This is a genomic window from Pseudomonas putida (genome assembly GCF_050990305.1).
Lineage (GTDB): Bacteria > Pseudomonadota > Gammaproteobacteria > Pseudomonadales > Pseudomonadaceae > Aquipseudomonas > Aquipseudomonas putida_AH.
Genome location: NZ_CP158817.1, coordinates 5,659,136 through 5,715,810, shown reverse-complemented (window position 1 = coordinate 5,715,810; position 56,675 = coordinate 5,659,136). Strand labels below are relative to the sequence as shown.

The following is a 56,675-nucleotide window of genomic DNA, read 5'->3' as shown; positions in this document are numbered from 1 at the left end:
TGGTCATGGCAACGTGGGAAGGCACCCGGCCGATGCTGGTGGAAGTCCAGGCGCTGGTGGATGACAGTCATCTGGCCAACCCGCGTCGGGTGACACTGGGGCTGGATCAGAATCGTCTGGCGATGTTGCTGGCGGTACTGCACCGTCACGGCGGTATCCCAACCCACGACCAGGATGTATTCCTGAACGTGGTGGGCGGCGTGAAAGTGTTGGAAACGGCCTCCGACCTGGCGTTGATGGCCGCGGTGATGTCCAGCCTGCGCAACCGCCCGCTGCCCCATGACCTGCTGGTGTTTGGTGAAGTTGGTTTGTCCGGCGAGGTGCGCCCTGTGCCAAGCGGTCAGGAGCGCCTGAAGGAAGCGGCCAAGCACGGCTTCAAGCGTGCAATCGTGCCCAAAGGCAACGCGCCGAAAGAGGCGCCGCAGGGGCTGCAGATCATCGCTGTCACACGCCTTGAACAGGCTCTCGACGCATTATTCGAATAAACGCGAACCTCTGTGTAGGAGCTGCCGCAGGCTGCGATCTTTTGACTTTGCTTTTATAAAGACAAGATCAAAAGATCGCAGCCTGCGGCAGCTCCTACAGTGAGTGTATTCAGATTTCGATCAGCGCACCCAATTCCCGCTCCAGCTCCTTCGGGTCCCCCAGGTTGAATTCAATCAACCGCCGCAAACGCTCGATGGACTCCAGGCTGATGTGCCGGCAGACAAAGCCGAGCTGGCCGTGGTCTTCGTGAGTCAGCTGCACATCCATTTCGATGTCGATGTCTTCGCTCAGGTGAATGTCGACAAAAAAATCCTGCCGCGGGTCGCCCAACCAGGGCTCAGGCCGTTCGATCAGCAAACCCTTGAGCGACAGGTCGATCAATTTCACCGGCCAGATGAACTCGCCCTGGCTCAGTTCGGTTTTGGCGTCGAACGCAATACGTTTGAAGCGGCGGCGATCAGCGGGGTGTTCGCTCATGGCGCAATCCTCTAGATGTTCGCTGACTATAGACCCGCCCTGTTAGAACCTGCCAGCCAGGATGGGCTCTAGACCAACGCTAGGGTATGGCCTTTGCTGTCAAGAGGGCTAAACTCGAGGTGCTGTCCTTCTGTCCACTCTGGCTGGAACAATAAAATGAAAAATAATAATAGCCCGCTACGCCACATACCCTGGCTGGTGCTGGCAATCGTTGGAGCGTGCGCTCTCGGTGTCGTGGCACTGCGCCGAGGTGAGGCGATCAACGCCTTGTGGATCGTGGTCGCTTCCGTGGCCATTTATCTGGTTGCGTACCGCTACTACAGTCTGTTCATCGCTGACAATGTGATGCAGCTCGACCCGCGACGGGCCACCCCCGCCGTCCTCAACAACGATGGTCTGGACTACGTTCCTACCAACAAACATATCCTCTTCGGTCATCACTTCGCGGCCATTGCCGGTGCAGGGCCGTTGGTCGGTCCGGTGCTGGCGGCGCAGATGGGGTATCTGCCCGGTACGCTGTGGCTGATCGCTGGCGTGGTGCTGGCCGGTGGCGTGCAGGACTTCATGGTCCTGTTCATGTCCACCCGCCGCAACGGCCGTTCCCTGGGCGACATGGTGCGTGAAGAAATGGGCCGCATTCCCGGCACCATCGCGCTGTTCGGCTGCTTCCTGATCATGATCATCATCCTCGCGGTGCTGGCGCTGATCGTGGTCAAAGCCCTGGCGGAAAGCCCATGGGGGATTTTCACGGTGATGGCGACCATCCCGATCGCGATGTTCATGGGCATTTATATGCGTTACATCCGTCCGGGCCGCATCGGTGAGATCTCGGTCATCGGTGTGGTGCTGCTGCTGGGCTCGATCTGGCTGGGTGGGCAGATTGCCGCCGATCCTGTGTGGGCCAAGGCCTTCACCTTCACCGGTGTGCAGATCACCTGGATGCTGATCGGCTACGGCTTCGTGGCCGCATCGTTGCCGGTGTGGCTGATCCTGGCGCCCCGTGACTACCTGTCGACCTTCCTGAAAATCGGCACCATCGTCGGGTTGGCGATTGGCATCCTGATCACCATGCCCGAGCTGAAAATGCCGGCCCTGACTCAATTCGTCGATGGTACTGGCCCGGTATGGAAGGGCGGTCTGTTCCCGTTCCTGTTCATCACCATTGCCTGTGGCGCCGTGTCCGGTTTCCACGCGCTGATCTCTTCCGGCACCACGCCAAAACTGCTCGATAACGAGGTCAACGCCCGTTACATCGGCTACGGCGGCATGCTGATGGAATCCTTCGTGGCAATCATGGCCATGGTCGCCGCTTCGGTGATCGAGCCTGGCGTGTATTTCGCCATGAACAGCCCGGCCGCCGTGGTCGGTGGTGATGTGGTGGCAGTGGCGACGGCAGTCAGCAACTGGGGCTTTGCCATTACACCCGAGGCGCTGCAAGCGGTGGCCCACGACATCGGTGAAACCACCATCCTGGCCCGTGCCGGCGGTGCGCCGACCCTGGCGGTGGGTATCGCGCAGATCTTGCACAATGTATTGCCGGGTGAGAACACCATGGCATTCTGGTACCACTTCGCGATCCTGTTCGAAGCGCTGTTCATCCTGACCGCGGTGGACGCCGGTACTCGTGCCGGTCGTTTCATGTTGCAGGACCTGCTCGGCTCCTTCGTGCCGGCGCTCAAACGTACCGAATCCTGGGGCGCCAACCTGATCGCCACCGCCGGTTGTGTGGCCATGTGGGGATGGCTGCTGTACCAGGGCGTGATCGATCCACTGGGCGGCATCAACACCCTGTGGCCGCTGTTCGGCATTTCCAACCAGATGCTGGCCGGTATCGCCCTGATGCTCGGTACCGTGGTACTGATCAAAATGAAGCGCCAGCGCTACATCTGGGTGACCTTGCTGCCAGCGACTTGGCTGCTGATCTGCACCACCACCGCCGGCTTCATCAAGCTGTTTGACGCCAATCCGGCCATTGGCTTCCTGGCCCTGGCGAAAAAATACAGCGATGCCCTGGCCAACGGTCAGATCCTCGCCCCGGCCAAGGACATCACGCAGATGCAGCACGTGATCTTCAACGCCTACACCAACGCGACGCTGACGGCTTTGTTCCTGTTCGTGGTGTTCAGTATCCTGTTCTATGTGCTCAAGGTCGGCATCGCCGCCTGGGGCAAAAAAGAACGTACGGATAAAGAATCGCCCTTCCAGGCGCTGCCGGATGCGTGATCAAGGAGTGCAGCATGTTCAATGACTTGAGTCGCCTGGGCAAATACCTCGGTCAGGCCGCGCGTCTGATGGTCGGCATGCCCGACTACGACAACTACGTCGAGCACATGCAAAGCAAACACCCGGACAAACCTGTGATGAGCTACGAGGCGTTCTTCCGCGAACGCCAGGAAGCCCGTTACGGTGGCAAGGGTGGGCCCAAGTGCTGTTGATTCGACAGCCAGGTTGACGCAATACCTTGTGGGAGCGGGCTTGCTCGCGAATGCAATCTGTCATTCAACATTTTTGCTGACTGACATACTGCTTTCGCGAGCAAGCCCGCTCCCACATTTAATTTGTGTTGCTCTCTATTTTTGTGAAATCAGGAGACTTGCATTTGTCCTCCCCCATTCCAGTCACGATCCTCAGCGGCTTCCTCGGCGCCGGCAAAACCACGCTGCTGCGCCATCTGCTCAAAGCCGAGCACGGCCTGAAAATCGCCGTGATCGAGAACGAATTCAGTGACGCCGGTATCGACACCCAACTGCTGGGTGATGAGCCGGTGCAAGTGATGACGCTGTCCAACGGCTGCGTCTGCTGCACCATTCACACCGACCTGACCAAGGCGCTTTACTTGCTGCTCGAACGCCTGGACAGCGGTGAAATCGTCTTCGACCGTCTGGTGATCGAATGCACCGGGCTGGCTGATCCCGCACCGGTGGCGCAGACGTTCTTCATCGACGAAGAACTGCGTGAGCGTTACATCCTTGACGGGATCATCACTCTGGTCGATGCGGCGCACGCTGATCAGCACCTGACCCAAACCATCGCTCAAGCGCAGGTCGGTTTTGCCGACCGCCTGCTGGTCAGCAAGCGGGATCTGGTGGATGAGCCCGCATTCGACGCGTTAAGTGAGCGTCTGACCCGCATCAATCGTCGTGCTCCGATTCGCGTGGTCGACCACGGCAAGATTGACTTGGCGGAGCTGCTCGATGTGCGTGGTTTCAACCTCAATGCCGACCTCGGTGGTGGCGTGAGTTTACGCCCGGTGACGAATGCCCCATCCATCGACCGCATCTCCAGCCTGGTGTTGCGCACCGACAAACCGCTGGATATCGACAAGCTCAGCGAATTCATGAATGACTTGCTGGAAGACCATGGCAAGCAGTTGCTGCGCTACAAGGGGGTGTTGAACATCCTTGGGGAGCCACGACGCATGGTGTTTCAGGGTGTTCTGAAGCTTTACGGTTTCGACTGGGACACGGAGTGGGCGGAGGATGAAGCCCGTGAGAGCGTGATTGTGTTCATTGCTGATGACTTGCCGGAGGAAACAATTCGCGAGGGGTTCGCGCGGGTGGCGGCTGAGTAAGGCTCGGATCGCCACCACAGCATAGGCTGGCTGGCGATCCGATGATGATTAACAAATGACCGATGCCGATTTGAAGGATGACGCTTGCGGGGGCAGCGTCATAGCAGGATGTTGCGTTGCAGGATATTCAATCTGAAATCCAAGGGGACCCCGCCTTTTTTTCCGGTGCAGACAGCCTGACCGGCCTGTTCCTGTGTCCTTTGGTGTGGTTTGTTTTTGTAAAGGAAAGGTTTTACATGCAGCGTACGGCCTCCTCGTGTCTGGATCCTTAGTGTCATCGAATCGCCTTGCAGTTGATCCATGGTCACGATTTTTCCGCCGCTGAGCAGGTTGTAGGTGGTCTGGTCGTCATCGTAGGGGTGAGCACTGATGAAGTCTTCATCTTCATTGCTCAAGGCTCGGTTGTGGTAGGTTCTATTGGTCATAACGTAAATCGAATAATAATCATCGATGCAGCGGAAGTAGAAAGTTAGTTGTGAGGCGGGTGCGTTATTTGAGACGCACAGGTAGTTTGATATTTCTCTTTGTGATTCGAATGAAAAGGGATCGTATCCGGTTTTCGGGGCGAGTATTTTTCGGTTATTGGTTAAGTAAGGGAGATGTAAGTGTCCTGCTGAAGTGGTTAGTGTGGCTGTAAACGATTTTTCTTGATTGGTACTCATGATAACTCATCCTTGTGTTTGAGTATTTTGGGGTAATAGGTATTGGGCGTTCGGATTTAAAAGGGTACGTTTCTTTTGAGGATGTTCAGCTTGAAAGGAAGTCCGTCATCGCCGGCGTCGGCAAGATAAATATGCGGTGATCCACGCACTTTCATTCCACCAAGCTTTCCCGCATTTCGGGCTTTTAGCCAGAGGGTGTGAACGGGTCCATACAGATCATCCAGCGTGACGACTCGACCGTTTCGGTCGAACAGGTTGAAGGAGGCCGTTTGGCTTCCGGCGGCCGGAAAGGCTCCAAGTATGCGCTTTGGATTCGTATCGATGCAGTTCCAACGATAGACCGCAGGTGAGTGAACATACATCACGTAATAATCATCGCTGCATCTGAAGTAAATGTTCAGGGGTGCAACTTTTTCATGGCAGTCTGGGCGAAAGCTTAATAGGTTTGAATGGTCTCGGCTTTGTACCGCGCCCGTGAAGAAGCCACCGCTGAATACGGTGTCGTTAATGATGACAGGCTTGCCGTGAAGGATGTTAAGGAAGTTGAGTTGATGGTGGTCGATGGTCAGTCTGGCTGTAAATGAACGCTGCTGGTCCGTGCTCATAAATAACTCCATAAAGTGTTAGTTCATGAACTTTACCTTGAGGGTGTGGACGGGTGGTTTGGTTATTGTGACGGGCTGTTTCGGTTCGCTATTTTAGTGTCTGGCAGAGCGACTGAGTTTATTCGAAAAAAACACGGGTATAAAAAACCCGGCCAAGGCCGGGTTTTTTTAATCACGATCTACAATCAAGCGCCGTACACCGGCAGCTTCTTGCAGATGGCCTTCACCTTCTCACGTACGGCGTCGATGACCGCTTCGTTGTTCAGGTCAGCCAGGATGTCGCAGATCCAGCCGGCCAGTTCCTTGCACTCGGCTTCTTTGAAGCCGCGAGTGGTCACAGCCGGAGTGCCGAAGCGCAGGCCGGAGGTGACGAACGGGGAGCGTGGATCGTTTGGCACGGAGTTCTTGTTCACGGTGATGAACGCTTTGCCCAGCGCGGCGTCAGCGTCTTTACCGGAGATCTCCTGCTTGATCAGCGACAGCAGGAACAGGTGGTTCTGAGTACCACCGGACACCACGTCGAAACCGCGCTCGATGAACACGCTGGCCATGGCCTGGGCGTTTTTCACCACTTGTTGCTGGTAGGCCTTGAACTCAGGCTGCAGTGCTTCCTTGAAGCAGATCGCCTTGGCAGCGATCACGTGCTCCAGCGGGCCGCCCTGGGCGCCAGGGAATACCGCGGAGTTCAGTTTCTTCTCGATGTCGGCGTTGGCGCGAGCCAGGATCAGGCCGCCACGTGGACCGCGCAGGGTCTTGTGGGTGGTGGTGGTCACGACGTCAGCGAATGGCACTGGGTTCGGGTAGACGCCAGCGGCGACCAGACCGGCCACGTGGGCCATATCAACGAACAGGTAAGCGCCGACTTTGTCAGCGATGGCGCGGAAACGCGGGAAGTCCAGGATCTGCGAGTAGGCAGAGAAACCGGCCACGATCATTTTTGGCTTGTGCTCGACCGCCAGGCGCTCGACTTCGTCGTAGTCGATCAGGCCATTGGCGTCGATGCCGTACTGGATGGCGTTGTAGAGCTTGCCCGAAGACGAAACGCTGGCGCCGTGGGTCAGGTGACCGCCGTGGGCCAGGCTCATGCCCAGGATGGTGTCACCGGCCGACAGCAGGGCCAGGTAGACGGCGCTGTTGGCTTGCGAGCCAGCGTGCGGCTGGACGTTGGCGTAGTCGGCACCGAACAGTTCCTTGGCTCGATCAATTGCAAGCTGCTCGACGATGTCGACGTACTCGCAACCGCCGTAGTAGCGCTTGCCTGGGTAGCCTTCGGCGTACTTGTTGGTCAGTACCGAGCCTTGAGCTTCCATCACCGCAGGGCTGGTGTAGTTTTCCGAAGCGATCAGCTCAATGTGCTCTTCCTGGCGCTGAGCTTCTTGCTCCATGGCGGCAAAGAGATCGGCGTCGTACTTGGCAATAGTCAAATCACGGCTGAACATGGCGGTCCTCAAGGATCGGGGGCGGAAAAGGGGGGCATTCTACCCCAACGAGTTTTGGAAGGCATATGAAAGGACATCATGTCGCGGACAAGTGGTGTTCATGACCTCAAAGTCAAAAGATCGCAGCCTGCGGCAGCTCCTACAGAGGGATGCATTTACAGGTAGGAGCTGCCGCAGGCTGCGATCTTTTCAGCGTTTGCGCGAAGCTTCAGTCGAAGACGAAGAGCGCATCATTGCTGAACTGCACGGCGAACATGTCCGCCGGCATCGGGCGGCCGAACAGGTAACCCTGGACTTCATCGCAACCGTGCTCCCTGAGGAAATCAAGCTGCTCGTGGGTTTCCACGCCCTCGGCGATCACCGCCAGGTTGAGGCTGTGGGCCATGGCGATGATCGCGCGGGCGATCTGCGCATCTTGTTCGCCCGATGGCAGGCCGTCGACGAAGGTGCGGTCGATTTTGAGCACATCGATCGGGAACTGCTTGAGGTAGTTGAGCGATGAGTAACCGGTGCCGAAGTCGTCGACGGCGATGCTCAGGCCGAGGTTTTTCAGGCCGTCGAGAATCTGCATGGCCTCGCTGACTTCGCGCATGAGGATACTTTCGGTCAGTTCCAACTCCAGGCACGCCGGCGGCAGGCCTGTGTCCTTAAGAGTGGTGGCGATCCGCGTGCCGAGTTGGCCATCGGAGAACTGCCGTGCCGAAATGTTCACCGACACCTTTGGCACCCGCACCTTGGCCTGATGCCAGGCCTTGAGCTGACGGCAAGCCTCGCTGATCACCCAGTCGCCCACATCCACCACCAGACCCAACTCTTCAAGCACCGGAATGAAATCACCTGGCGGAACGAGGCCACGGCGCGGATGGCGCCAGCGCAGCAGGGCTTCGGCACCGGTCAAACGTTTGCCGTCGCCACTGAATTGCGGCTGGTAAAACAGCACGAACTCATTCTGTTCCAGGGCATGGCGCAAGTCGCTTTCCAGTTCCAGGCGCTCCAGGGCGCTGGCGTTCATGTCCGCCTGATAGAACTGGAAGTTGTTCTTGCCGCGCTCTTTGGCGTGGTACATCGCGGTGTCGGCGTTCTTCATCAATTGGCTGAGCTCGTTACCATCCTGCGGGCTCAGGGCGATGCCGATACTGGCGGTGACGAAGAACTCGCGGCCCTCGAGCACGAAGGGTTTCACCAGGCTGGCGAGGATCTGTTCCGCCACATGAATCGCGCGGGTCAAGGCGATTTCACGGTTGGCCCGCGGTTGCAGGAGCAAAGTGAACTCATCGCCGCCCATGCGCGCCACAGTGTCGTCATCGTCGACGCAACCGAGCAGGCGCGTAGCCATTTCCTTGAGCATGCGGTCGCCGGCGGCGTGGCCCAGGGAGTCGTTGATCGGCTTGAAACGGTCGAGGTCGAGGAACATCAGCACCACCCAGGATTTCTGCCGCTCGGCCGCTTGCAAGGCGGTGTGCAGGCGATCCTGGAACAGTGTGCGGTTGGGCAGGTGAGTCAGGGCGTCGTAATAGGCGAGGCGGTGAATGCGCTGCTCACTGGCCTTGCGTTCGCTGATGTCGCTGAAGAAGCAGACGTAACTGGCCAAATCGCCTTCATCGTCCAGCACCGCGGTAATGCCGACCCAGGCAGGGTAATGCTCGCCATTGCGCCGCTTGAGCCAGACTTCGCCTTCCCAGGTACTGTTCTGGCTCAGCTGTTTGAGCACATAGCGCAGATGGGCTTCTTGCTGCTCGTCGACGGTCAGCATGTTCGGCAACTGGTCGAGGACCTGTTCCACCGCATAACCGCTGACGCGGCTGAAGGCTTCGTTGGCCTGGACAATGTAGCCGGCCGGGTCGGTGATCAGGATCGCCGAGGTCGAGTGTTCAAATACCGTGGCGGCCATGCGCAGGTCTTTTTCGGCGCGGCGTTGCTGGCTGATGTCGCGACCGACCCCGAGCACGCCTTCGAAGGTGCCATGCTCGTCCCAGACCAGTACCAGCCGCAACTCGATGGGAATCTTGCGCCCGTCGGCCCGCAGGCAGTCGAACAGGAATAATTGAGTCTGCACCTGGCTGCGCAACAGGGCCAGTTGTTCGGGTCGATCAAGCGCTTTGTTGACCCGCTCCATCAGGCTGTAGATGCCGGTCAATTGCTGCGGGTTGGCGATGGTCGATTGCCAGCCGTTCTGGAAAATCCATTCGGCGTCGTAACCCAGCACGAGTTGTACCGATGGGCTGACGTAATTGAGCGTCATGCGGTTGTCGGTGGAGAAAATCACGTCACTGATACTTTCGGCGAGCATACGGTAGCGCTGTTCACTGTCACGCAAGGACTCGCTGGCTTCGATCTGCTCGGTGACGTCCTTGGCCACGCCAATGATGCGGGTCACTTGATCGTGTTCGTCCCGCGCCAGGGCCTGTTCGCGAATGTCGAAACGACGCCATTCACCGTCCCGGTGCCGGAAGCGCAACTGGCATTGCATCAATTGGCTGTAGCCACCTTGGCGCTGGATCTGGCGCGAGCGGTGGTAGTAGTCGGCATCGTCGGGATGTAGAAGTATTTCCCAGAAGTACTCGCCCATCTGCTGTAGTTCGGTGCGGTTGTAGCCCAGGGTCTGGCCCAGATGGTGGTTGCTGAAGATCATGCGTTGGCTGATCACGTCCTGCACATACAGGTGATCGGGCACGGTGCGCACCACATCGGACCAGAAGCCTTCGCGCTCCTGCAATGACAACTCGATCAACTTGCGGCTGGTGATATCGGTGATGCTCAGGATCACCGCTTTATAGTCTTCAGGGCTTTGCGGCAGGCGCAACACCAGCCACAGGTGCTGGTCGCGGCCATTGGCGTCCCGGCGTTTGATTTCCAACTCAAGTTGCGGTTGCTGATTGAGAACCGCTTCGAGCACTTGATTGCCGATGGCGCTGCCATCGAGTGGGTTGCTGTTGATCAGCAGGTCCCAGGCTTGCGCGCAACCGCCGACGTTCAGCAGTTGCAGGGCCATCTGATTGACCTCGGTAATACGCAGTACCTGCAACAATTGGCGGCGTTGTTCCGGGTTATCCAGCCACGCCTGCAATTGTTCTGTGTTCTGCAATCGGGCCTTGTCGAGGGTGTTGGCGAGACTGGACATATCGAGTACGCACAGTGCGACGCCAGTGCCTTCGAAAATGTCCTGATAGCGCCGGCGACCTTCATGCAACTGGCGCTGACGCCGCCGCATGTTCAGCAGCACGATAAACGGCAATATGGAAAGGGCCAGGCACAGCAGGCATTTGCCGATGAACGCTGGCAGCAGCTCTTCGAGCACCCGCTGTCGATCGAACAGCCCGCGCAACTGCCAGTCGCTGCCGCTCAGTGGAACGGTCAGCACACTGTTCGTCAGATCGTCCTGGGTCAGCGTGCCCGGGTTGACCAACGGCAGTGCCACATCGCGGCTGATGATCTGGTGGTTGAAGCGATTTTCCACCAGCCATTGCGGACGGCCATCGGGCTCGTTCAGGTTGGTCAGTGACGAAAAGAACATCGGTTTCAGGCGCAAGGCCCAATAGCCCCGGGTGCTGCCGCTGGCCTGATGCAAGAGCAGGTGAACCACCGAGCCATCAATGGCATTGCTGAAGTAGTGAGGCTGGGCACGACTTCGGCGCACCAGTTCACTCAGATAGTCGGCGTCTTCGCTGTTGGTCGCGCTGTCCGCGAGGATTGTTCCGGACGGGCTGAGCAGGGCAAGACTGGTCAAATCAGGCAATGACTTTTGCAGCTTGCGCAGCAGCTCCTGCAGCTCGTCGGTACTTTGCGGCTGCTCGACGATCGGTAGCAGGTTGAGGGCGATCTGTGCGTTGAGCGCCATGTTCAGGCTGACTTGCGAGGCCAGGTCGGCGGTGTAGTCGATGGTGTATTGACGCTGGATTTTTCGGGTTTCGCGTAGCTGGTCCAGCAGTTGCCAGAACAGCAGTGCAAGCAGCAAAAGCACCAACATCGCCAACGCGCCTTTGAGGGTTCCGCGCAGGGGCGAACCGGGCGCTGCTGTGGGGGCGCTGGTGGTCAGGGACGGAGGAACGTTGGACAAACTTTAATCCTGCGGTTTGGCTGGACTGGCGCGACGTGCACTATAAGCCGGACGCCCGAAGGGCGGCTAGCATGCCTTGAGTTGTGGCAAAGTGCCAGTCCCGCTCGGCTGGACGGCCATCTGTCATTAAGGTAGCTTTGCCGGTTACGCGGGAGCGTTCCAGCTCCTAGAATCAGGCTTTTTCAGCGCGCACATATTGAAAGCTTCAATCGGACGTCGCGCACAGCCTGGCCAGGCATCGCCTGTGCCCTAATCATTCATCAGTCACTGACCCAAGGTTCTCCATGGCTCAATACGTATTCACCATGCATCGGCTGGGCAAAGTTGTGCCGCCGAAGCGGGAAATCCTGAAAAACATCTCCCTGTCGTTCTTTCCTGGCGCCAAGATCGGCGTACTCGGCCTCAACGGTTCGGGTAAGTCCACGCTGCTGAAAATCATGGCGGGCGTCGACACCGAGTTTGAGGGTGAAGCTCGTCCGATGCCGGAGCTGAACATCGGTTATCTGCCGCAGGAACCACAACTGGATCCGACCAAGACCGTGCGTGAAGTGGTCGAGGAAGCGGTCAGCGTGATCAAGGACGCGCAAGCTCGCCTGGACGAGGTCTATGCCGCCTACGCCGATCCGGATGCCGACTTCGACAAGTTGGCAGCCGAACAGGCCAAGCTCGAAGCCATCCTGCAGGCCAGCGACGGTCACAACCTGGAGCGCCAACTGGAAGTCGCCGCCGATGCGCTGCGTCTGCCGGCCTGGGATGCCAAGGTTGAACACCTGTCCGGTGGTGAGAAGCGTCGTGTGGCCCTGTGCCGCCTGCTGCTGTCGGCCCCTGACATGTTGCTGCTCGATGAACCAACCAACCACCTGGATGCCGATTCCGTCGCCTGGCTGGAGCATTTCCTGCACGATTTCCCGGGCACCGTGGTTGCGATCACGCACGACCGTTACTTCTTGGACAACGTCGCAGGCTGGATTCTGGAACTCGACCGCGGCGCGGGCATTCCTTACGAGGGCAACTACTCGGGTTGGCTAGAGGCCAAGTCCGATCGTCTGGCCCAGGAGTCCAAGCAGCAGTCGGCTCACGAAAAAGCCATGAAGGAAGAACTGGAGTGGGTGCGCAAAGGCGCCAAGGCCCGCCAGTCGAAATCCAAGGCTCGTCTGCAACGCTTCGAAGAAATGCAATCGCAGGAATTCCAGAAGCGCAGCGAAACCAACGAGATCTACATCCCGGCCGGCCCGCGCCTGGGCGACAAGGTCATCGAGTTCAAAAACGTCACCAAGGGCTATGGCGATCGCGTGCTGATCGACAACCTGTCGTTCTCCATGCCTAAAGGCGCCATCGTCGGCGTTATCGGTGGTAACGGTGCCGGTAAGTCGACCTTGTTCCGCATGCTGATGGGCAAGGAAACTCCGGATTCGGGCTCCATCGAAATCGGCGAAACCGTGCAACTGGCTTGCGTGGATCAGAGCCGCGAAGACCTGGACGGCAGCAAGACCGTGTTCCAGCAAATCTCCGACGGTTCCGACCAGATCCGCATCGGCAACTACGAGATCCCGTCGCGTACCTACGTCGGTCGCTTCAACTTCAAGGGCGGCGATCAGCAGAAGTTCGTCAAGGACCTGTCCGGTGGTGAGCGCGGTCGTCTGCACCTGGCCCTGACGCTGAAAGAGGGCGGCAACGTCCTGCTGCTCGACGAACCGTCCAACGACCTCGACGTTGAAACCCTGCGTTCCCTGGAAGAAGCCCTGCTGGACTTCCCAGGCGCCGCCATTGTGATCTCTCACGATCGGTGGTTCCTTGACCGCGTGGCGACTCACATCCTGGCGTACGAAGACGATTCGCAAGCAGTGTTCTTCGAAGGCAACTACACCGAATACGAAGCCGACCGCAAAAAGCGCCTCGGCGAAGCGGCTGCCCAGCCGCACCGTGTACGGCACAAGAAACTGGCCTGATTTCGGGTTGGTTGCATGAAAGAACGGAGCCTTCGGGCTCCGTTTTTTTTTGAGTTTTTTCAGTGGTGCCGATGTGAATCCTTCGCGAGCAAGCTTCGCTCCTACAGGAGTACGCGATCAACTTGTAGGAGCAGAGCTTGCTCGCGAAGAGGGAGTCACTGGTGGTGCAAAATCTGATGTGTGAATCCCTTTTTAGGTGCGCAAATACCCGTAAAACAGGATTAATTTATATCCTTTGCACCATTTAATTTCATAAAGGCGACATTCTGCGCTGTTCTTGTGCGTGAATCGTTTGTTACAGTCCGGCTCCATTTACTCCAACGACAATAAATTTGCCGAGACTTTTCCATGATCGAATCCGTCGACTCCTTCCTTGCCCGTCTGAAAAAACGCGACCCGGATCAGCCTGAGTTCCACCAGGCCGTGGAAGAGGTCCTGCGTAGCCTGTGGCCCTTTCTCGAAACCAATCCACACTACCTGACCTCGGGAATTCTGGAGCGTATCTGCGAGCCGGAGCGGGCGGTGGTGTTTCGGGTTTCCTGGGTCGACGATCACGGCAAAGTGCAAGTCAATCGCGGTTTCCGCGTGCAGATGAACAGCGCCATCGGTCCGTACAAGGGCGGCCTGCGTTTCCACCCTTCGGTGAATCTGGGCGTGTTGAAGTTCCTCGCTTTCGAGCAGACCTTCAAAAACTCCCTCACTTCGCTGCCCATGGGTGGCGGCAAGGGCGGTTCGGACTTCGATCCGAAGGGCAAGAGCGATGCGGAAGTCATGCGCTTCTGCCAGGCCTTCATGAGCGAGCTGTACCGTCACATCGGTGCCGACGTTGACGTGCCGGCCGGTGATATCGGCGTTGGCGCCCGCGAGATCGGTTTCCTGTTCGGCCAATACAAGCGCCTGAGCAACCAGTTCACCAGCGTGTTGACCGGCAAGGGGCCGAGCTACGGCGGCAGCCTGATTCGCCCGGAGGCCACCGGTTTCGGTTGCGTGTACTTCGCCGAGGAAATGCTCAAGCGTCGCGGTTTGTCGGTCGAAGGCAAGCGCGTAGCGATTTCCGGCTCCGGCAACGTCGCGCAATACGCGGCCCGCAAGGTCATGGACCTGGGCGGCAAAGTGATTTCGCTGTCGGACTCCGAAGGCACGCTGTACTGCGAAAGCGGTTTGACCGAGGCACAGTGGCAAGCGTTGCTGGAGCTGAAAAACGTTCAGCGCGGCCGTATCAGCGAGCTGGCCGGTCGTTTTGGTCTGGAGTTCCTTGCCGGACAGCATCCGTGGAACCTGAGCTGCGACATCGCACTGCCGTGCGCCACGCAAAACGAACTGGATGCCGATGCCGCTCGCGCATTGCTGCGCAACGGCTGCATCTGTGTGGCAGAAGGCGCGAACATGCCGACCACCCTGGACGCCGTGGACCTGTTTATCGAAGCCAACATCCTGTTCGCACCGGGCAAGGCGTCCAACGCCGGCGGGGTTGCGGTGAGCGGTCTGGAAATGTCGCAGAACGCCATGCGCCTGCTGTGGACCGGCGGTGAAGTGGACAGCAAGCTGCACGCGATCATGCAGTCGATCCACCACGCTTGCGTGCATTATGGTGAAGAGAACGGTCAGGTCAATTACGTCAAAGGCGCGAACATTGCCGGCTTCGTCAAAGTCGCCGATGCCATGCTGGCCCAGGGCGTGGTTTAAGCCGGTTCGATGCAGATGATCTCGATCCGCTGATCGCCGGCCGGGCGTTGCCACAGCACCTCGTCACCGAGTTGCGCCCCGAGCAACGCCCGACCCAAGGGCGATCCCCAGTTGATCAGGCCCCTGGCGGCATCGGCCTGATCTTCGCCGACCAGTTGCACGCGGCGCTCGGTATTGTGCTCATCGGCATAGGTGACCCAACTGCCGATCTGGACTTTGCGGGTTGAGGCCGCGGGCGGCACCACCTGGGCACTTTGCAGGCGTTGATGGAAGTAGCGCAGATCGCGCTCAAGGTTAGCCATCAATTGTTTGTCCGCCTGGTCGCCGAGCGCCGATTGTTCGCTGTGCAGGGACTGCAACTCGGCGACCTTGTCCTGCAACTGGGCAAGGCCTGCAGGCGTGACGTAGTTGGGTTGCGCACTGACCTGCCTTTCGACCGGCTGGTCGGCTTGGGCGGCGGCATTATCTTCATTGACGAAGGCGCGGCTCATGGTGTGCTCCCGTTATTGGATTTGGGCCATGGTTGCAGGCTTGTAGGAGCAGAGCTTGCTCGCGATGGCGTCGGCGCAGTCACCAAGATGTACCGCATTGATCCTATCGCGAGCAAGCTTTGCTCCTACAGGGTGGATGTCTATCCGCGACCTATTGCGAGCGATAAGCCCGGGCGGTGTCCTGATCCTTTTGTTGTTGCCAGGCTTTGTCGCGCTCGTCCCAATGGTTGCTGTGATAGTCCTCGCGGTCCTGGCTTTCGCGCATGGCCTGACACTGACGAAAGCCATCGCTCCAGCCTTCGGCGTAATTCGAGTCTTTCAAATAACGCGGGACATTTTTGCGAAACTCACCAGTAATGGCCCCGGCGGCTTGCCGGCCACTGCTGCACCCATCATCGAAACCATCGGCGAACGCCGGTGGATAACCCTTGGCGATCAAGTCCTCGTGGGTTGACTGGCAACCTGCGATCAATAGCAACAAACCAACAACACCTGCACAACGCCACATCCTGGACTCCCGGGCCGTCCAACGGCCGATATGGGAAGTCTAGAGGTGGGAGCGTCAGCTGGGTGTGAAGGAAAGATCAAAAGATCGCAGCCTTCGGCAGCTCCTACATGCGTACGCGACCCCTGTAGGAGCTGCCGAAGGCTGCGATCTTTTTAGTAGTGATACCACTTCACCTCAAGCATCACTTCATTCTCGGGTGAGGCCAGGTGGCTGAATTCGCGCTGGGCACTCAAGCGCAGTCCGAGATTGCGCGACAGCTCCCATTGCTGATTCAGGCTCAGGCTACGACGCACTTCGCCGTTGGTGAAGAAGTCCCCCTTGGTTTCCAGGCTGAAGTTGCCAAGTGGGTTTTTCCACAGCAGGCCGGTATTGAAGCCCGCCGCCGGGGCGATAAAGCCGGCGAAATCATTGTTGTGTTCCACACGCACGGTGCCAAGAGCGAAACCCAGCAGGTCGTCGCCCAGTTGCCAGGTTCCGCCGCCACCGCCATTGACGTGGCTGACCAGGTTCTCGTCGTCATGCTTGCCCGGCACCCGCTCCAGGCCGCCAGTGACTTGCCATGACAGTGGCTGCAGCAGCTCATTGCGCGGTGTCAGGGAGCGAATGGTCGCCAGATCCAGTTGCTGCACCTGCCAGTCATTGCCTTCGTATTGACGCAATTTAAGTTGCAGGATTTCGATCTGCGCGCCGAGGGGGAAGCTTTCGGCATTGTCGTTGAGATCGTGATAAGCCATGCGCAGGCCATATTCGCCAAAGGCTCGGTCGCCTCGGGTGCCCAGCCCGGCCTGCCAGGTGCGCGACTCATGACCGTCCTCGGGCAGCCCAGGCTGCGGGATGTCCAGCTCCGGCGCCGGGTTCTGGTTGATCGCCCGCAGCAGTTCGAAGCTGCGCTGCGCGCGTTCGGGGTCGCGCTCCTGACCGTTGGCGCGGTAGCGCTCCAGGCGATAGGCGGCATCGATGATCAGCGCCTGGCGGTCTCGGGGTTGAGCCTTGAATGCCGGGGCTTGCAGTTGTTTCTGGTCTGCGCTGACTTTCAGCACCCACTGCTGTTCGTCGTCGGTCAATGGCTCGGCACGGCTGAGCAGTTCGCGCTCGCGGGAAGGACGGTACTGAATGGACTCCACCAACCCGGCATCTTTCACGGCTTTGACCGTGTCGGTCGGGATGGCCGTGATTGGGAATTGCTCGGTCAGGCGCAGGCTTGGACGCGCCACTTGCAGCAGTTCCAGCAAACGATAGGAGCAGTTTTCGTCAAAGAAGAAATAGTCGAACTGAATCTGCTTCAGCTCCCAGACGTGCTCGACCATGCGTTCGGTCTCCGCCTGGGTCAGGTTCAAGCGGTACTCCCACAGGTCGCGGTTTTCCAGGCTGCGGTATTCGGAGAGTTTTTCCTGGTAAGGCACCAGTGCAAACAGGCCGGGATAACCGCCCATCAGGCCTTTCCAGGCGTAGAGGATGCTGTTGTCCGAGCCTTCGATGTAAGCGCCGAAGTTGATCGCGTAACTGAGCAGCGAAGTCTTGTCGCTTTGCACATCCGCCTGATCGATACGTAGCAGGGTGTGGCCGAACATGGAGGACGGACTATTGAGGTAGGCTGCCGGGAAAATCATCACCGCACTGTGGGGCGAGACATCCTTGAACCACTGCTTGAATTCGGCGCAGTCAACCGTCGGCAGATCGGTCAGGTTGAGCTGTGCTTTCAGCCAGCGGGTACGGGCCGGGTAAACGCATTGCGCATGTTGCTCGCCAGCGTTGGCCGGCGCGTACAGCGCCTGCACGGTGGCCGCCAGTTCATGGTCGGGGTGTTCGTTGCCGTCGGCGGCGAGGAAGAACTTCTTGTCGCTGACATAGCTGCGCCAGCCGCCGAGCTTGGCGGTTTCGTAATGGCCCAGGGAAATCCAAAAAGGGTCGTTGGCCAGTTGCTGCAAACGTTGAGGGTCGATGTGGGGCGCGGCGGACAGCGGGGCGCAGACACAGAGCGCCAGCCAGGCAAGGCGTTTGAGCATAGTCAGCAACTTAAACAGGAAAAAACAGAGACCCAAAACGGTTAATTTCGCTCTCTTGTAGGAGCTGTCGAGTGAAACGAGGCTGCGATCTTTTGATCTTCAAAATCAAAGATCGCAGCCTCGTTTCACTCGACAGCTCCTACAGGTGATTGGCGTTGGGCGGGTCCAAAAAATAAACCCGCTTCCCAAAAGAAGCGGGGCGGGTCGAGCTTAAGCCTGGGTGGCGTACTTGGCCAGACGAGGATCGTTCTTCAGAACGGCCAGGGTGTTGGTGTGCACATCTTCGGCGGTCACGTCAGCCTTGCTGAAGATCTGCTGGAAGTGCTCATGAGTGACGGCGGCGAAGTACGCACGGTCTTCCGGTGCCACGCCCAGTACCACGGCATAAGTGGTCAACGTTTCGCCCTGACCTTTGGCCATGTCTTCGGACAGCTCGTTCATCATGCCATTCATGGCAAACCAGGATTTGCCGCCATAGGTCAGCGACGCGTTGGTGGAGCAACCGTTGGTGCCGGACGTCATGCCGAAGGTTGCGTTACCGGAAGTGCCGTTGGTGGTGGATGCCAGGATGTGAGCCGGAGTACCACGCTGACCTTCGAACAGCATGTTGCCCCAACCGCAATCCGGGCCGCCTGGCGACTGAGCCATGGCGTTGATGGATACAGCGGTGAAGAGAGTACCGAGAAGAATCCGTTTCATAGCTTTGTTCTCTTTGTGTGCATACCAATAGACAAGGGAGCTGGCCCGGCCTGATACCCGACGGCGCCAGTAAGGCCGGTTATTAGTCCAGCCGCGCAACTTGGAGTTTAGGCACGATCACGGGGTTCCGTGATTTTTTGCGAAATATTGGCTAAAAACAGTGATTTGGCGCCGCTCTGCGCCGGGGTTTCGACTTGTCTATGCTTTGGCCTGAGGCGCTCCTTGCCAGTCAGGCATGGGCAGCGCCAGAATGCCGCTATCTGCCCCGCCTGATGTAAGGAAGCCCGATGCCTGATCCTGTTGCTGCCAGCTTGCGTCTAGCGCCTGAAGCGCTGACCCGTCCGTTTTCCGCTGAACAGTTCAGCTTCTCTACCACCAATGATCTGGAGCCCTTTCGCGGTGTGCTTGGCCAGGAACGCGCGGTCGAAGCCTTGCAGTTCGGTGTGGCCATGCCGCGCCCCGGTTACAACGTATTCGTCATGGGTGAGCCCGGCACCGGCCGGTTTTCGTTCGTCAAACGCTACCTGAAGGCCGAAGGCAAGCGCCTGCAGACCCCGGCGGACTGGGTCTACGTCAATAATTTCGATGAACCGCGCGAGCCGCGTGCACTGGAATTGCCATCGGGCACAGCCGGTGCCTTTATCGGTGACATCAACGGCCTGATCGACAACCTGCTGGCCACCTTTCCAGCGGTGTTCGAACACCCGTCCTATCAGCAGAAAAAAAGTGCCATCGATCGTGCGTTCAATCAGCGCTACGACAAGGCGCTGGACGTGATCGAGCGCCTGGCGCTGGAGAAAGATGTCGCGCTCTATCGCGACAGCAGCAACATCGCCTTTACGCCGATGCTTGAAGGCAAGGCGCTGGACGAGGCGGAGTTCGCCCAATTGCCGGAAGCCGAGCGCGAGCGTTTCCACGAAGACATCTCGGCCCTCGAAGAACGGTTGAACGAAGAGCTCGCCAGCCTGCCGCAATGGAAGCGCGAGTCGAGCAACCAGCTACGTCACCTCAACGAAGAAACCATCACCCTGGCCCTGCAGCCATTGCTGTCGCCGTTGTCGGAGAAATATGCCGAGAACGCGGCGGTCTGCGGTTACCTGCAAGCCATGCAGGTGTACCTGCTCAAAACCGTGGTCGAGCAACTGGTGGATGACAGCAAGACCGACGCCGTCGCCCGCAAGCTGCTGGAAGAGCAATACGCCCCGAGCCTGGTGGTCGGTCATTCGGCCAGCGGCGGTGCGCCCGTGGTGTTCGAGCCGCATCCGACCTACGAAAACCTCTTTGGGCGTATCGAATACAGCACCGATCAGGGCGCTCTGTACACGACGTATCGGCAACTGCGACCGGGGGCTCTGCACCGCGCCAATGGCGGTTTCCTGATCCTTGAAGCGGAGAAAATGCTCAGCGAGCCGTTCGTGTGGGACGCGCTGAAACGTGCCCTGCAATCACGCAAGTTGAAGATGGAGTCGCCGCTCAGTGAGATGGGCCGTTTTGCCACCGTTACCCTGACGCCGCAGCACATTCCGCTGCAGGTCAAAGTCGTCATCATCGGTGCGCGTCAGCTCTATTACACGCTGCAGGACCTCGATCCGGACTTCCAGGAGATGTTCCGCGTCCTGGTGGATTTCGATGAAGACATCCCGATGGTCGACGAAAGCCTGGAGCAATTCGCCCAGTTGCTCAAAACCCGTACTTCCGAGGAGGGTATGGCACCGCTGACCGCTGATGCGGTGGCACGTCTGGCGACCTACAGCGCGCGCCTGGCCGAGCATCAGGGGCGTTTGTCGGCGCGGATCGGTGACCTGTTCCAGTTGGTCAGCGAAGCGGATTTCATTCGTCATCTTGCCGGGGATGAAATGACCGATGCCGGCCACATCGAACGAGCGCTCAAGGCCAAGGCCACCCGCACCGGTCGCGTGTCGGCGCGGATTCTCGATGACATGTTGGCGGGGATCATTCTGATCGATACCGATGGCGCTGCCGTCGGCAAGTGCAACGGTTTGACGGTGCTGGAAGTCGGCGATTCGGCCTTCGGTATACCCGCGCGGATTTCCGCCACGGTGTACCCGGGTGGCAGCGGCATCGTCGACATCGAGCGCGAGGTCAACCTCGGTCAGCCGATCCACTCCAAGGGTGTGATGATTCTCACCGGGTATCTGGGCAGCCGTTACGCCCAGGAATTCCCGTTGGCGATTTCGGCGAGTATCGCCCTGGAGCAGTCCTACGGATATGTGGACGGCGACAGTGCGTCCCTGGGCGAGGCGTGCACCTTGATTTCGGCTCTGTCGAAAACCCCGCTCAAGCAGTGCTTTGCCATCACTGGTTCGATCAACCAGTTCGGCGAAGTGCAGGCGGTGGGCGGGGTCAACGAGAAGATCGAAGGCTTCTTCCGCCTCTGCGAGGCCCGCGGGCTGACAGGGGAGCAGGGCGCCATCATTCCGCACGCCAACGTGGCCACGCTGATGCTCGACGAGAAAGTGCTGGCGGCGGTACGTGCGGGGCAGTTCCATGTCTACGCGGTGCGCCAGGCTGACGAGGCGCTGAGCCTGCTAGTGGGCGAGCCGGCGGGCGAACCGGATGAGAATGGCGAGTTTCCTGAAGGAAGCGTCAATGCGCGGGTGGTGGAGCGTCTGCGGGTCATCGCTGAAATGATCAGCGAGGACGACTTGAAAGAAGCCGAGAAAGAGTTGGCGGTCGAAGCATTGGCGGAAGCCAAGCCGGCCTGACATGCCATCAACCCTGTAGGAGCGAAGCTTGCTCGCGATGACGTAGTGCCAGTCGACATCCTTTTCGCCTGACACGCCGCCTTCGCGAGCAAGCTTCGCTCCTACAGTTTTTGGTTTGTATCTGGCTCAAAAGTGCCATCACGCTGACGTCAAAATTCACACAATGACCATTCGGCGCCTTCTGGTTTCGTCTGGCGTACCCGTCAAACTTTTCTTCTATTATCTGCTCAGGGATATGGACAGTAATCACTGGATCGAAACAGCCTTCTCGTGAAGGCTGAATACCGGATCTACCGAGGGTCGCCGCCATGTCGCGCAACCTCTGCCTCACCCGTCAATGTCTGGGTCTCGTGACCCGTATCGAATGCTCCATCAAGCCATTGGCCGGTGATACGGGCATGTGGACTCTATTGTTTGCTGCCGGAATGGCTGGCGAACAACCTTCAGCCATCAAGGCTCAAGGCCCATTTCCTGGTCCGTTCGCGGCTGAATCGATACTCGACACCATCGTTGAAAGCCTGACCTTGCATGGCTACGAATTGGCCGATGACCCACAAATCTGGTGCCTGCATCTGCAAGCCCAGTTGCGGGAAATCAATGGGGGCCGTTGCCGTAGCGTCGGTGGTTTCGATTACCGGCCCGAGCATTGAACCGCGCTATTGAGCCAGTTTGGTCGTGTCAACTTTGTCGAGTTTGACCTCGTAGCCGTATTGCACGGTGACGAGGTCAGTTCGCTGATAAGTTTCCAGGCGCGTGGGTTGTCCGTAGAAATAATGCACGGTAAATAGAGCCGGGCCTTCCGGACTCGCGTCATGGCTGACCGCAAGAATTTCCTTGAGGTAATTGCCGCTGTCGTCCTTGGCATAAAACCGCCAGTCCTGTTCGGGAAAAACTTTCTGATCCACCACCAGCGCATTGCCTTTGAGTTCCAAGCCTTTGGGCAATTGGCGGGCGTCAATGCTCTGTTTTTCGACCGTGGCCAGAAACAGCGGGATGGAGCCGACCACATACGCGGGTGTTTCCGGAAACAGGTTCAAATCGTAGGTGATGATGTCGCGCAGGGGATCGACCTGATACGCCTCTGGCGGCAACTCGATCGGTTCATCGCGTTTGCCATTGCGGTCCTCGGTGAAAAAGCTCACCGGGCTTTCGCCAGGATTGAAGTCGGTGCCGAGCAGCTCATCATTGAAGGTTTTGAGATGGTTGAACTCGATTCGCGCCGCGCTCGGGTCGTCCACCGACTGACTGATGGTGACGCTTTTTTTCAGTTGTTCTTCGGTCAGCGTCGCGCCCTTGAGCCAGATGGGCGCCTGGTCGCCATACACCAACACCGGCAGGTTCAGCGGCTGGATGGTCTTCTGCGTGGTGTGACGGTCAAAGCGACGGACCGGCAGGTTCAGGTCTTTGTGGGTCACGGTGACAGCTGAAAAGTCCAGCAGGCTGACTTCGAGGGTCTCGATAGGGCCATTGAAGTACACCTTCGAATAACGGTGAGTCTGCTGTTTCTCGAACGTACGCTGTTCTTCATCGAGCTGTTTTTCGAACGCCTCGTTCCAGGCTTTCTGTTGCTGCATTTTTGCCAGTTGTCGCTGATAGAAGGAAATCTGCGCGGCAGTTTCGTTGATCGAGCCGGAGCGCGTAAGGAATTGCCCGGTGGCGTCTTTGGCCTGGACAATCAGCGGGTTCAGTGGTGTCTCACTGACCTCAGGTGCTTGTGGCGCGCTGTTGTTGAATTCGATTTCTGCGTAGTTGGTGCCCAGTTTCAGCAGCGTGACGCTGAGGTTGTCGTTGGTGCGGGCCTGGCCAACATCCTTTTTCGTCAAGTTGAAGCTGTAGAGCCGGCGCGGCGCAATGACTTCCACCTTGCCTTGCAGGCTGACCGGCTGTGGCTGGTTCTTGATGTCGACATCGAGACCTTCGATGAACGGGTAGGTGACGGTCAGGTCATCGGGGTTGCTCAGGTTGGAACTCGATGGGCTCAGTTGAATGCCGGGATCGGTTTCCGACCATTCCGGCTGGAAGGCAATGACGCGTTTGTTACTCAGGGTCACTGACTGCCATTCCAGGCCATGGGGAAAAAGAAAAGCGGCCGGAATACTGAAGTTGAAAGGAAAAACCGGCTGCAGGTCGGTCAGGTAGTCGGAACTGGATTCTTTATGCAGCACGAACAGGCCGTTGATGTAGGTGTCGACCAGCGCCTGCGGTGTGGGGTAGTGCTTGAGGACGGCGAGGGCATCCTCCCCGTATTCGGTCACCACCGGTTTGCTGTTGAGCTTGAGCTGTGCCCGTTCAAGCAGCAACAACGAACCGCCGAGTTCGGCCACGGCATCCTTGAGTTTCGGGTCGGTAATGGCATCCAGCGATTTTTCGAACTGCGCCGTCTTTTCTTCAAGGCTGACCTCATGCTTCTCCTCGCTTGGCGAGCAGGCACTTAGCAAAAGAGCCAGGCAGATTCCGGCGCTGGTCAAGGGCAAACGCACATCCATTTCCAGTCTTCCTGTCCGATATCACTGAGCCGTCAATGGTTTGGACACTAGCAGAAAAACTTTGATACACACGGGCAAGTCGCGGATTCCCGACGGTTTTATGGTCGCTTCTGGTGACTGTTATACTCGCGGCCATTTTCAGACCACGTGTGAGATTCAATGGAACGCTTTATCGAAAACGCAATGTACGCCTCTCGCTGGCTGCTGGCACCGATCTACTTCGGGCTGTCACTTGGGCTGCTGGCCTTGGCGCTGAAATTCTTCCAGGAAGTCTTCCACGTCATCCCCAACGTCTTTTCCATGGCCGAGTCGGACCTGATCCTGGTGCTGCTGTCGCTGATCGACATGGCGCTGGTGGGTGGTTTGTTGGTGATGGTGATGATCTCCGGTTACGAAAACTTCGTTTCCCAGCTGGACATCGACGACACCAAGGAAAAGCTCAATTGGCTGGGCACCATGGACTCGTCTTCGCTGAAGATGAAAGTTGCTGCCTCGATTGTGGCGATTTCTTCCATCCACCTGCTGCGCATCTTCATGGATGCCAAGAATGTCGATCCCGAACACCTGCAGTGGTATGTGATCATTCACATGACGTTCGTGGTCTCGGCCTTCGCCATGGGCTATCTGGATAAAGTAACCAAGCACTGAGGCCTGACGAGCTTCCTGTGGCGAGGGAGCGTGCTCCCGCCGGAATCCCGCCTTCCTGGGGCTGCTGCGCAGCCCAACGCGAGCAAGCTCGCTCGCCACAGAGTATTTCGTCAAAACAGACGAGCGGCATGGTTTTTGGCTTGTGCTTTGATGCGCCGAGGCATATCCCTGTGATGGTAATGATTCGTCACTGCTGAGGTGCGTTCATGAACCTGCAAGAGCTGAATGCTTATGCCGTCGCCGGAAAGGTCGATGAGCTGAATCTGATTTCGCTGGAAGGCGGGATCTACCTGCTGGAGGCGCGGATGCATGGCGCAGCCTATCCATTGAACGATGGGCACGGTCACATGATGCACCTGCGTTCGGTGGAGCATGCCCGTGATGTTCTACGCTCCTTTCCGAAGTTGAACTTCAACCTTGTGCATCACCTGGTGCATGACGAGATGTGCGGGCTCGGTGACATTGACGAGAGCCTGAAGGTGCCGATCGACCAACGCTCTGCACGACAGGTCTGACAGCCCTGATCATCACGATGGCATCTGTGCTAGTCTGCTGACCCTTTTTGGTTCCGGGCGCTCCGGGGACGCGCTGTGCATGCACGGCAAGTTCGCGGGCCGTCCGCACAGCGGAGCAGTGTCATGTCCGAAGTAAATCTGTCCACCGACGAAACCCGCGTCAGCTACGGCATCGGCCGTCAGCTGGGCGATCAACTGCGCGACAACCCGCCACCGGGCGTCAGCCTGGACGCGATCCTGGCAGGCCTGACCGACGCATTCGCCGGCAAGCCAAGCCGTGTTGGTCAGGAAGAAATGTCTGCCAGCTTCAAGGTGATCCGCGAAATCATGCAAGCCGAAGCTGCAGCCAAGGCTGAAGTGGCCGCAGGCGAAGGCCTGGCTTTCCTGGCTGAAAACGCCAAGCGTGACGGCATCACCACCCTGGCTTCGGGCCTGCAGTTCGAAGTACTGACTGCCGGTGAAGGCGCCAAGCCATCCCGTGAAGACACCGTGCGTACCCACTACCACGGCACCCTGATCGACGGCACCGTGTTCGACAGCTCCTACGAGCGCGGCCAGCCAGCAGAGTTTCCGGTTGGCGGCGTGATCGCCGGCTGGACCGAAGCCCTGCAACTGATGAATGCCGGCAGCAAATGGCGCCTGTACGTGCCGAGCGAACTGGCTTACGGCGCTCAAGGCGTTGGCAGCATTCCGCCGCATAGCGTACTGGTGTTCGACGTCGAGCTGCTCGACGTTCTGTAAACCGTGATCCTGTAGGAGCGAAGCTTGCTCGCGATTGCGTCACCTCGGTTTCAAGTAAACCGAGTCGCCTGCTTCGCGGGCAAGCCTCGCTCCTACATGGGTTTCAGCGGCTTTCATAGTTCAATCTTGTTGTGTAGCTCACCGGTTGGGCGCAATGCCCGGGCATAGCAGAACAGGAACAGATTCCTCACCACTTCCTTGAGCACCATCGGCTCACTGGAGCTCAAGCCATCGAGATCCAGATCACCTTGATCCTGCAGCTCGTTCAAGGCTTCTTCTTCAAGTACCGCACAGACTTCCCCGGTTTCCCGATGCAGAATCCTCAGGTAAGGGTGTGGGCGATCCAGCCAGGCATCGATCAAATAAGTCATGTCTCATCTCCATTGATTGAGGTTCAATGAGAATAATTCTTATTCATTAAATAGCAAGGGGCTATTGGCGGATTGCGATTTTTTCCGGGTAAAGATTGCGTCAGGTCAAAACGAATGGCGTTTGGCTATTGCGAGGAAGGAGTGGGGTGATGCGGGAGGAGGGGGCGCCACCCCACGGCGGGCGTGGGATGGAATGCAGCGGGATCAGACTTTTCTGACGAACTCGGACTTGAGCTTCATCGGGCCGATGCCGTCGATCTTGCAGTCAATGTCGTGATCGCCATCGCACAGGCGGATATTTTTGACCTTGGTGCCGACCTTGACCACCAGAGACGTGCCCTTGACCTTGAGGTCCTTGATCACGGTGATGGTGTCGCCGTCCTGCAAGACGTTGCCAACCGAATCCTTTTTCACGGCATCATCGGATGCCGCTTCGGCTTCACCGTTGGCGGACCATTCGTGGGCGCACTCGGGGCAGATCAGCTGGGCGCCGTCTTCATAGGTGTATTCGGAATTGCATTTCGGGCAGGGTGGCAACGTGCTCACTAAGGCTCCTTGAAGTCAGGATCGCTAAAAAGCGCACATTATATAGGGTTTTATTCCTGGGTGGAGCCAAAAGCAAAAGATCGCAGCCTTCGGCAGCTCCTACAGAGTGTGTAGGAGCTGCCGAAGGCTGCGATCTTTTGCTCTTGCTTTGCGATCAGTGCGTTCGGGCGACCGCAAACTCGCTCAACTCGACCAGTGCGTCACGATACTCGCTGGCAGGCAGCGCATCGAGGCACTTGATCGCACGGGCTACATAGTCGCGGGCCAGTTGCGCGGTGTACTCCAGCGAACCCGAGGCTTCCACGGCTACGCGGATGCTTTCCAGGTCTTCGATGCCGCCTTTCTGGATCGCCTTGCGCACCAAGGCTGCCTGCTCAGGCGTACCTTCGCGCATGGTGTAGATCAGCGGGAGGGTTGGCTTGCCTTCAGCCAGATCGTCACCGACGTTCTTGCCCAGGGTTTCGGCATCGCCCTTGTAGTCCAGCAAGTCGTCGACCAGTTGGAAGGCTACGCCCAAGTGATCGCCGAAGGTGCGCAGCGCTTCGCTCTGTTCAAGCGTTGCACCGGCCAAGGCCGCTGCGCTGTGGGTCGAGGCTTCGAAGAGCATCGCGGTCTTGCCGCGGATGACTTCCATGTAGGTTTCTTCGGTGGTGCTGGCGTCACGGACCTTCGACAGCTGCAGCACTTCGCCTTCGGCGATGATGCGTGTGGCTTGCGAAAGAATCTTCATGACCGGCATGGAGCCCAGTTCGACCATCATCTCGAAGGAACGCGAATACAGGAAGTCGCCCACCAGCACGCTTGGGGCATTGCCCCACATGGCGTTGGCGGTCGAGCGGCCACGGCGCATGCCGGACATGTCGACCACGTCGTCATGCAGCAGGGTCGCGGTGTGCAGGAATTCGATGGTCGCGGCCAACAGGCGCATGTCATCGCCTTCGCGACCCAGGGCCTTGCCACACAGCAACACTAATAAAGGTCGAAGGCGTTTGCCGCCGGCCGAGGTAATGTAATCGCCGATTTTCGATACCAGCGGCACTCGGGAAGTCAGCTGCTTCTTGATGATGCCGTCGACGGCGCTAAAATCGTCCGCCACCGCGCGGTAGAAAGCTTGGGGTTGCATCAGCGACAGTCGCTCCAGAAGGGTTGCGCGGCATGCTAGGACCCACGTCCGGGCCTGTCAAGGCGCGATGGACGGCCTATTGCAAGGCGCTCGTGCCTTGCGTACAATCGCGCACCCTGAACTTCCTGGGCAGCACCTGCCTTACGCAATTGCAAGCGGGCCTTCCAGCCCCATGCAGCCATGCCAGCCAATACCTCTTCTTATAAAGAGCTGGGTGAGCAGGATTATCGGAGAAATACCATGTCTTATGCAGTAATCGTTACTGGCGGCAAGCAATACAAGGTCGCCCCGGGTGAATACCTGAAGATCGAAAAACTGGAAGTCGCTACCGGCGAATCCGTTACCTTTGATCGCGTTCTGTTGGTTGCCAATGGCGACGACGTGAACATCGGCGCTCCAGTTGTTGCTGGCGCTACTGTTGTGGCTGAAGTGATCTCCCAAGGTCGTCACGATAAAGTCCGCATCATCAAGTTCCGTCGCCGTAAGCACCACATGAAGCGTATGGGCCACCGCCAGTGGTACACCGAGATCAAAATCACCGGTATTCAGGCTTAATTACAGCCTAATTCCTCACTAGGAGAATTGAACTCATGGCACACAAAAAAGCTGGTGGTAGTACCCGTAACGGTCGCGACTCAGAAGCCAAACGCCTTGGCGTGAAGATGTATGGCGGCCAGGCTATCAAAGCAGGCAACATCATCGTGCGTCAGCGCGGCACCCAATTCCACGCTGGCTACGGCGTTGGCATGGGTAAAGATCACACCCTCTTCGCTAAAGTCGAAGGCGTGATCAAGTTCGAAGTAAAAGGCGCCTTCGGTCGTCGTTACGTGAGCGTTGTCGCAGCCTAATTGCGAGAATGCTGGAGAAGCCCTGTCTTGCGACGGGGCTTTTTCGTTTGTGGGGTGAGTCTCTTGCAAAGCTGTTTGTATGGGCTGTCGGCGTGCGATGCGGGTCGTGATTTGGGGTCGCTGCGCTCATCTTTGCAAGAGTCTTATGTCTTGATTGTTTTTCGGCTCGTCCGTATGGCGAGAGGCGTTTTGTTATGAAGTTTGTTGATGAAGTATCGATCCGAGTAAAGGCTGGCGACGGCGGTAACGGTTGCATGAGTTTCCGTCGCGAAAAATTCATCGAAAACGGTGGTCCGAACGGTGGTGACGGCGGCGACGGCGGCTCGGTCTTCATGATCGCCGACGAAAACCTCAATACCCTGGTCGACTATCGTTACACCCGGCATTTCGATGCCGAGCGTGGCTCCAATGGCGGCAGCACCGATTGCACCGGCAAGAAAGGTGAGGATCTGGTGCTGCGCGTTCCAGTCGGCACCACGGTGATCGACTCCGCCACTCAGGAAGTGATCGGTGACCTGACCAAGGCTGGCCAGAAGCTGCTGGTGGCCCATGGTGGCTGGCACGGCTTGGGTAACACCCGTTTCAAGTCCAGTACCAACCGCGCGCCACGTCAGACCACGCCGGGCAAGCCGGGCGAGCAGCGTGACCTGAAACTGGAAATGAAAGTGCTGGCGGACGTGGGTCTGCTGGGCTTGCCGAATGCGGGCAAAAGTACCTTTATTCGTTCGGTGTCGGCCGCCAAGCCGAAAGTCGCCGACTACCCGTTCACCACTCTGGTGCCAAACCTGGGTGTGGTCAGCGTCGATCGCTGGAAAAGTTTTGTGGTCGCGGATATTCCGGGTCTGATCGAAGGGGCATCCGACGGTGCTGGTCTGGGGATTCGCTTCCTCAAGCACTTGTCGCGTACCCGCCTGCTGTTGCACCTCGTCGACATGGCGCCGCTGGATGAAACCAGTGCTGCGGACGCGGCAGAAGTCATCGTTAGCGAGCTGACCAAGTTCAGTCCTTCCCTGGCTGAGCGTGATCGTTGGTTGATCCTGAACAAATGCGACCAGATCCTCGATGAAGAGCACGATGCTCGCGTCAAGGAAATCGTGGAGCGCCTGGAGTGGACCGGCCCGGTTTATGTGATCTCGGCCATCGCCAAGCAGAACACCGAGCGTCTGTGCCACGACATCATGCGTTACCTGGAAGATCGTGCCGATCGCCTGGCGAACGACCCGGCCTACCGGGAAGAGTTGGCGGAGCTCGATCAGCGTATCGAAGACGAGGCCCGTGCCCAGTTGCAAGCGCTGGATGATCAGCGTGCTCTGCGTCGCAGCGGCGTCAAGTCGGTTCACGACATCGGCGACGATGATTGGGACGAAGAAGATGTGGATGATGAAGACGGTCCGGAAATCATTTACGTGCGTGACTGATCCGTTGCGATAAACTTAAGCGCCGCTCAATCGAGCGGCGTTTTAGTATCTGGAAATCGATAGTTCTGTAAGTTGGTAATCACGAATAACGTTACGGGCAGCGCCAAGTCGCGCTGCCCTCGAGCTAAGGTTGAAGATGATGCGGAGCAAGGTGACGGGTGCGCAGCGTTGGGTCGTGAAAATCGGCAGCGCTTTGCTGACGGCGGACGGCAAGGGGCTGGACCGCGCGGCAATGGGTGTCTGGGTTGAACAGATGGTGGCCTTGCATGAGGCGGGTGTCGAGCTGGTGCTGGTGTCCTCCGGGGCGGTGGCGGCCGGCATGAGCCGTCTGGGCTGGACCTCGCGACCCAGTGCGATGCACGAGCTCCAGGCCGCTGCAGCAATCGGTCAGATGGGGTTGGTGCAGGCCTGGGAATCGAGCTTTGCCGAGCATGGCCGGCACACCGCGCAGATTCTTCTGACTCACGATGATCTGTCTGATCGCAAGCGCTACCTGAACGCCCGCAGTACTCTGCGTGCTCTGGTCGAGTTGAAAGTCATTCCGGTGATCAACGAAAACGACACCGTAGTCACCGACGAAATCCGATTTGGCGACAACGACACCCTGGCGGCGCTGGTGGCCAACCTGGTCGAGGCGGACTTGCTGGTGATCCTGACGGATCGCGATGGCATGTTCGACGCCGATCCGCGCAACAATCCCGATGCCCAGTTGATTTACGAAGCGCGCGCCGATGATCCGGCGCTCGATGCGGTGGCGGGCGGGACCGGTGGTGCGCTGGGGCGCGGCGGCATGCAGACCAAGCTGCGTGCGGCACGTCTGGCGGCGCGTTCCGGTGCGCATACGATCATTGTGGGTGGACGCATCGAGCGCGTGCTGGATCGCCTCAAAGCGGGTGATCGCATTGGCACCTTGCTCTCGCCAGAACGTGGCATGTTGGCGGCGCGCAAGCAGTGGTTGGCCGGGCATTTGCAAACCCGTGGCACCCTGGTGCTGGATGCGGGGGCAGTGACCGCGCTGTCCCAAGGCAACAAAAGTTTGCTGCCGGTGGGGGTTAAGCTGGTTCAGGGCAGCTTCCGTCGCGGTGAGATGGTGGTGTGCGTAGCGCCGGACGGTCGAGAGATCGCTCGCGGCCTGGCGAACTACAGTGCGCTGGAGGCGCAAAAAATCATCGGTCAGTCGTCTGAAGCGATCGTCGGTTTGCTGGGTTACATGGCTGAGCCGGAGCTGGTTCACCGCGATAACCTGATTCTGGTCTGAAGGAATATCTGAATGCGTATGGCAAAAGGTTTGTTGGGATTGCTGCTGGCGATGCCGTTGCTGGCGTCGGCCGAGGAAATCGGCCAGGTATCGACAGTGTTCAAGTTCGTCGGTCCCAACGACCGGATAGTCGTAGAGGCATTCGATGATCCGAAGGTCGAGGGTGTGACCTGCTACCTTTCACGCGCCAAGACCGGTGGCGTGAAGGGTGGCCTGGGTCTGGCCGAGGATCGTGCCGAGGCTTCGATTGCCTGTCGCCAGGTCGGGCCTATCAGCTTCAGGGGTGAGCTCAAGGATGGAGATGAGGTGTTCAAGGAGCGCACATCCCTGGTGTTCAAGACCATGCAGGTGGTGCGTTTCCTGGATAAGAAGCGCAATACGCTGGTGTATCTGGTGTACAGCGATCGCTTGATCGAGGGCAGCCCGCAGAATGCGGTGACGGCGATACCGATTTTGCCGTGGGCGAGCCCCCAGTAGGCTGCAAGTACCCTGTGGGAGCGAGCAAGCTCGCTCCCACAGTTTTTTGTGTGCCTGGTAAATAGCAGGCAATAAAAAACCGACCCTGAGGTCGGTTTTTTAATGAACGCGTCGCTTAGGCAGCAGCGGCAACGTTCAGGGCCTTAACGTGGCCATTCAGGCGGCTCTTATGGCGAGCGGCCTTGTTCTTGTGGATGATGCCTTTATCGGCCATACGGTCGATAACTGGCACAGCCAGAACGTAAGCAGCTTGTGCTTTAGCAGCGTCTTTTGCGTCGATGGCTTTAACTACATTCTTGATGTAGGTACGAACCATGGAACGCAGGCTGGCGTTGTGGCTGCGACGCTTCTCAGCCTGTTTTGCACGTTTTTTGGCGGAAGGTGAGTTGGCCACCGTCGAGCTCCTCGAAAGACTTTTTAGGAAATAGCAAACAAAATAGGCCGCGAATCATGCCGATGAGTTGAAGTCTTGTCAAGGGCGGTTGATGCGTTCCGCTGAGTGGTCGATCTGAAGAGGCGGGATATTTATTTCCGGCGCTTGACCTGTAAACTCGCGAGCTTTGGCTCTGTGCTGTTGCGGCGCGGAGTATCGCACAAGTAGGCGCCGAGTTCGCCTGCTGTTTATCGACAGGCACGCACAATTTCAATGAATCTGCTCAAATCGTTGGCCGCCGTCAGCTCTATCACGATGCTTTCCCGGATTCTGGGTTTTGTTCGTGACACCCTCATCGCGCGTACCTTTGGCGCCGGAATGGCGACCGACGCCTTCTTCATCGCCTTTAAACTTCCCAATCTACTGCGTCGAATTTTTGCCGAGGGGGCGTTTTCCCAGGCGTTCGTGCCGATTCTTGCCGAATATAAAAGCCAGAAGGGCGAAGAAGCGACGCGCACCTTTATTGCCTACGTTTCGGGTCTGTTGACGCTGGTGCTGGCGCTGGTCACGGCATTGGGCATGCTGGCGGCACCGTGGGTTATCTGGGTAACGGCGCCGGGCTTCACCAACACCCCGGAGAAATTCGAGCTGACGTCCAGCCTGTTGCGGGTGACGTTCCCCTACATTTTGCTGATTTCCCTGTCCTCCCTGGCGGGAGCAATCCTAAACACTTGGAACCGTTTTTCGGTGCCGGCCTTTGTGCCGACCCTGCTCAATGTGAGCATGATCATCTTTTCGCTGGTCTTGACGCCGTATTTCGATCCGCCAGTGATGGCGCTGGGCTGGGCGGTGCTGGTGGGTGGGTTGGCACAGTTGCTGTACCAACTACCGCATCTGAAAAAAATCGGCATGCTGGTGCTGCCGCGCCTTAATTTGCGGGACAGTGGTGTCTGGCGGGTGATGAAGCAGATGCTGCCGGCGATTCTTGGCGTGTCGGTGAGCCAAATTTCGTTGATCATCAACACCATTTTCGCTTCGTTCCTGGTTGCCGGCTCCGTGTCCTGGATGTACTACGCCGACCGCTTGATGGAGCTGCCGTCTGGCGTGCTAGGCGTGGCGTTGGGGACGATTCTGTTGCCGACCCTGGCCAAGACTTACGCCAGCAAGGATCGTCACGAATATTCACGAATCCTCGATTGGGGGTTGCGCCTGTGCTTCGTGCTGGTACTGCCTTGCGCTTTGGCTCTGGGGATTCTGGCCGAGCCGTTGACCGTTTCGTTGTTTCAATACGGTCAGTTCGACGCGCATGATGCGGCCATGACTCAGCGAGCATTGATCGCCTATTCGGTTGGTTTGCTCGGAATTATTGTGATCAAAGTGCTGGCACCGGGCTTTTATGCGCAACAAAACATCCGTACACCGGTGAAGATCGCAATTTTCACCCTGGTCGTGACTCAGCTGTTCAACCTGTTGCTGATCGGCCCGCTGGCCCATGCCGGTCTTGCGCTGGCCATCAGTGCCGGCGCCTGCCTCAACGCTGGGTTGCTCTTCTATCAACTGCGCAAGCAGCAGATGTATCAGCCACAGCCGGGGTGGGCGAAGTTCGCATTCAAGCTGGTGGTCGCGGTGGCGGTGATGTCTGGCGTGCTGTTGCTGGGGATGCACTTCATGCCAGCGTGGGGCGAAGGGCAGATGCTTGAGCGTTTCCTGCGTCTGGGTGTCCTGGTGGTGGCCGGTGTGGTGGCGTATTTCGGCATGTTAGTGTTGCTGGGCTTCCGCTTGCGCGATTTCAATCGCAAGGCGCTGGGCTGAGGATAAAACCTCGATAATCACGGTCGGGCCGGCATTTTTGTCGGCTCGATCACTTTGGGTGGCGGTGTTGCCTGTCGTCGGCCGCCGGGTGTGGTTATAATCGACCACTTTATGAGCAAGAAGCGCGTTATGCAGCTGGTTCGAGGCCTCCACAATCTGCGCCCCCAGCATCGGGGCTGCGTCGCCACTATTGGCAACTTTGACGGTGTACACCGTGGCCACCAGGCTATCCTGGCGCGGCTGCGTGAGCGTGCGCTCGAGTTGGGCGTGCCCAGCTGTGTGGTGATTTTCGAGCCGCAGCCACGGGAATTTTTCGCTCCCGACACTGCTCCGGCGCGACTGGCCCGCCTGCGGGATAAATTGCAGCTGCTGGCGGCTGAAGGTGTCGACCGGGTGCTCTGCCTGGCGTTCAATCAGCGCCTGAGCAAGCTCAGCGCCAGCGAGTTCGTCGATACCATCCTGGTCGACGGCCTTGGCGTGCAGCACCTTGAAGTCGGTGACGACTTCCGTTTCGGTTGTGACCGGGTCGGTGATTTCGATTTCCTGCAGCAGGCTGGCGTCATGCAAGGCTTTACCGTCGAAGCGGCGCAGACCGTCGAACTGGACGGCATCCGGGTCAGCAGCACCCAAGTGCGTAACGCGCTGGCTGCTGCTGATTTTGGCCTCGCCGAACGCCTGCTCGGTCGCCCGTACCGGATTGCCGGGCGCGTGCTGCACGGTCAGAAGCTGGCTCGGCAACTGGGTACGCCCACCGCCAACATACAACTCAAGCGCCGTCGCGTGCCGTTCACTGGGGTTTATCTGGTCGACGTCGAGATCGACGGCAAGACCTGGCCCGGCGTCGCCAACATTGGCGTGCGGCCCACGGTTCAAGGTGATGGCAAGGCCCACCTGGAAGTACATCTTTTAGATTTTGCCGGCGATCTGTATGACCGGCGTTTGACGGTGGTTTTCCACCACAAGCTGCGTGAAGAGCAGCGTTTCGCCTCTCTGGAGGCGCTGAAAACGGCGATCAACGCGGATGTCGCCGCCGCCCGTGCACTAGCCGCACCTAGCGCCCATCGCTAATGAAGAGCCTTAAATGACCGACTATAAAGCCACGCTAAACCTTCCGGACACCGCCTTCCCAATGAAGGCCGGCCTGCCTCAGCGCGAACCGCAGATTCTGCAGCGCTGGGACAGCATTGGCCTGTACGGAAAGTTGCGCGAAATTGGCAAGGATCGTCCGAAGTTCGTCCTGCACGACGGTCCTCCGTACGCCAATGGCACGATTCACATCGGTCATGCACTGAACAAGATCCTCAAGGACATGATCATCCGCTCGAAGACCCTGTCGGGCTTCGACGCGCCTTATGTTCCGGGTTGGGACTGCCACGGCCTGCCGATCGAGCACAAGGTCGAAGTGACCCACGGCAAGAACCTGGGCGCGGACAAGACCCGCGAACTGTGCCGTGCGTACGCCACCGAGCAGATCGAAGGCCAGAAATCCGAATTCATTCGTCTGGGCGTGTTGGGCGATTTCGCCAACCCGTACAAGACCATGGACTTCAAGAACGAGGCCGGTGAAATCCGTGCCTTGGCCGAAATCGTCAAGGGCGGTTTCGTGTTCAAGGGCCTCAAGCCTGTGAACTGGTGCTTCGACTGCGGCTCGGCCCTGGCCGAAGCGGAAGTCGAGTACGAGAACAAGAAGTCCTCGACCATCGACGTAGCGTTCCCGATTGCCGATGAAGCCAAGCTGGCTGCCGCTTTCGGCCTGCCATCGCTGGCAAAACCTGCCGCGATCGTGATCTGGACCACCACCCCGTGGACCATCCCGGCCAACCAGGCGCTGAACGTTCACCCGGAATTCAACTACGCCCTGGTCGATATCGGCGACAAGTTGCTGGTTCTGGCTGAAGAGCTGGTTGAGTCCTGCCTGACCCGTTACGGCGTCGAAGGCACCGTACTGGCCACCGCGCCGGGTTCGGCACTGGAACTGATCAATTTCCGCCACCCGTTCTACGACCGTTTGTCGCCAGTTTATCTGGCCGACTACGTCGAACTGGGCGCCGGCACCGGTGTGGTTCACTCCGCCCCGGCGTATGGCGTGGACGACTTCGTGACCTGCAAGAAGTACGGCATGGTCAACGACGACATCCTCAATCCGGTCCAGAGCAACGGCGTATATGTGCCATCGCTGGAGTTCTTCGGTGGCCAGTTCATCTGGAAGGCCAACCCGGCCATCGTCGACAAATTGACTGAAGTTGGTGCGCTGATGCACACCACAGTCATCGAACACAGCTACATGCACTGCTGGCGCCACAAGACCCCGCTGATCTACCGCGCCACCGCGCAGTGGTTCATCGGCATGGACAAGCAGCCGACCACCGGCGATACCCTGCGCCAGCGTTCGCTCAAAGCCATTGAAGACACTAAATTCGTCCCTGCATGGGGCCAGGCGCGCCTGCACTCGATGATCGCCAACCGTCCGGACTGGTGCATCTCCCGTCAGCGCAACTGGGGCGTGCCGATCCCGTTCTTCCTGAACAAGGAAAGCGGCGAACTGCATCCACGCACCGTTGAACTGATGGAAGAAGTCGCCAAGCGCGTCGAAGTCGAAGGCATCGAAGCCTGGTTCAAGCTGGACGCCGCCGAGCTGCTGGGCGACGAGGCGCCGCAATACGACAAGATCAGCGACACCCTGGACGTCTGGTTCGATTCGGGTACCACGCACTGGCACGTCCTGCGCGGTTCGCACCCGATGGGTCACGAAACCGGTCCACGCGCCGACCTGTACCTGGAAGGTTCGGACCAGCACCGTGGCTGGTTCCATTCGTCGCTGCTGACCGGTTGCGCCATCGACAACCACGCGCCGTACCGCGAACTCCTGACCCACGGATTCACCGTCGACGAGTCTGGCCGCAAGATGTCCAAGTCCTTGGGCAACGTCATTGCGCCACAAAAGGTCAACGACACCCTGGGCGCCGACATCATGCGTCTGTGGGTAGCTTCGACTGACTATTCTGGCGAGATGGCTGTTTCTGAACAGATCCTGCAACGCAGTGCGGACGCCTACCGGCGTATCCGTAACACCGCGCGTTTCCTGCTCTCGAACCTGACCGGCTTCAACCCGGCCACCGACCTGCTGCCGGCTGAAGAAATGCTGGCACTGGACCGTTGGGCCGTGGACCGTACCCTGCTGCTGCAACGTGAGTTGCAAGAGCACTACGGCGAATACCGCTTCTGGAACGTGTACTCGAAGATCCACAACTTCTGCGTGCAGGAGCTGGGTGGTTTCTACCTCGACATCATCAAGGACCGCCAGTACACCACCGGTGCCGACAGCAAGGCCCGTCGCTCCTGCCAGACCGCGCTGTTCCACATCTCCGAAGCACTGGTGCGCTGGATCGCTCCGATCCTGGCGTTCACCGCCGACGAGCTGTGGCAATACCTGCCGGGCGAGCGCAACGAGTCCGTCATGCTCAACACTTGGTACGAAGGCCTGAGCGAACTGCCGGAAGGCTTCGAGCTGGGTCGTGAATACTGGGATCGCATCATGGAAGTGAAGGTGGCGGTCAACAAGGAAATGGAAATCCAGCGTGCGGCCAAGGCTGTCGGTGGCAACCTGCAAGCCGAAGTGACGCTGTTCGCCGAAGACGCCCTGAGCGCCGACCTGGCCAAGTTGAGCAACGAACTGCGCTTCGTGCTGATCACGTCCACCGCCAGTGTTTCGCCTTTCGTGCAAGCACCGGCGGATGCAGTGGCCACCGAAGTCAGCGGCCTGAAGCTGAAGATCGTCAAATCGGCTCACGCCAAGTGCGCCCGTTGCTGGCACTGCCGTGAAGACGTCGGCGTGAACCCGGAGCATCCGGAAATCTGCGGTCGTTGCGTCGACAACATCAGCGGTGCTGGCGAGGTTCGCCACTATGCCTAATGCCGTTGGCCGTTTTGGACGGCTGAGCTGGCTCTGGTTGAGTTTGCTGGTTCTGGTCATTGACCAGGCCAGCAAGTTCTACTTCGAAGGCAAGCTCCAGATGTACCAGCAGATCGTGATCATTCCCGATTACTTCAGTTGGACCCTGGCCTACAACACTGGCGCCGCGTTCAGCTTCCTGGCGGACAGCTCCGGCTGGCAGCGCTGGCTGTTCGCCCTGATCGCCGTGGTGGTCAGTGGGGTGCTGGTGGTCTGGCTCAAGCGCCTGGGACGCAACGAAACCTGGCTGGCCATCGCCCTGGCATTGGTGCTGGGCGGTGCGCTGGGCAACCTTTATGACCGCATTGCCCTGGGCCATGTGATCGACTTCATTCTGGTGCACTGGCAGAACCGCTGGTACTTCCCGGCGTTCAACTTTGCCGACAGTGCCATCACTGTGGGCGCTGTCATGCTGGCACTGGATATGTTCAAAAGTAAGAAAACCGGAGAAACCGTTCATGACTGAACAGGTATTGGCTGAACAACGTATCGGCCAGAACACGGAAGTCACCTTGCATTTCGCATTGCGCCTGGAGAACGGCGACACGGTGGACAGCACCTTCGACAAAGCCCCGGCGACCTTCAAGGTCGGTGATGGCAACTTGTTGCCAGGTTTCGAAGCGGCACTGTTCGGTTTCAAGGCAGGGGACAAGCGTACCCTGAGCATCGAACCGGAAAACGCGTTCGGTCAGCCAAACCCGCAAAACGTGCAGATCATCCCGCGTTCGCAGTTCCAGGACATGGACCTGTCTCCAGGCCTGCTGGTGATCTTCAACGATGCGGCCAATACTGAATTGCCGGGTGTGGTGAAAGAGTTCGATGACACCAACGTGACCATCGACTTCAACCACCCGCTGGCAGGCAAGACACTGACCTTTGACGTGGAAATCATCTCCGTCAAAGCGCTTTAACTGACCGAACACGGTCATCTGTAGGAGCAAAGCTTGCTCGCGATAGCGTCATTTCAGTCGACATCATTGTTGGCTGATCCACCGCTATCGCGAGCAAGCTTTGCTCCTACAGGTTTACGATCAATTTTCGCGCGCAAGACACGAGGCACAGCATGCAAATCAAACTCGCCAACCCCCGTGGCTTCTGCGCCGGTGTGGACCGGGCGATCGAAATCGTCAACCGCGCCCTGGAAGTCTTCGGGCCGCCGATCTACGTGCGCCATGAAGTGGTTCACAACAAATTCGTCGTCGAAGACCTGCGCAACCGTGGAGCGATCTTTGTCGAGGAACTGGATCAGGTGCCGGACGATGTGATCGTGATCTTCAGTGCCCACGGTGTTTCCCAGGCCGTGCGTACCGAAGCGGCTGGCCGTGGTCTGAAGGTGTTCGATGCCACCTGCCCGCTGGTGACCAAGGTGCACATCGAAGTTGCGCGTTACAGCCGCGACGGTCGTGAGTGCATCCTGATTGGCCACGCCGGTCACCCGGAAGTCGAAGGCACCATGGGTCAGTACGATGCCAGCAACGGCGGGGCAATCTATTTGGTCGAAGACGAGAAAGATGTCGCCGAACTGCAAGTGAACAACCCGGAAAAACTGGCGTTCGTGACCCAGACCACCTTGTCCATGGACGATACAAGCCGCGTCATCGACGCCCTGCGTACGCGCTTCCCGGCCATCGGCGGTCCGCGCAAGGACGACATCTGCTACGCCACCCAAAACCGTCAGGATGCGGTCAAGCAACTGGCCGACGAATGCGATGTGGTGCTGGTGGTCGGCAGTCCGAACAGTTCCAACTCCAACCGCCTGCGTGAACTCGCTGAGCGCATGGCCACCCCGGCCTACTTGATCGACGGTGCCGAAGACCTGCAGAAGAGCTGGTTCGAGGGCGTCGAGCGTATCGGCATCACCGCGGGCGCCTCAGCTCCGGAAGTCCTGGTGCGTGGCGTGATCCAGCAATTGCAGGCCTGGGGTGCTACGGGTGCCGATGAGCTGGCGGGTCGGGAAGAGAACATCACGTTCTCCATGCCTAAAGAGCTACGTGTTCGTTCCCTCCTCTGAGTCTTCTCCTCCCACGCAAAGCGCCTGTTCAGTCCTTTTACTGCGCAGGCTGACATTGCCGGTCCGGGCCAATACCACTTGGTATTGGCTCAAGGACTCCCGGGCGGAGCAAATGTGTAATGTCCCCGCTTGAAACGCGCCACTGGGCAGCAAGGGCTCGCCCAAATCGCTGAACCTTACAAAAATCCTGACCGGTCTATTGCCCACGACAGGCACCCGGGCACTGCTCTGGCGTTCAATAAGCAGCGGATTGCTGTCGTCTTCATACCCCTTGCCACTCACATCCAGAATCATCCGCCAACCCTGACCCCAATCGCCGTTTATCCCGTGAACGACAACAGTCTGGCTTCGGGCAATGGCTTCGCTTCTTGCACTGCGCAATCCACTGACCAGTGACCTCGCCGCTTCCTCGCGATAGTTCGATTCAGTAACGGCCGCGAACGCTGGACTGACCAAATGCAGAACAATCCCGACAATCGTCAGTCCCATAAGCAGTTCGATCAGACTGAAGCCTTGCTGGCGCATGACATGTCCCTCCCTGGAATGTGATGGCCCGTGCGATCCATGCACGAGTAATGGCACGACAACCGCGCTGCGGTGGTCGAATGATTTAGCGTGTAAGAGCAGGTATAGCCGAGGGTAACGGAGGGCAGCGATGGATCATCGTACAAAAGGTTTCACGCTGATCGAGTTGCTGGTCGCCATCGCGATCTTTCTGGTCCTGATCACCCTGGCGGTCCCGGCGTTCACCCGTTCCACGCAAATTTCCAGGGCCGACACCGAGGTCGGTGATTTGCAACGTGGCTTGAACTTCGCCCGTCTGGAAGCGATCAACCGGGGCGTGACCACGCGTGTGCGTCCCACGGCGGATGGCAGCGCCTGGACCGGGGAGCTGTCGGTGTATGACGGGATCGGCACGCCGGCCAATGTGTTGCGTGTTGTACCCGCGATGAGCAGTGGCGCGACTCTGACGCTAACCTCAGGCGTGACCGCCATCGATTTCAATAATCTTGGCGGGCTGTCGTCATCGTCCACGGCGGTGGTGATCAGCTATGTGCTAGGAGCACAAAGCAGGACGCTGAATGTGTGTTTGAACGGACGAATTCTATTGGGCGGAAGTTGCGGATGATTCAATGGAGCAAGCGTGCACAGGAAGGCATGACGCTGATCGAAGTCCTGGTGGCATTGTTGATTCTTGGCGTGGGGTTGTTGGGAGCAGCATCGATTCAACTTAATGCGCTCAAGTACACCGACAGCGCGCGCATGACCAGCCAGGCCAGCTTTATCGCCTACGACATGATGGACCGCATCCGCGCCAATTCAGCCGCCGACTACACCGTCACACCGCCGACCTCGGGTAACCTGAGTATTGCCCGGGACCAGGACCTCTACGATTTCACCACTAATATCGCCAGTTTTGGTGGCCCGACGGCGACCGGCAGCATCAGCCTCAATCAGCGTGTGTACACCATCACGATTACTTGGGATGACTCTCGGGCCGCCAATGCTGCCAATTCCCGACGCAGCTTTGTGCTCACCAGCCGCTCTACCGTCGACCCGGTGGCGACACCATGAGCCGCGTCCAAAAAGGCTTCGGCCTGATCGAGTTGTTGATTGCTCTGGCCTTGAGCCTGGTTGTGGTGCTCGGTGTGGTGCAGGTGTTCATTTCCGCGAAAAACACCTATGTCAGCCAGAACAGCGCGGCTGCCATGCAAGAGGATGCGCGTTTCGTATTGAGCAAAATGATCCAGGAAATCCGCATGGTGGGTATGTTCGGCTGCCTGAGCACTATCACTGATGTAGATTCGGGGGGGCGCTTCAATGCCAGTCAGGTCACGCCGATCAATTGGGATAACGCCACTCAGCAGTTGACCCTGGTAACCGCGGACGTCGGCACCAATGGCGGAACGCCAACCTGGACAGTGCTTTCCGATTGTCGCACCAGTGCGTCGGCCTATTCCGGTACGCAAACACCCGCATCCGGCCAACTGGCCTTTCCGATTCGCAGAGTGATCTACAGCCTGAAGAATGGCCAACTGACAATGGGCGTTGGCAGCGGTACGCCGGCCCAGCAAGTGCTGGTCGATAACGTCAGTGCCTTCAACGTGAGCTTCGGCCTCGCCAGCTCTGCTTCCGATTCAGCCGCTTCCAGTTACAGCAGCAATCCATCGGACCCGGCTCGCATTCGAAGCGTGCGTTTGAGCCTCACCCTCACCGATCCAAATAACCGGGTGAGCAATCAAACCTTCAACGTGGTTGCCGCTCTGCGCAACCGCTTGCCGTGAGGGGAGGGCCGATGAGTATTGCGTCGACAACATCCCAGCGCGGCATGGCGCTGCTGGTGAGCCTGGTATTTCTGTTGCTGCTGACGCTGATCGGCATTTCCTCGATGCAGAACGCCACCCTGCAGGAAAAAATGGCCGGGAGTGTGAGCCTGCGCAATCAATCGTTCCAGGCCGCAGAAGCGGTTTTACGCGTGGGCGAAAGCGCGGTGCAACTCGATAGTTACTCGCTGACTGTATGCAACGGCACGACGCAGTGCGCGCCGCCGGCCGAGTCGTCCACCATTACAGCCGCCGGACTCAACGCCACCTCGGGGGTGATCTGGATTGCCTCCGGTAGTGGCTTTTACGGCGTGCAAAACATCGGCACCAGCCTGACCGCCGTCAACGTACCGAGCAACACCTCGGCAACGTTGTATCGAGTGACCGCCGTGGGTATTGCGGGCAGTTCGCGCAGCGTGGTGGAGAGTATTTATGCGAAGTACTGAAAGGGAGGGCGGATTTCTGCGGCTGTTGTGTGGCTTTGTTCTGGGGCTGTATCTCTCGGCACCCGTCTATGCCTTCACGCCGTCGGACTCGCCGTTGTTGAGTGCTGCGGCGGTCGCACCGAACGTGATGCTGATGATCGACGATTCGGGGAGTATGAATAACATCATCTGGGCACCGGGTTTCGATCCCACGGTCAGTCGCGCGCAAATTGCCATTTGCAGCTCCAACTCCCTCTGTATCAGTGGTCAGAACCTGGACATGACCGATACCAACATTTCTCTGTCGAGCCTGAACCGCGGCGGCTGCTCGACCAGTGGCAACTGGTACGGGTTCTATCGTGGCTTCCTGGGGTTGACGCCCGTTTGCCTGAAACTGCCAGACCCCGTGGGCAATGGCAACACCCGCTACACCGCTAACTACCTGGCCTATCTGCTGGGTCTGGCCAACGGTTCCAACCGCGACTTCACCACCGGTGCCAACGCAATCCCCAACGATTACCGCATCAGTGTGGCGCAGGACGTTTCTACCAGTCTGGTCACCAGCAACCGCACCTTGCGAATCGGCCTGGCCACCTTCAATCCGCCGGTCAACAACAATCCGGGCAATGGTGGTTTTATCGCCCGGGCGGTCAGTGATTTGACGGTGGATGCCAACTACAACGCGTTGATTGCCTCCATCAACGGCTTGAGCGCCGTGGCCAACACGCCGCTGGCAGAAACCTACTACGAAGTGACGCGCTACCTGCGCGGCATGGCGCCGTACTACAACTCGACGCCCTCTGCCTACACCAGCCCGATCCAGTACCGTTGCCAGAAAAATTACGGTGTGGTGATCACCGATGGCTTACCCACCTACGACCGAACTTTCCCCACCAATGACCCACTGGGCGGGACCCGCTTGCCCAACTGGGACGGCAACAGCGCCAACGACGGCGATAACCTCAATGGTGACGGGGAGGGGGACACGCTGTACCTGGATGACATCGCCAAGTTCGCCTTCGACATCGACATGCGCTCCACCGGAACGGATCTGGCGGGCAAAAGCTGGAATGCTACGGATTTTCCCAAGCAGAACATGAACACCTACACCGTGGGTTTTACCGCGGCGAATCAGATGTTGTCGGACGCTGCCGGTTATGGTCAGGGCAAGTACTACCAGGCCACCGACAGCGCCGGGCTGAACGCCGCGTTGTCTTCGGCCCTGAGCGACATCACGTCCAAGGCTGGCTCCGGTGGCAGCGGTGTCACCAGTGGGACAATCCTGACCAGCGGCACCAGCTACTTCCAGACCAGCTACGACCCCAAGGATTGGCGTGGCACGATCAAAGCCTATGGTTTCAACGCCAACGGCTCAGTCAATGCCGGCAATGTGCTGTGGACCACCGACTCGGTCATCGTGCCGGGCGCCACGACGCCGACTTATCAATCCTGGAACAATCAAATCAACGCGCCAGTGGCACTGGCTTACGCCAACTTCTCCACGACCCAGCAGGCCGTTCTCAATCAGGGCCTGCCCACGGGTATCACCGGCGGCGATCTGGTGGAGTGGAGCAAGGGCACCAACAAGACCGGCCTGAAGGTGCGAAGCGCACTGCTCGGTGACATCATCAATTCGCCGCTGGCACTGGCGTCACCGACAGACAAGACGGCCGCCGACCTGTCGGGCGACACCACTTACAGCACCTACCTCGCCACCAAGGCGACCAACATGAGCGCCAGCCTGGTGGTCAATTCCAACGACGGTTTCGTCGATATCATCAACACCGCTAATGGCACTCGGCGTTACGCCTATATGCCGTCCAGTGTATTGCCGTCGTTGCGCTATATCGCGGATACCGCGTACATCAATGGCGTCAGCCACAAGTTTCTGGTGGACGGGCAGGTAGGTGTGTTCGATGCCCAACTCAACAGCGCCTGGAAAACGCTCGCGCTGGGCGGGACGGGGGCGGGTGGGCGTACTTTCTATGCGCTTCAACTGTTCGATGCCTCGGCCGGCAATGTGACCAAGGCGCTGTGGGAGATCAGTGCGCCGAACACCGCCAGTACGGCGAATGCTTTCAATGATCTGGGTTATGCCTATGCCCGCCCGGAAGTGGCACGCTTGGCCGACGGTCGATGGGCGGCCTTCATTTCCAACGGCTATGGCAGCAACTCTGGAGTGGCTGCGTTGTATGTGGTGGATATCCGTGACGGTTCGTTGATCAGGAAAATCGTCGTCGACAGCACTGAAACGACCAACGGGTTGTCTTCGGTCAAGCTCAAGGTCAATGCCCAGAACGTGGTGCAGGCGGCTTATGGCGGTGACTTGAAAGGGCGGCTGTGGAAGTTCGACCTGAGCAGTACCAGCACCGACAGCTGGGGCGTGGCGTTTGCCGGTAAACCGCTGTTTACCGCTGCGGGAGGTGCCACTCAGCCGATCACCGCGCAGCCGTTGCTGGCGGATAATTCGCTGGGTGGCAAAGTGGTTTTTTTCGGGACCGGGAAATTCAACGAGACGGCGGACAAAACCAACAAGGATTTACAGGCGTTCTACGCAGTATGGGATGCGGACGGTGGCTCCGGGCAGATCACCACGTCCAGCTTGCAGGCCCAGGCCGTGACCGGTGTGTTCTCGGGAAGCTCTGGGCAATTGATCACCACCAGCCAGAACGACGTGACCTATCCGGCAGAAAAAGGCTGGTATTTGCCGCTGGTGTACAACAACGCGTTGACCGGCGAACGGGTGATCAATCAAGCCAGCCTGGTGCTTGGCCGAATTGTGTTTACCACCGCCAGCGTGGATACCACCGACCCTTGCGCAAGTTTCGGCACTGGCAAACTGGTCGAACTCGATGCGTTCAGCGGTAAGATGCTCAACTACGCGGTGCTCGACAGCAACGGTGACGGGGTGGTCGACAGCAATGACACGATATCCAGTGGCGTGGTCTTTACCGGCGGTATCCCGACCGTCAATGCCATCGTCAATGGCGCAACCCGAAAAATCGTGAACGATTCCAGTGGCGGCATCACCACGCTGGTGGAAAAATCCGGCGGCGGCAGCCGTCGCATCATGTGGCGACAAATACAGTAAGCGAGAGTTGAGGCATGCACAGATCCAACCGCGGTTTTACCCTGATCGAAATCATGATCGTGATTGCGATTATCGGGATTGTCATGACCATCGCCATGCCGAGCTTTACGGAATATCTGAACAAAGGGCGTCGTACTGAAGTGGCCGGTCTGCTGTCAGAGCAGGCACAGATCCTCGAGCGTTTTTATTCACAGAAAAACGTTTACACCGGCGCCACCGGTCTCAGTGTTGGTAACGATTACTACACCATCACGCCGACGCTGACCGATCAGGCCTTCCTGCTGACGGCAGTACGTAAGACTGGAAAAAGCATGTCCACTGACAAGTGTGGCGATTTCACTATCACCAATACCGGAGTTCGTAGCATGGTCAACGCCACCGCTGGCCTGACCACCAAGGATTGCTGGGGGCGCTGAGTTTCCTTTTTCGGGCGCCATTTGCGCCCTCTGTCTATTTATCGGTTGGATCAGAATATGACCAGGCAACAGCAAGTGGTGATCGTTGGCGGCGGGGTAATCGGCCTGCTGACGGCCTTCAATCTCGCGTCCGAAGTGCAGAACGTTGTACTGCTGGACCGTTCGAATGTCGGGCAGGAATCGTCCTGGGCAGGTGGAGGCATCGTATCGCCGCTCTATCCATGGCGTTACAGCCCGGCCGTCACCGCGTTGGCGCATTGGTCCCAGGACTTCTATCCACAATTGGGTGAGCGTTTGTTCGCCGCCACCGGGGTCGATCCCGAGGTGCACACCACTGGCCTGTATTGGCTGGACCTGGACGATGAAGCCGAAGCACTGGCCTGGGCCGCACGGGAAAATCGTCCTTTGCGGGCTGTGGATATCTCGGCGGCTCATGATGCGGTGCCGGTGTTGGGAGGTGGTTTTTCCCGGGCGATCTACATGGCCGATGTGGCCAATGTGCGTAATCCGCGGCTGGTGAAGTCCCTCAAGGCTGCGCTGCAGGCGCTGCCGAACGTGACGATTCATGAACAGTGCGAAGTCAGCGGTTTTATTCGCGAAGGCGAAAAAGTGGTGGGCGTGCAGACTGCCACAGGCGCGATCCACGGTGATCAAGTGGTCCTGACCGCCGGTGCCTGGAGCGGCGATCTGCTCAAGAGCCTGGGCCTTGAACTGCCAGTCGAGCCGGTGAAGGGGCAGATGATTCTCTACAAGTGCGCGGCGGATTTTCTGCCGAGCATGGTGTTGGCCAAGGGGCGTTATGCGATTCCGCGACGCGACGGGCATATCCTGATTGGCAGTACGCTGGAGCATGAGGGTTACGACAAGACGCCAACAGAATCGGCGTTGGAGAGCCTCAAGGCTTCGGCGGTGGAGTTGATTCCGGCATTGGCGGAGGCCGAAGTGGTGGGGCATTGGGCTGGTTTGAGGCCGGGCTCGCCGGAAGGCATTCCCTACATTGGCCGGGTGCCAGGGTTTGATGGGCTGTGGCTCAATTGCGGACATTTCCGCAACGGGTTGGTACTGGCGCCGGCGTCGTGTCAGTTGTTTGCCGATGTAATGCTGGGCAGGGCGCCGATCATCGATCCGGCGCCGTATGCGCCGGCCGGGCGGATCTGAAGCAAGACCAAAAGATCGCAGCCTGCGGCAGCTCCTACAGAGGAACGCATTCCTACTGTAGGAGCTGCCGCAGGCTGCGATCTTTTAAACGTCAATCCAGGCCCAATTTTTTCAGCCTGTAACGCATCGACCTAAATGACAAATTCAACCGCTGAGCCGCCGCCGTGCGGTTCCAGCGCGTTTCCTCCAGCGCCTGGAGAATGAGCTGGCGCTCGACGTTTTCCAGGTAAGCCTCCAGATTGTCGATCTGCGTGAGGTCAGGCACACCGCCCTCGGCAGCACAGTTGCCTTCAGCCAGGCGCAAGTCTGCGGCTTCGATCTGTTTGTTTTCACACAGCGTGTGCGCCCGTTCGAGCATGTTCTCCAGCTCCCGCACATTGCCTGGGAAGCGGTAGCTTTTCAGCGCATCGAGGGCTTGAGGGTGGAGTTTTGCCATGGGTTGACCGGTATCGGCAGCCAGGCGTTTGAGCACATGGCTGGCCAGCGGTTCGATATCGTCGCGGCGTTCGCGCAAGGGCGGCACCCGCAGCTCGATCACGTTCAATCGGTAGTACAAATCCTGGCGAAAGCGCTCGGCGGTGACTTCGGCCGCAAGGTCTTTGTGGGTGGCGCAAAGGATGCGTACATCGACCACCATTTCCTGTTGCCCGCCGACGCTGCGTACGGCTTTTTCCTGAATCGCCCTCAGCAGTTTGACCTGCATCGGCAATGGCAGGTCAGCCACTTCGTCAAGGAACAGGGTGCCGCCATGGGCGGCCTGGAACAGTCCTGGCTTGTCTTCGATGGCACCGCTGAAGCTGCCTTTGCGGTGGCCGAAAAATTCGCTTTCCATCAGCTCGGAAGGAATGGCTCCGCAATTGACCGGGACAAAGGGTTGATTGGCGCGTGGCCCGCGGTCATGGATCAGGCGTGCGACCAGTTCCTTGCCGCTACCGGATTCTCCGCTGATATAAACCGGCGCCTGGCTACGTGCCAGCTTATCGATCTGTTTGCGCAGGCTGCGCATGGGCGGTGAATCGCCGAGCAAGCGACGATCGATGGCAATGCCGGGGGCGGGCAGCAGCAAGGCGCTGGTGACCAGCTCTCGCAGGCGAGTGAGGTCCACCGGCTTGCTCAGGAAGTCGAAGGCGCCGGCCTTGAGCGCACTGATCGCCGTGTCGACGTTGCCATAGGCGGTGATCATGGCCACTGGAACTTGCGGGTAACGTTGTTGGATGTGCTGGACCAGTTCAAGCCCCGTGCCATCCGGCAAGCGCATGTCGGTCAGGCACAGATCGAATGTCTCGCGCCTCAACAAGGCCAGAGCCTCGGCAACATTGCGGGCGCTCCAGGTATCGAGCTTCATCCGACCGAGGGTGATTTCCAGGAGTTCGCGGATGTCTGGTTCGTCGTCGACGATCAGGACCTTTTGCCGTGGGCTCATATTCAACTTTGTTTCCGTCCGTGAGCAAAGGTGATACGAAAGCAGCCGCCGCCTTGGCGTGGTTTGAAGTCTAGGCGGGCCTGATTGCTTTCGCACAGCTCACGGGACAGATAAAGCCCCAGGCCAGTGCCCTGGTGGCTGGTGGTGAAGAAGGGCTCGAACAGTTGCGCTTGATGATCCGGGGCCACGCCGGAGCCGTCGTCGAGGATCTCGAGGATGGGTAATTGGCTATCGGGATCGATAAACAACTCAAGCCAGACTTGTGCCTGATCGCGACTCTGGCCGCTGTGACGCCAGGCATTGCGAATCAGATTATCGAGAATCTGATTCAGTTGGTTCGGATCCATCAAGGTCTTGAAGTCTCCGGGAGCGATGTGCAAATGAATCTGCTGACGCTCGGTCGCACCCTCGCGGATTTCGCTGACGAACTGTTCCAGCCATGGCTTGAGGTCCAGTCGTTGCGGCACGGTTTGCTGGCGGCGGGACAGTTGCAGGACGTTTTCGATTATCCGATTCATGCGCTGAGAGTGGTCTTGAATGATCTGCGTCAGACGGTGATCGGCGCGGTTCAGTTCCTCGGATTCTCGCAATAGCTGCGCGGCATGACTGATGGCGCCCAGTGGGTTACGGATTTCATGGGCGATACCGGCGGTCAGGCGCCCAAGGGCCGCAAGTTTCAACTGCTGGGCCTGCTGGGCAATCTGGGCGAGGTCTTCAAGAAACACCAGGGTTTGGTGCTGGGGACTTGGGTCCAGTGCAATGAAGCTGGGCTGCAGTTCCACGCCGCTGCTGGCGACTTTCAGACTTTGCGGGCGCAGCGTCGGATTACTGAGCCACGCGTGCAGGCGATCAACGAGGGCAGGGACGTGGTCGTCGATCAGGCAACCCTCGAGGGTGCGGCAGCCGAGCAATGACAAGGCACTGTGATTGGCCAGTTGCACGCGCCGCTGTTCGTCGAGTACCAGAATGCCGGTGCGCATGCGTTGCAGGATCAGGGCGTTGAGTGCTTCCAGACCGACGACTTCACTGGCCTTCTGCTCGGCGAGGGTTTCGCTCACCTCAAGGCGCCGGGCCAGGCCTTGCACTAACAACGCCGCAGCAAAGCACAGGACGCCCAGGGTTCCGATCTGCAAATAGTCATTGGGGTTGGGGGGATGGCTGAAACTCAGCAGGAGACTCGAACCGACGATGCCAAGAGCGCCGAGGGCAGCAATCAGCAGGCCGATGCGCCTTCGCAGCAGCGTATTGCTAATGGCCACCGACACGATCAGCAAGTTGCCCATGGCGCTGGCCACCCCGCCGCCAGCGTAAAACAGGACGCAGAGCAGCAAGACGTCGAGTAGCGCCAGACCGAACAGTTGTGCCGGACGGCGGGTGCTCTCGAAGAAGACCACCAGCAGAATATTCAGTACGAGGTACAACCAGCTGCCGCCACGCAGCAGGTCGTCATCGGCTGACGTCAGCAGCCGGTTGTCCATGTTGCTGGAGATCAGCAGCACCAGGGTGATGCCGACACTCAAGCGGTAGAGATGATAAAGGCGCAGCAGTCGCTGGGCCTGTTTGGCGCCGTGACTGGACGTCTCAGCGATCACTGGAGCCGGGGCCTTGCTCTAGATGAGCCTGGCTGCAATACCACTGTTGTTGAAAGCTCACCGCCCGATCACGGGGCAGGTGCACGCCGCAATGGGCGCAGCGGACCATTGGAGCCGCTTCCAGCTCGGCAGGGGACTTGGGTACGGCGGTCTGACCCTTGTACTTGCGCCAGAACCATACGGCGGCGGCAATCACAGCAATCCAGAATAATAAACGAAGCATGGTGAGCGGCTTTTTGGTTGATGAACCGGCAGTTTAGCCAAGGTCATGACGGGCGCACAGCGCCAATGCGCGCTACAAAAAAGGCGCAACAAAAAGGGAGGCTCGAAAGCCTCCCTTTTTCGTACATCGGGTCGTATCAGTCGAATACGCCGAAGGTCATGTAGCTGAACCACGAACGGTCTTGGTTGTTGCCTTCTGCTTCGTGGTCTTCTTCTTGGATCACGTCACCGTCCGAATTTTTAGGCTTGAGCTCGGCCGGAATCGCGTCCTTGGCGTCCTGGAACTGCTTCTGCACGTCCTGATTGGCGCGGGTTTCTCCCGGCGGCAGTGGCGGACGGGATTCGATCAGGCCTAGGGTGACCTTGCTCAGCCACGAACGGTTGTCGGCTTCGGCGACGGACGGTACGAACTGACCGTCCACCAGGCTTGGGTGGTTCGGGTAGTTGAGCTTCAGGGTTTCGAGGCTGGTGGCAGCCAGGTCATCCAGGTGCAGGCGCTGATAGGCCTCGGTCATCACCGCCAGGCCGTCGCCGACCGAAGGGGTTTCCTGGAAGTTTTCCACCACGTAACGGCCACGGTTCGCAGCGGCGACATAGGCCTGGCGGGTCAGGTAGTAGTCGGCAACGTGAATTTCGTAGGCCGCCAGCAGGTTGCGCAGGTAGATCATGCGCTGCTTGGCGTCTGGCGAGTACCGGCTGTTGGGGAAGCGGCTGGTCAGTTGGGCGAACTCGTTGTAGGAGTCGCGAGCGGCGCCAGGGTCACGCTTGGTCATGTCCAGCGGCAGGAAACGCGACAGCAGGCCGACGTCCTGGTCGAAAGAAGTCAGGCCCTTGAGGTAGTAGGCGTAATCGACGTTCGGGTGCTGAGGGTGCAGGCGAATGAAACGCTCGGCAGCGGCTTTTGCAGCCTCAGGCTCAGTATTTTTGTAGTTGGCGTAGATGAGTTCCAGCTGCGCCTGATCGGCATAACGACCGAACGGATAACGCGATTCCAGAGCCTTCAGCTTGGCGGTGGCGCTGTTGTAGCTGTTGTTGTCCAGATCAGTTTGAGCCTGTTGGTACAACTCGACTTCACTCAGGTTTTCGTCTACGACTTCCTTCGATGAGCAAGCAGCGGTCAATGCGAGGATGGCGATCAGCAGCAGGTGTTTCACTTGCATGGCGGCTTGCGTCCCTATGACGGCCGCTGTCTTGGGCGTGGCCGTCCTGTTATGATGAGCGCCCCGTTGAATAGCCTCGGGGCAAAAGACGCCGTATTTAACCACAAGCGCGCAGCCGAAACCAAAGGCTGTGCCGACGCCTAGTCTGAGCATGTCCGATAAAATTGAACTCCGCGCAGAGGTGCCGTCCGAATTGGGCGGCCAACGCCTCGATCAAGTCGCCGCACAATTATTCGCTGAGCACTCGCGCTCGCGCCTTTCCGCCTGGATCAAAGACGGCCGCCTGACTGTGGATGGGGCGGTTATCCGCCCGCGAGACATCGTTCACGGTGGCGCCATCCTTGAACTCACTGCCGAGCAGGAAGCTCAGGGCGAATGGGTTGCTCAAGACATCGCCCTGGACATCGTCTACGAAGACGACGATATCCTGGTGATCAACAAGCCAGCGGGCCTGGTGGTGCATCCGGCCGCCGGCCATGCTGATGGCACCTTGCTCAACGCCTTGCTGCATCACGTACCGGACATCGTCAATGTGCCCCGCGCCGGTATCGTGCATCGTCTGGACAAGGACACCACCGGTCTGATGGTGGTGGCCAAGACCATTCAAGCGCAGACGCAGCTGGTTGCACAGCTGCAGAGCCGCAGTGTCAGCCGAATCTATGAGTGCATCGTGATCGGTGTCGTGACCGCTGGCGGCAAGATCAACGCGCCGATCGGTCGCCATGGCCAGCAACGCCAGCGCATGGCCGTGATGGAAGGTGGCAAGCAAGCCGTCAGCCATTACCGCGTGCTCGAGCGTTTCCGCTCCCATACGCATGTGCGGGTGAAACTGGAAACCGGTCGTACCCACCAGATTCGAGTGCACATGGCGCACATCAACTTCCCGTTGGTCGGTGATCCTGCTTATGGCGGTCGTTTCCGTATCCCGCCGGCGGCGAACCCGACCATGGTCGAGTCGCTGAAGAACTTCCCGCGTCAGGCGCTGCATGCGCGGTTCCTGGAGCTGGATCACCCGACCACCGGTAAACGCATGAGCTGGGAGTCGCCGCTGCCGGAAGACTTCGTCTGGTTGCTGACCCTGCTCAAGCAAGACCGCGAGGCATTCGTCGGATGAGTGACTGGCTGATTCCTGACTGGCCCGCGCCGGCTGGGGTCAAAGCCTGCGTAACCACCCGTGCGGGCGGCGTCAGCCTCGCGCCGTTCGACAGCCTCAATCTTGGCGATCATGTCGACGACAGTCCCGAGGCGGTTGCCGAAAACCGCCGTCGCCTCACCGATCACTTCGCTATTCAGCCGGCTTGGCTGCAACAGGTCCACGGTATTGTCGTGGCTCATGCCGATCCGAGCCAAGTCGTCACCGCCGACGCCAGCTGGACGTCTACCCCGGGGATCGCCTGCGCGTCGATGACTGCCGATTGCCTGCCCGCGCTGTTTTGCGACCGCGCCGGCACTCGCGTGGCAGCGGCTCACGCCGGTTGGCGCGGGTTGGCGGCGGGTGTGCTGGAAGCGACCCTCGACAGCCTGGCCGTAGCACCTTGCGATGTACTGGTCTGGCTTGGCCCGGCCATTGGCCCGCAAGCCTTTGAAGTCGGCCCCGAAGTGCGCGAAACCTTCGTTGAGCAATTGCCTGAGGCTGCCGAAGCCTTTGTGCCGAGTCAAAACGAAGGCAAGTTCATGGCCGACATCTATAGGCTGGCGCGTTTGCGTCTGGCTGCTCGTGGCGTCACCGCTGTTTATGGTGGCGGTTTCTGCACCGTGACTGACCCACGTTTCTTTTCTTATCGCCGTGCGCCCCGTACCGGCCGATTCGCCTCCTTGATCTGGCTCGAACGCTAGACTTGCCTGACCTGCATCAACGTCAAGACGCTTGAAACTCCCAGAATCGACCACATCTATTGTGCTATCTGGCAGGTTTCTTCATTCAGGATGTTTTATAGGTCCGGCCTGCTCAAAAGGAAGGTGACCCATGCGTATAGACCGTTTAACCAGCAAATTGCAGTTAGCGTTGTCCGATGCCCAATCCCTGGCTGTCGGCCACGATCATCCGGCCATTGAACCGGCGCACTTGATGCAAGCCTTGCTTGAACAGCAGGGCGGCTCGATCAAGCCCCTGCTGATGCAAGTGGGCTTTGACGTCAACAGCCTGCGTAAAGAGCTGACCAAAGAGCTCGACCAGCTGCCGAAAATCCAGAATCCAACCGGCGACGTGAACATGTCGCAGGATCTGGCGCGCCTGCTCAACCAGGCCGATCGCCTGGCCCAGCAGAAGGGCGATCAGTTCATTTCCAGTGAGTTGGTATTGCTCGCCGCCATGGACGAGAACAGCAAGCTCGGCAAGCTGTTGCTTGGCCAAGGCGTGAGCAAGAAAGCCCTGGAAAATGCGATTAATAACCTGCGTGGTGGCGAGGCGGTAAACGACCCCAACCACGAGGAGGCGCGTCAGGCGCTGGATAAATACACCGTCGACCTGACCAAGCGCGCCGAAGACGGCAAGCTCGATCCGGTGATCGGCCGTGACGACGAAATTCGCCGGACCATCCAGGTCCTGCAACGTCGTACCAAAAACAACCCGGTGCTGATCGGTGAACCTGGCGTAGGTAAAACCGCCATTGCCGAAGGCTTGGCCCAGCGCATCATCAACGGTGAAGTGCCGGACGGCCTCAAAGGCAAGCGCCTGTTGTCCCTGGACATGGGGGCGTTGATTGCCGGTGCCAAGTATCGGGGCGAGTTCGAAGAGCGGCTCAAAGCACTGCTCAATGAACTGTCCAAGCAGGAAGGGCAGATCATTCTGTTCATCGACGAGCTGCACACCATGGTCGGCGCCGGTAAGGGCGAAGGCTCGATGGACGCAGGCAACATGCTCAAGCCGGCCTTGGCCCGCGGTGAGCTGCATTGCGTCGGTGCGACCACGCTCAACGAGTATCGCCAATACATTGAGAAGGATGCGGCCCTAGAACGGCGCTTCCAGAAAGTGCTGGTGGATGAGCCCAGCGAAGAAGACACCATCGCAATCCTGCGTGGCCTGAAAGAGCGCTATGAGGTTCACCACAAGGTGGCGATTACCGACGGTGCGATCATCGCGGCGGCCAAGCTCAGCCATCGCTACATTACTGATCGTCAGTTGCCGGACAAGGCCATCGACCTGATCGATGAGGCCGCCAGCCGCATCCGTATGGAGATCGACTCCAAACCAGAAGTGCTGGATCGTCTGGAACGTCGTCTGATTCAGCTGAAGGTGGAATCCCAGGCGCTGAAAAAAGAAAGCGACGACGCGGCGAAGAAACGTCTGGAAAAGCTGCAGGAAGAAATCGCTCGTCATGAGCGTGAGTATTCGGATCTCGAAGAAATCTGGAACTCGGAAAAAGCCGAGGTTCAGGGATCGGCGCAGATCCAGCAGAAAATCGAACAGTCCCGTCAGGAGCTGGAAACCGCGCGCCGCAAAGGCGACCTGAACCGCATGGCCGAGCTGCAGTACGGGGTCATCCCGGACTTGGAGCGCAGCCTGCAAATGGTCGACCAGCATGGCAAGAGCGAAAACCAGTTGTTGCGCAGCAAAGTGACTGAAGAGGAAATCGCCGAAGTCGTTTCGAAGTGGACCGGTATCCCCGTGTCGAAAATGCTCGAAGGCGAACGCGAAAAACTGATGAAGATGGAAAGCCTGTTGCACCAGCGTGTGATTGGCCAGGAAGAGGCGGTGGTGGCGGTGTCCAACGCGGTGCGGCGTTCCCGTGCTGGCTTGGCTGACCCGAATCGTCCAAGTGGTTCGTTCATGTTCCTTGGGCCGACCGGTGTCGGTAAAACCGAGCTGTGCAAGGCGCTGGCCGAGTTCCTCTTCGATACCGAGGAAGCGATGGTGCGCATCGACATGTCCGAGTTCATGGAGAAACATTCCGTGGCTCGCTTGATTGGTGCACCACCAGGATACGTAGGCTATGAAGAGGGCGGTTATCTGACCGAGGCGGTGCGTCGCAAGCCGTATTCGGTGATCCTGCTGGACGAAGTCGAGAAGGCGCATCCGGACGTGTTCAACGTCTTGCTGCAAGTGCTGGAGGACGGACGCCTGACCGACAGCCATGGCCGCACGGTGGACTTCAAGAACACCGTGATTGTCATGACCTCCAACCTGGGCTCGGTACAGATTCAGGAACTGGTGGGTGATCGTGAGGCCCAGCGTGCGGCGGTGATGGACGCGATTTCCTCGCACTTCCGTCCGGAGTTCATCAACCGGGTCGACGAAGTGGTGATCTTCGAGCCGTTGGCGCGAGATCAGATCGCCGGTATTACCGAGATCCAGTTGAGCCGTCTACGCAGTCGTCTCACCGAGCGGGAGCTGAAGCTGGAGTTGAGCCCTGAGGCCATGGATAAGCTGATCGCGGTCGGGTATGACCCGGTGTATGGCGCACGACCACTCAAACGTGCGATCCAGCGCTGGATCGAAAACCCGCTGGCACAGCTGATTCTTTCCGGTCGCTTCATGCCGGGGGATACGGCGAAAGGCACTGTGGAAAACGACGAAATCGTTTTCAACTGAGCCAAAACGGCGGTTGTAAAATGAAGGCCTCGCATTGCGAGGCCTTTTTTTCGCCAGGCTGTTGAACTTAAAGGAAAAGGCTTGTAAAGTGCGCCCCGCAGTAAGTCACCCGGTAGGGTTTCTGCTCCCCAAGCAGGAATCTGAAATAAGTTGCAAATCATTAACTTGAAAGCGATTTAGGGGGTTGACAGAGGTGCTTAAGATTGTAGAATAGCGCGCCTCAGACACACGAACGCAGCGATGCGAACGAGTCGAAGAGAACGCAGTAAAGCTTCACCGTTGTAAATTGAAATGTGTAGTTCCGTGATAGCTCAGTCGGTAGAGCAAATGACTGTTAATCATTGGGTCCCAGGTTCGAGTCCTGGTCACGGAGCCAATTTCAAACCGGGGTA

At 58.6% G+C, this 56,675-nt stretch carries 51 protein-coding genes and 2 tRNA genes (2 of these 53 running past the window's edge); 34 read left to right on the top strand and 19 right to left on the bottom strand.

What is annotated here, in order from left to right; all coding sequences use genetic code 11:
- Positions 1-485, top strand: the 3' portion of a protein-coding gene (radA, locus tag ABTV22_RS25965; RefSeq protein ID WP_433737220.1) for a DNA repair protein RadA. The gene continues 883 nt to the left of window position 1, outside the view; only the last 485 of its 1,368 coding nucleotides appear in the window; the start codon falls outside the window, past its left edge; its stop codon occupies positions 483-485.
- A 109-nt stretch (positions 486-594) separates the two neighbouring features.
- Here the strand turns inward: radA and ABTV22_RS25960 are convergent, their stop codons facing one another.
- Positions 595-963 (bottom strand): PilZ domain-containing protein, encoded by a 369-nt coding sequence (locus tag ABTV22_RS25960; RefSeq protein WP_433737219.1) that lies wholly within the window; start codon positions 961-963, stop codon positions 595-597.
- Positions 964-1,119: 156 nt separating this feature from the next.
- On the opposite strand from ABTV22_RS25960, the gene ABTV22_RS25955 reads away from it, so the two are divergent.
- The 3 genes from ABTV22_RS25955 (at position 1,120) to yjiA (ending at position 4,534) form a co-directional block, all read left to right on the top strand.
- On the top strand, positions 1,120-3,186 hold the full coding sequence (locus tag ABTV22_RS25955) for a carbon starvation CstA family protein (RefSeq protein ID WP_433737218.1): 2,067 nt from the start codon (positions 1,120-1,122) through the stop codon (positions 3,184-3,186).
- Between the two features lie 14 nt (positions 3,187-3,200).
- A complete protein-coding gene (locus ABTV22_RS25950) occupies positions 3,201-3,398 on the top strand; it encodes a YbdD/YjiX family protein (protein ID WP_008058222.1) in 198 nt (65 codons plus the stop codon).
- A gap of 164 nt (positions 3,399-3,562) precedes the next feature.
- Positions 3,563-4,534 (top strand): GTPase, encoded by a 972-nt coding sequence (yjiA, locus tag ABTV22_RS25945; protein ID WP_433737217.1) that lies wholly within the window; start codon positions 3,563-3,565, stop codon positions 4,532-4,534.
- Between the two features lie 98 nt (positions 4,535-4,632).
- Here yjiA and ABTV22_RS25940 read toward each other — a convergent pair whose 3' ends face one another.
- The 4 genes from ABTV22_RS25940 to ABTV22_RS25925 form a co-directional block, all read right to left on the bottom strand.
- Positions 4,633-5,196 (bottom strand): hypothetical protein, encoded by a 564-nt coding sequence (locus ABTV22_RS25940; protein WP_433737216.1) that lies wholly within the window; start codon positions 5,194-5,196, stop codon positions 4,633-4,635.
- 56 nt (positions 5,197-5,252) lie between these two features.
- Positions 5,253-5,801, bottom strand: coding sequence for a hypothetical protein (locus tag ABTV22_RS25935; RefSeq protein WP_433737215.1), 549 nt, complete (start codon positions 5,799-5,801; stop codon positions 5,253-5,255).
- Between the two features lie 185 nt (positions 5,802-5,986).
- Positions 5,987-7,240 carry a serine hydroxymethyltransferase gene (gene glyA, locus ABTV22_RS25930; RefSeq protein WP_007970889.1) on the bottom strand — a complete coding sequence of 418 codons (1,254 nt, stop codon included), beginning with the start codon at positions 7,238-7,240 and terminating at the stop codon, positions 5,987-5,989.
- A gap of 208 nt (positions 7,241-7,448) precedes the next feature.
- Positions 7,449-11,207, bottom strand: a complete 3,759-nt coding sequence (locus ABTV22_RS25925) for a sensor domain-containing protein (protein WP_433741517.1) — start codon at positions 11,205-11,207, stop codon at positions 7,449-7,451.
- Between the two features lie 374 nt (positions 11,208-11,581).
- On the opposite strand from ABTV22_RS25925, the gene ettA reads away from it, so the two are divergent.
- A complete protein-coding gene (gene ettA, locus ABTV22_RS25920; RefSeq protein WP_007950976.1) occupies positions 11,582-13,246 on the top strand; it encodes an energy-dependent translational throttle protein EttA in 1,665 nt (554 codons plus the stop codon).
- Between the two features lie 348 nt (positions 13,247-13,594).
- On the top strand, positions 13,595-14,932 hold the full coding sequence (gene gdhA, locus ABTV22_RS25915) for an NADP-specific glutamate dehydrogenase (protein ID WP_433737214.1): 1,338 nt from the start codon (positions 13,595-13,597) through the stop codon (positions 14,930-14,932).
- Here gdhA and ABTV22_RS25910 read toward each other — a convergent pair.
- The 4 genes from ABTV22_RS25910 to ABTV22_RS25895 all read right to left on the bottom strand — a co-directional run bounded on the left by ABTV22_RS25910 (position 14,929) and on the right by ABTV22_RS25895 (position 18,636).
- Positions 14,929-15,423 carry a GreA/GreB family elongation factor gene (locus ABTV22_RS25910; protein ID WP_433737213.1) on the bottom strand — a complete coding sequence of 165 codons (495 nt, stop codon included), beginning with the start codon at positions 15,421-15,423 and terminating at the stop codon, positions 14,929-14,931. The two genes, gdhA and ABTV22_RS25910, sit on opposite strands and share 4 nt — an antisense overlap.
- A 151-nt stretch (positions 15,424-15,574) precedes the next feature.
- Positions 15,575-15,931 carry a hypothetical protein gene (locus tag ABTV22_RS25905; protein WP_433737212.1) on the bottom strand — a complete coding sequence of 119 codons (357 nt, stop codon included), beginning with the start codon at positions 15,929-15,931 and terminating at the stop codon, positions 15,575-15,577.
- Between the two features lie 152 nt (positions 15,932-16,083).
- The gene (locus tag ABTV22_RS25900) at positions 16,084-17,937 is read right to left on the bottom strand and encodes an Lnb N-terminal periplasmic domain-containing protein (RefSeq protein WP_433737211.1); all 1,854 of its coding nucleotides are present in this window, start codon (positions 17,935-17,937) and stop codon (positions 16,084-16,086) included.
- A gap of 210 nt (positions 17,938-18,147) precedes the next feature.
- A complete protein-coding gene (locus ABTV22_RS25895) occupies positions 18,148-18,636 on the bottom strand; it encodes a DUF3015 domain-containing protein (protein ID WP_433737210.1) in 489 nt (162 codons plus the stop codon).
- A 287-nt stretch (positions 18,637-18,923) separates the two neighbouring features.
- Between ABTV22_RS25895 and ABTV22_RS25890 the strand changes: the two genes are divergently transcribed.
- Both ABTV22_RS25890 and ABTV22_RS25885 read left to right on the top strand, forming a co-directional pair.
- The gene (locus ABTV22_RS25890; RefSeq protein ID WP_433737209.1) at positions 18,924-21,362 is read left to right on the top strand and encodes a Lon protease family protein; all 2,439 of its coding nucleotides are present in this window, start codon (positions 18,924-18,926) and stop codon (positions 21,360-21,362) included.
- Positions 21,363-21,670: 308 nt separating this feature from the next.
- Positions 21,671-22,012 carry a hypothetical protein gene (locus ABTV22_RS25885; RefSeq protein WP_433737208.1) on the top strand — a complete coding sequence of 114 codons (342 nt, stop codon included), beginning with the start codon at positions 21,671-21,673 and terminating at the stop codon, positions 22,010-22,012.
- A gap of 6 nt (positions 22,013-22,018) precedes the next feature.
- On the opposite strand, the gene ABTV22_RS25880 is transcribed toward ABTV22_RS25885, so the two are convergent.
- A complete protein-coding gene (locus ABTV22_RS25880) occupies positions 22,019-23,848 on the bottom strand; it encodes a hypothetical protein (protein ID WP_433737207.1) in 1,830 nt (609 codons plus the stop codon).
- Between the two features lie 159 nt (positions 23,849-24,007).
- Between ABTV22_RS25880 and ABTV22_RS25875 the strand changes: the two genes are divergently transcribed.
- The 3 genes from ABTV22_RS25875 to ABTV22_RS25865 all read left to right on the top strand — a co-directional run bounded on the left by ABTV22_RS25875 (position 24,008) and on the right by ABTV22_RS25865 (position 25,752).
- Positions 24,008-24,496, top strand: a complete 489-nt coding sequence (locus ABTV22_RS25875) for a TIGR00645 family protein (RefSeq protein ID WP_433737206.1) — start codon at positions 24,008-24,010, stop codon at positions 24,494-24,496.
- A 206-nt stretch (positions 24,497-24,702) separates the two neighbouring features.
- A complete protein-coding gene (locus ABTV22_RS25870; RefSeq protein WP_433737205.1) occupies positions 24,703-25,011 on the top strand; it encodes a DUF6482 family protein in 309 nt (102 codons plus the stop codon).
- Positions 25,012-25,134: 123 nt separating this feature from the next.
- Complete coding sequence (locus tag ABTV22_RS25865; RefSeq protein WP_433737204.1) at positions 25,135-25,752, top strand: FKBP-type peptidyl-prolyl cis-trans isomerase; 618 nt, start codon at positions 25,135-25,137, stop codon at positions 25,750-25,752.
- Between the two features lie 113 nt (positions 25,753-25,865).
- Here ABTV22_RS25865 and ABTV22_RS25860 read toward each other — a convergent pair whose 3' ends face one another.
- The 3 genes from ABTV22_RS25860 to ABTV22_RS25850 form a co-directional block, all read right to left on the bottom strand.
- Positions 25,866-26,123: a PA4570 family protein gene (locus tag ABTV22_RS25860; protein WP_433737203.1), complete on the bottom strand. Its 258-nt coding sequence runs from the start codon at positions 26,121-26,123 to the stop codon at positions 25,866-25,868.
- A 204-nt stretch (positions 26,124-26,327) separates the two neighbouring features.
- Positions 26,328-26,669, bottom strand: a complete 342-nt coding sequence (locus ABTV22_RS25855) for a zinc ribbon domain-containing protein YjdM (protein ID WP_008022504.1) — start codon at positions 26,667-26,669, stop codon at positions 26,328-26,330.
- 154 nt (positions 26,670-26,823) lie between these two features.
- On the bottom strand, positions 26,824-27,792 hold the full coding sequence (locus ABTV22_RS25850; RefSeq protein ID WP_433737202.1) for a polyprenyl synthetase family protein: 969 nt from the start codon (positions 27,790-27,792) through the stop codon (positions 26,824-26,826).
- 240 nt (positions 27,793-28,032) lie between these two features.
- On the opposite strand from ABTV22_RS25850, the gene rplU reads away from it, so the two are divergent.
- The 5 genes from rplU (at position 28,033) to ABTV22_RS25825 (ending at position 31,793) form a co-directional block, all read left to right on the top strand.
- Positions 28,033-28,347, top strand: coding sequence for a 50S ribosomal protein L21 (gene rplU / locus ABTV22_RS25845; protein WP_007950961.1), 315 nt, complete (start codon positions 28,033-28,035; stop codon positions 28,345-28,347).
- A gap of 35 nt (positions 28,348-28,382) precedes the next feature.
- A complete protein-coding gene (gene rpmA / locus ABTV22_RS25840) occupies positions 28,383-28,640 on the top strand; it encodes a 50S ribosomal protein L27 (protein WP_003281574.1) in 258 nt (85 codons plus the stop codon).
- 194 nt (positions 28,641-28,834) lie between these two features.
- Positions 28,835-30,058, top strand: a complete 1,224-nt coding sequence (gene cgtA, locus ABTV22_RS25835; protein WP_433737201.1) for an Obg family GTPase CgtA — start codon at positions 28,835-28,837, stop codon at positions 30,056-30,058.
- Between the two features lie 139 nt (positions 30,059-30,197).
- A complete protein-coding gene (proB, locus tag ABTV22_RS25830; protein ID WP_433741516.1) occupies positions 30,198-31,316 on the top strand; it encodes a glutamate 5-kinase in 1,119 nt (372 codons plus the stop codon).
- Positions 31,317-31,328: 12 nt separating this feature from the next.
- Positions 31,329-31,793 carry a CreA family protein gene (locus tag ABTV22_RS25825; RefSeq protein WP_433737200.1) on the top strand — a complete coding sequence of 155 codons (465 nt, stop codon included), beginning with the start codon at positions 31,329-31,331 and terminating at the stop codon, positions 31,791-31,793.
- Positions 31,794-31,908: 115 nt separating this feature from the next.
- Here the strand turns inward: ABTV22_RS25825 and rpsT are convergent, their stop codons facing one another.
- Complete coding sequence (gene rpsT / locus ABTV22_RS25820) at positions 31,909-32,187, bottom strand: 30S ribosomal protein S20 (protein ID WP_007970922.1); 279 nt, start codon at positions 32,185-32,187, stop codon at positions 31,909-31,911.
- A gap of 252 nt (positions 32,188-32,439) precedes the next feature.
- Here rpsT and murJ point away from each other — a divergent pair, with 252 nt between their 5' ends.
- The 6 genes from murJ to ispH all read left to right on the top strand — a co-directional run bounded on the left by murJ (position 32,440) and on the right by ispH (position 39,941).
- The gene (gene murJ, locus ABTV22_RS25815; RefSeq protein ID WP_433737199.1) at positions 32,440-33,978 is read left to right on the top strand and encodes a murein biosynthesis integral membrane protein MurJ; all 1,539 of its coding nucleotides are present in this window, start codon (positions 32,440-32,442) and stop codon (positions 33,976-33,978) included.
- Positions 33,979-34,107: 129 nt separating this feature from the next.
- Entirely contained in the window at positions 34,108-35,046 is a 939-nt protein-coding gene (ribF, locus tag ABTV22_RS25810) for a bifunctional riboflavin kinase/FAD synthetase (RefSeq protein ID WP_433737198.1), read from the top strand.
- A gap of 13 nt (positions 35,047-35,059) precedes the next feature.
- Positions 35,060-37,891, top strand: a complete 2,832-nt coding sequence (gene ileS / locus ABTV22_RS25805; protein WP_433737197.1) for an isoleucine--tRNA ligase — start codon at positions 35,060-35,062, stop codon at positions 37,889-37,891.
- Complete coding sequence (gene lspA / locus ABTV22_RS25800) at positions 37,884-38,396, top strand: signal peptidase II (protein WP_433737196.1); 513 nt, start codon at positions 37,884-37,886, stop codon at positions 38,394-38,396. The genes ileS and lspA overlap by 8 nt, the downstream gene beginning before the upstream one ends.
- A gap of 7 nt (positions 38,397-38,403) precedes the next feature.
- Complete coding sequence (gene fkpB, locus ABTV22_RS25795; protein WP_433741515.1) at positions 38,404-38,841, top strand: FKBP-type peptidyl-prolyl cis-trans isomerase; 438 nt, start codon at positions 38,404-38,406, stop codon at positions 38,839-38,841.
- A gap of 152 nt (positions 38,842-38,993) precedes the next feature.
- On the top strand, positions 38,994-39,941 hold the full coding sequence (gene ispH, locus ABTV22_RS25790; protein WP_433737195.1) for a 4-hydroxy-3-methylbut-2-enyl diphosphate reductase: 948 nt from the start codon (positions 38,994-38,996) through the stop codon (positions 39,939-39,941).
- Here the strand turns inward: ispH and ABTV22_RS25785 are convergent.
- The gene (locus ABTV22_RS25785; protein ID WP_433737194.1) at positions 39,918-40,466 is read right to left on the bottom strand and encodes a GspH/FimT family pseudopilin; all 549 of its coding nucleotides are present in this window, start codon (positions 40,464-40,466) and stop codon (positions 39,918-39,920) included. The genes ispH and ABTV22_RS25785 overlap by 24 nt on opposite strands.
- Before the next feature lie 130 nt (positions 40,467-40,596).
- On the opposite strand from ABTV22_RS25785, the gene ABTV22_RS25780 reads away from it, so the two are divergent.
- From ABTV22_RS25780 to thiO, 7 genes are read left to right on the top strand one after another with little or no spacing between them, the layout of a single operon-like run.
- Positions 40,597-41,070, top strand: coding sequence for a GspH/FimT family pseudopilin (locus tag ABTV22_RS25780; RefSeq protein WP_433737193.1), 474 nt, complete (start codon positions 40,597-40,599; stop codon positions 41,068-41,070).
- A complete protein-coding gene (gene pilV, locus ABTV22_RS25775; RefSeq protein WP_433737192.1) occupies positions 41,067-41,516 on the top strand; it encodes a type IV pilus modification protein PilV in 450 nt (149 codons plus the stop codon). Before ABTV22_RS25780 ends, pilV begins: the two co-directional genes overlap by 4 nt.
- Positions 41,513-42,226, top strand: a complete 714-nt coding sequence (locus ABTV22_RS25770) for a prepilin-type N-terminal cleavage/methylation domain-containing protein (protein ID WP_433737191.1) — start codon at positions 41,513-41,515, stop codon at positions 42,224-42,226. The genes pilV and ABTV22_RS25770 overlap by 4 nt, the downstream gene beginning before the upstream one ends.
- Positions 42,227-42,237: 11 nt before the next feature.
- Positions 42,238-42,711, top strand: coding sequence for a pilus assembly PilX family protein (locus ABTV22_RS25765; protein WP_433737190.1), 474 nt, complete (start codon positions 42,238-42,240; stop codon positions 42,709-42,711).
- Positions 42,698-45,781, top strand: coding sequence for a pilus assembly protein (locus tag ABTV22_RS25760; protein WP_433737189.1), 3,084 nt, complete (start codon positions 42,698-42,700; stop codon positions 45,779-45,781). Before ABTV22_RS25765 ends, ABTV22_RS25760 begins: the two co-directional genes overlap by 14 nt.
- Positions 45,782-45,795: 14 nt before the next feature.
- Positions 45,796-46,197 carry a type IV pilin protein gene (locus ABTV22_RS25755; RefSeq protein WP_433737188.1) on the top strand — a complete coding sequence of 134 codons (402 nt, stop codon included), beginning with the start codon at positions 45,796-45,798 and terminating at the stop codon, positions 46,195-46,197.
- Positions 46,198-46,254: 57 nt separating this feature from the next.
- Positions 46,255-47,355 (top strand): glycine oxidase ThiO, encoded by a 1,101-nt coding sequence (gene thiO, locus ABTV22_RS25750; RefSeq protein ID WP_433737187.1) that lies wholly within the window; start codon positions 46,255-46,257, stop codon positions 47,353-47,355.
- A gap of 91 nt (positions 47,356-47,446) precedes the next feature.
- On the opposite strand, the gene ABTV22_RS25745 is transcribed toward thiO, so the two are convergent.
- From ABTV22_RS25745 to ABTV22_RS25730, 4 genes are all read right to left on the bottom strand, one after another.
- The gene (locus ABTV22_RS25745) at positions 47,447-48,778 is read right to left on the bottom strand and encodes a sigma-54-dependent transcriptional regulator (RefSeq protein ID WP_433737186.1); all 1,332 of its coding nucleotides are present in this window, start codon (positions 48,776-48,778) and stop codon (positions 47,447-47,449) included.
- Between the two features lie 2 nt (positions 48,779-48,780).
- Positions 48,781-50,370, bottom strand: coding sequence for a sensor histidine kinase (locus tag ABTV22_RS25740; RefSeq protein ID WP_433737185.1), 1,590 nt, complete (start codon positions 50,368-50,370; stop codon positions 48,781-48,783).
- Positions 50,360-50,593 carry a PP0621 family protein gene (locus tag ABTV22_RS25735; RefSeq protein WP_433737184.1) on the bottom strand — a complete coding sequence of 78 codons (234 nt, stop codon included), beginning with the start codon at positions 50,591-50,593 and terminating at the stop codon, positions 50,360-50,362. The genes ABTV22_RS25740 and ABTV22_RS25735 overlap by 11 nt, the downstream gene beginning before the upstream one ends.
- Positions 50,594-50,729: 136 nt before the next feature.
- On the bottom strand, positions 50,730-51,752 hold the full coding sequence (locus ABTV22_RS25730; RefSeq protein WP_433737183.1) for an outer membrane protein assembly factor BamD: 1,023 nt from the start codon (positions 51,750-51,752) through the stop codon (positions 50,730-50,732).
- 151 nt (positions 51,753-51,903) lie between these two features.
- Here ABTV22_RS25730 and rluD point away from each other — a divergent pair, with 151 nt between their 5' ends.
- The 5 genes from rluD to ABTV22_RS25705 all read left to right on the top strand — a co-directional run.
- Positions 51,904-52,866, top strand: a complete 963-nt coding sequence (rluD, locus tag ABTV22_RS25725) for a 23S rRNA pseudouridine(1911/1915/1917) synthase RluD (protein WP_175390432.1) — start codon at positions 51,904-51,906, stop codon at positions 52,864-52,866.
- Entirely contained in the window at positions 52,863-53,588 is a 726-nt protein-coding gene (gene pgeF / locus ABTV22_RS25720; RefSeq protein WP_433737182.1) for a peptidoglycan editing factor PgeF, read from the top strand. Before rluD ends, pgeF begins: the two co-directional genes overlap by 4 nt.
- Before the next feature lie 130 nt (positions 53,589-53,718).
- A complete protein-coding gene (gene clpB / locus ABTV22_RS25715) occupies positions 53,719-56,283 on the top strand; it encodes an ATP-dependent chaperone ClpB (RefSeq protein WP_433737181.1) in 2,565 nt (854 codons plus the stop codon).
- Positions 56,284-56,583: 300 nt separating this feature from the next.
- Positions 56,584-56,659, top strand: a tRNA-Asn gene (locus tag ABTV22_RS25710).
- Positions 56,660-56,668: 9 nt separating this feature from the next.
- Positions 56,669-56,675 (top strand) — tRNA-Pro (locus ABTV22_RS25705); it runs 70 nt beyond the window's last position.

What these genes read in the sequence shown, in the direction of transcription:
- rluD (WP_175390432.1), top strand. Translation starts at nt 51,904, where the DNA reads ATGTCCGATAAAATTGAACTCCGCGCAGAGGTGCCGTCCGAATTGGGC.
- ABTV22_RS25755 (WP_433737188.1), top strand. Translation starts at nt 45,796, where the DNA reads ATGCACAGATCCAACCGCGGTTTTACCCTGATCGAAATCATGATCGTG.
- ABTV22_RS25925 (WP_433741517.1), bottom strand. Translation starts at nt 11,207, where the DNA reads ATGTTGGTGCTTTTGCTGCTTGCACTGCTGTTCTGGCAACTGCTGGAC.
- ABTV22_RS25770 (WP_433737191.1), top strand. Translation starts at nt 41,513, where the DNA reads ATGAGCCGCGTCCAAAAAGGCTTCGGCCTGATCGAGTTGTTGATTGCT.
- ABTV22_RS25910 (WP_433737213.1), bottom strand. Translation starts at nt 15,423, where the DNA reads ATGAGCCGCGCCTTCGTCAATGAAGATAATGCCGCCGCCCAAGCCGAC.
- ABTV22_RS25955 (WP_433737218.1), top strand. Translation starts at nt 1,120, where the DNA reads ATGAAAAATAATAATAGCCCGCTACGCCACATACCCTGGCTGGTGCTG.
- ABTV22_RS25780 (WP_433737193.1), top strand. Translation starts at nt 40,597, where the DNA reads ATGGATCATCGTACAAAAGGTTTCACGCTGATCGAGTTGCTGGTCGCC.
- ABTV22_RS25885 (WP_433737208.1), top strand. Translation starts at nt 21,671, where the DNA reads ATGTCGCGCAACCTCTGCCTCACCCGTCAATGTCTGGGTCTCGTGACC.
- ABTV22_RS25875 (WP_433737206.1), top strand. Translation starts at nt 24,008, where the DNA reads ATGGAACGCTTTATCGAAAACGCAATGTACGCCTCTCGCTGGCTGCTG.
- ABTV22_RS25900 (WP_433737211.1), bottom strand. Translation starts at nt 17,937, where the DNA reads ATGCTCAAACGCCTTGCCTGGCTGGCGCTCTGTGTCTGCGCCCCGCTG.
- pilV (WP_433737192.1), top strand. Translation starts at nt 41,067, where the DNA reads ATGATTCAATGGAGCAAGCGTGCACAGGAAGGCATGACGCTGATCGAA.
- ABTV22_RS25860 (WP_433737203.1), bottom strand. Translation starts at nt 26,123, where the DNA reads ATGACTTATTTGATCGATGCCTGGCTGGATCGCCCACACCCTTACCTG.
- ABTV22_RS25940 (WP_433737216.1), bottom strand. Translation starts at nt 5,196, where the DNA reads ATGAGTACCAATCAAGAAAAATCGTTTACAGCCACACTAACCACTTCA.
- rplU (WP_007950961.1), top strand. Translation starts at nt 28,033, where the DNA reads ATGTCTTATGCAGTAATCGTTACTGGCGGCAAGCAATACAAGGTCGCC.
- ABTV22_RS25735 (WP_433737184.1), bottom strand. Translation starts at nt 50,593, where the DNA reads ATGCTTCGTTTATTATTCTGGATTGCTGTGATTGCCGCCGCCGTATGG.
- glyA (WP_007970889.1), bottom strand. Translation starts at nt 7,240, where the DNA reads ATGTTCAGCCGTGATTTGACTATTGCCAAGTACGACGCCGATCTCTTT.
- ABTV22_RS25760 (WP_433737189.1), top strand. Translation starts at nt 42,698, where the DNA reads ATGCGAAGTACTGAAAGGGAGGGCGGATTTCTGCGGCTGTTGTGTGGC.
- ABTV22_RS25785 (WP_433737194.1), bottom strand. Translation starts at nt 40,466, where the DNA reads ATGCGCCAGCAAGGCTTCAGTCTGATCGAACTGCTTATGGGACTGACG.
- cgtA (WP_433737201.1), top strand. Translation starts at nt 28,835, where the DNA reads ATGAAGTTTGTTGATGAAGTATCGATCCGAGTAAAGGCTGGCGACGGC.
- gdhA (WP_433737214.1), top strand. Translation starts at nt 13,595, where the DNA reads ATGATCGAATCCGTCGACTCCTTCCTTGCCCGTCTGAAAAAACGCGAC.
- ABTV22_RS25730 (WP_433737183.1), bottom strand. Translation starts at nt 51,752, where the DNA reads ATGCAAGTGAAACACCTGCTGCTGATCGCCATCCTCGCATTGACCGCT.
- ABTV22_RS25765 (WP_433737190.1), top strand. Translation starts at nt 42,238, where the DNA reads ATGAGTATTGCGTCGACAACATCCCAGCGCGGCATGGCGCTGCTGGTG.
- ABTV22_RS25745 (WP_433737186.1), bottom strand. Translation starts at nt 48,778, where the DNA reads ATGAGCCCACGGCAAAAGGTCCTGATCGTCGACGACGAACCAGACATC.
- clpB (WP_433737181.1), top strand. Translation starts at nt 53,719, where the DNA reads ATGCGTATAGACCGTTTAACCAGCAAATTGCAGTTAGCGTTGTCCGAT.
- ispH (WP_433737195.1), top strand. Translation starts at nt 38,994, where the DNA reads ATGCAAATCAAACTCGCCAACCCCCGTGGCTTCTGCGCCGGTGTGGAC.
- ABTV22_RS25825 (WP_433737200.1), top strand. Translation starts at nt 31,329, where the DNA reads ATGCGTATGGCAAAAGGTTTGTTGGGATTGCTGCTGGCGATGCCGTTG.
- pgeF (WP_433737182.1), top strand. Translation starts at nt 52,863, where the DNA reads ATGAGTGACTGGCTGATTCCTGACTGGCCCGCGCCGGCTGGGGTCAAA.
- ABTV22_RS25865 (WP_433737204.1), top strand. Translation starts at nt 25,135, where the DNA reads ATGTCCGAAGTAAATCTGTCCACCGACGAAACCCGCGTCAGCTACGGC.
- ABTV22_RS25960 (WP_433737219.1), bottom strand. Translation starts at nt 963, where the DNA reads ATGAGCGAACACCCCGCTGATCGCCGCCGCTTCAAACGTATTGCGTTC.
- ABTV22_RS25950 (WP_008058222.1), top strand. Translation starts at nt 3,201, where the DNA reads ATGTTCAATGACTTGAGTCGCCTGGGCAAATACCTCGGTCAGGCCGCG.
- ABTV22_RS25905 (WP_433737212.1), bottom strand. Translation starts at nt 15,931, where the DNA reads ATGTGGCGTTGTGCAGGTGTTGTTGGTTTGTTGCTATTGATCGCAGGT.
- ettA (WP_007950976.1), top strand. Translation starts at nt 11,582, where the DNA reads ATGGCTCAATACGTATTCACCATGCATCGGCTGGGCAAAGTTGTGCCG.
- ABTV22_RS25880 (WP_433737207.1), bottom strand. Translation starts at nt 23,848, where the DNA reads ATGGATGTGCGTTTGCCCTTGACCAGCGCCGGAATCTGCCTGGCTCTT.
- thiO (WP_433737187.1), top strand. Translation starts at nt 46,255, where the DNA reads ATGACCAGGCAACAGCAAGTGGTGATCGTTGGCGGCGGGGTAATCGGC.
- ABTV22_RS25935 (WP_433737215.1), bottom strand. Translation starts at nt 5,801, where the DNA reads ATGAGCACGGACCAGCAGCGTTCATTTACAGCCAGACTGACCATCGAC.
- ABTV22_RS25895 (WP_433737210.1), bottom strand. Translation starts at nt 18,636, where the DNA reads ATGAAACGGATTCTTCTCGGTACTCTCTTCACCGCTGTATCCATCAAC.
- ribF (WP_433737198.1), top strand. Translation starts at nt 34,108, where the DNA reads ATGCAGCTGGTTCGAGGCCTCCACAATCTGCGCCCCCAGCATCGGGGC.
- ABTV22_RS25890 (WP_433737209.1), top strand. Translation starts at nt 18,924, where the DNA reads ATGCCTGATCCTGTTGCTGCCAGCTTGCGTCTAGCGCCTGAAGCGCTG.
- lspA (WP_433737196.1), top strand. Translation starts at nt 37,884, where the DNA reads ATGCCTAATGCCGTTGGCCGTTTTGGACGGCTGAGCTGGCTCTGGTTG.
- rpmA (WP_003281574.1), top strand. Translation starts at nt 28,383, where the DNA reads ATGGCACACAAAAAAGCTGGTGGTAGTACCCGTAACGGTCGCGACTCA.
- proB (WP_433741516.1), top strand. Translation starts at nt 30,198, where the DNA reads ATGCGGAGCAAGGTGACGGGTGCGCAGCGTTGGGTCGTGAAAATCGGC.
- ABTV22_RS25850 (WP_433737202.1), bottom strand. Translation starts at nt 27,792, where the DNA reads ATGCAACCCCAAGCTTTCTACCGCGCGGTGGCGGACGATTTTAGCGCC.
- ileS (WP_433737197.1), top strand. Translation starts at nt 35,060, where the DNA reads ATGACCGACTATAAAGCCACGCTAAACCTTCCGGACACCGCCTTCCCA.
- ABTV22_RS25870 (WP_433737205.1), top strand. Translation starts at nt 24,703, where the DNA reads ATGAACCTGCAAGAGCTGAATGCTTATGCCGTCGCCGGAAAGGTCGAT.
- murJ (WP_433737199.1), top strand. Translation starts at nt 32,440, where the DNA reads ATGAATCTGCTCAAATCGTTGGCCGCCGTCAGCTCTATCACGATGCTT.